44 protein-coding genes and 2 other annotated features are annotated in these 51,040 nt (G+C 53.6%); all 44 genes read left to right on the top strand.

Translation table 11 applies throughout. From position 1 onward, the window contains the following. Nucleotides 1-173: 173 nt before the first annotated feature. The 44 genes from tig (at nucleotide 174) to POTG_RS24830 (ending at nucleotide 50,800) form a co-directional block, all read left to right on the top strand. Nucleotides 174-1,595, top strand: coding sequence for a trigger factor (gene tig / locus POTG_RS12270; protein WP_009225146.1), 1,422 nt, complete (start codon nucleotides 174-176; stop codon nucleotides 1,593-1,595). 254 nt (nucleotides 1,596-1,849) lie between these two features. Continuing rightward, entirely contained in the window at nucleotides 1,850-2,440 is a 591-nt protein-coding gene (gene clpP / locus POTG_RS12275; RefSeq protein WP_009225147.1) for an ATP-dependent Clp endopeptidase proteolytic subunit ClpP, read from the top strand. A gap of 12 nt (nucleotides 2,441-2,452) precedes the next feature. Then, complete coding sequence (gene clpX / locus POTG_RS12280) at nucleotides 2,453-3,709, top strand: ATP-dependent protease ATP-binding subunit ClpX (RefSeq protein WP_009225148.1); 1,257 nt, start codon at nucleotides 2,453-2,455, stop codon at nucleotides 3,707-3,709. Nucleotides 3,710-3,830: 121 nt separating this feature from the next. Then, a complete protein-coding gene (gene ispG, locus POTG_RS12285; RefSeq protein ID WP_009225149.1) occupies nucleotides 3,831-4,952 on the top strand; it encodes a flavodoxin-dependent (E)-4-hydroxy-3-methylbut-2-enyl-diphosphate synthase in 1,122 nt (373 codons plus the stop codon). 172 nt (nucleotides 4,953-5,124) lie between these two features. Then, nucleotides 5,125-6,843: an ATP-dependent protease LonB gene (gene lonB, locus POTG_RS12290; RefSeq protein WP_009225150.1), complete on the top strand. Its 1,719-nt coding sequence runs from the start codon at nucleotides 5,125-5,127 to the stop codon at nucleotides 6,841-6,843. Between the two features lie 149 nt (nucleotides 6,844-6,992). After that, complete coding sequence (gene lon, locus POTG_RS12295) at nucleotides 6,993-9,329, top strand: endopeptidase La (protein WP_009225151.1); 2,337 nt, start codon at nucleotides 6,993-6,995, stop codon at nucleotides 9,327-9,329. Between the two features lie 51 nt (nucleotides 9,330-9,380). Beyond that, a complete protein-coding gene (yihA, locus tag POTG_RS12300) occupies nucleotides 9,381-10,025 on the top strand; it encodes a ribosome biogenesis GTP-binding protein YihA/YsxC (protein WP_009225152.1) in 645 nt (214 codons plus the stop codon). A 196-nt stretch (nucleotides 10,026-10,221) separates the two neighbouring features. Further along, complete coding sequence (locus tag POTG_RS12305; RefSeq protein ID WP_009225153.1) at nucleotides 10,222-10,806, top strand: hypothetical protein; 585 nt, start codon at nucleotides 10,222-10,224, stop codon at nucleotides 10,804-10,806. 320 nt (nucleotides 10,807-11,126) lie between these two features. Continuing rightward, on the top strand, nucleotides 11,127-11,525 hold the full coding sequence (speD, locus tag POTG_RS12310) for an adenosylmethionine decarboxylase (protein ID WP_009225154.1): 399 nt from the start codon (nucleotides 11,127-11,129) through the stop codon (nucleotides 11,523-11,525). Between the two features lie 203 nt (nucleotides 11,526-11,728). Beyond that, nucleotides 11,729-13,174 carry a glutamyl-tRNA reductase gene (gene hemA, locus POTG_RS12315; protein WP_009225155.1) on the top strand — a complete coding sequence of 482 codons (1,446 nt, stop codon included), beginning with the start codon at nucleotides 11,729-11,731 and terminating at the stop codon, nucleotides 13,172-13,174. 205 nt (nucleotides 13,175-13,379) lie between these two features. Then, on the top strand, nucleotides 13,380-14,006 hold the full coding sequence (locus POTG_RS12320) for a precorrin-2 dehydrogenase/sirohydrochlorin ferrochelatase family protein (protein WP_232282285.1): 627 nt from the start codon (nucleotides 13,380-13,382) through the stop codon (nucleotides 14,004-14,006). Nucleotides 14,007-14,008: 2 nt separating this feature from the next. Continuing rightward, a complete protein-coding gene (gene hemC, locus POTG_RS12325; RefSeq protein ID WP_009225157.1) occupies nucleotides 14,009-14,971 on the top strand; it encodes a hydroxymethylbilane synthase in 963 nt (320 codons plus the stop codon). Nucleotides 14,972-14,977: 6 nt separating this feature from the next. Continuing rightward, nucleotides 14,978-16,525 carry a uroporphyrinogen-III C-methyltransferase gene (gene cobA / locus POTG_RS12330; RefSeq protein WP_009225158.1) on the top strand — a complete coding sequence of 516 codons (1,548 nt, stop codon included), beginning with the start codon at nucleotides 14,978-14,980 and terminating at the stop codon, nucleotides 16,523-16,525. Between the two features lie 61 nt (nucleotides 16,526-16,586). Next, a complete protein-coding gene (gene hemB, locus POTG_RS12335) occupies nucleotides 16,587-17,591 on the top strand; it encodes a porphobilinogen synthase (protein ID WP_009225159.1) in 1,005 nt (334 codons plus the stop codon). A 45-nt stretch (nucleotides 17,592-17,636) separates the two neighbouring features. Then, nucleotides 17,637-18,941 (top strand): glutamate-1-semialdehyde 2,1-aminomutase, encoded by a 1,305-nt coding sequence (gene hemL / locus POTG_RS12340; RefSeq protein WP_009225160.1) that lies wholly within the window; start codon nucleotides 17,637-17,639, stop codon nucleotides 18,939-18,941. Further along, complete coding sequence (locus POTG_RS12345; RefSeq protein ID WP_009225161.1) at nucleotides 18,938-19,870, top strand: RluA family pseudouridine synthase; 933 nt, start codon at nucleotides 18,938-18,940, stop codon at nucleotides 19,868-19,870. The genes hemL and POTG_RS12345 overlap by 4 nt, the downstream gene beginning before the upstream one ends. Before the next feature lie 186 nt (nucleotides 19,871-20,056). Beyond that, nucleotides 20,057-21,520 (top strand): LysM peptidoglycan-binding domain-containing protein, encoded by a 1,464-nt coding sequence (locus tag POTG_RS12350; RefSeq protein ID WP_009225162.1) that lies wholly within the window; start codon nucleotides 20,057-20,059, stop codon nucleotides 21,518-21,520. Nucleotides 21,521-21,605: 85 nt separating this feature from the next. Then, nucleotides 21,606-21,868 (top strand) — a binding site (T-box leader). Nucleotides 21,869-22,019: 151 nt separating this feature from the next. Next, nucleotides 22,020-24,695 (top strand): valine--tRNA ligase, encoded by a 2,676-nt coding sequence (locus POTG_RS12355; RefSeq protein ID WP_009225163.1) that lies wholly within the window; start codon nucleotides 22,020-22,022, stop codon nucleotides 24,693-24,695. Between the two features lie 100 nt (nucleotides 24,696-24,795). Beyond that, nucleotides 24,796-26,169: a bifunctional folylpolyglutamate synthase/dihydrofolate synthase gene (locus tag POTG_RS12360; protein WP_036645168.1), complete on the top strand. Its 1,374-nt coding sequence runs from the start codon at nucleotides 24,796-24,798 to the stop codon at nucleotides 26,167-26,169. Between the two features lie 59 nt (nucleotides 26,170-26,228). Further along, nucleotides 26,229-27,551 (top strand): UDP-N-acetylmuramate--L-alanine ligase, encoded by a 1,323-nt coding sequence (gene murC / locus POTG_RS12365; protein ID WP_050769755.1) that lies wholly within the window; start codon nucleotides 26,229-26,231, stop codon nucleotides 27,549-27,551. A gap of 172 nt (nucleotides 27,552-27,723) precedes the next feature. Further along, nucleotides 27,724-28,884, top strand: coding sequence for an SPOR domain-containing protein (locus POTG_RS12370; RefSeq protein ID WP_157273423.1), 1,161 nt, complete (start codon nucleotides 27,724-27,726; stop codon nucleotides 28,882-28,884). A gap of 220 nt (nucleotides 28,885-29,104) precedes the next feature. After that, nucleotides 29,105-29,710, top strand: a complete 606-nt coding sequence (locus POTG_RS12375) for a Maf family protein (RefSeq protein WP_009225167.1) — start codon at nucleotides 29,105-29,107, stop codon at nucleotides 29,708-29,710. A gap of 128 nt (nucleotides 29,711-29,838) precedes the next feature. Further along, nucleotides 29,839-30,534 carry a RadC family protein gene (gene radC / locus POTG_RS12380; RefSeq protein WP_009225168.1) on the top strand — a complete coding sequence of 232 codons (696 nt, stop codon included), beginning with the start codon at nucleotides 29,839-29,841 and terminating at the stop codon, nucleotides 30,532-30,534. 307 nt (nucleotides 30,535-30,841) lie between these two features. Further along, complete coding sequence (locus tag POTG_RS12385; protein ID WP_009225169.1) at nucleotides 30,842-31,876, top strand: rod shape-determining protein; 1,035 nt, start codon at nucleotides 30,842-30,844, stop codon at nucleotides 31,874-31,876. Nucleotides 31,877-31,972: 96 nt separating this feature from the next. Continuing rightward, nucleotides 31,973-32,851 carry a rod shape-determining protein MreC gene (gene mreC / locus POTG_RS12390; protein WP_036645171.1) on the top strand — a complete coding sequence of 293 codons (879 nt, stop codon included), beginning with the start codon at nucleotides 31,973-31,975 and terminating at the stop codon, nucleotides 32,849-32,851. Further along, entirely contained in the window at nucleotides 32,848-33,378 is a 531-nt protein-coding gene (gene mreD, locus POTG_RS12395) for a rod shape-determining protein MreD (protein WP_009225171.1), read from the top strand. The genes mreC and mreD overlap by 4 nt, the downstream gene beginning before the upstream one ends. 79 nt (nucleotides 33,379-33,457) lie before the next feature. Continuing rightward, nucleotides 33,458-34,117, top strand: a complete 660-nt coding sequence (gene minC / locus POTG_RS12400; RefSeq protein WP_009225172.1) for a septum site-determining protein MinC — start codon at nucleotides 33,458-33,460, stop codon at nucleotides 34,115-34,117. A 3-nt stretch (nucleotides 34,118-34,120) separates the two neighbouring features. After that, complete coding sequence (gene minD, locus POTG_RS12405) at nucleotides 34,121-34,918, top strand: septum site-determining protein MinD (RefSeq protein WP_009225173.1); 798 nt, start codon at nucleotides 34,121-34,123, stop codon at nucleotides 34,916-34,918. A 3-nt stretch (nucleotides 34,919-34,921) separates the two neighbouring features. Further along, on the top strand, nucleotides 34,922-36,067 hold the full coding sequence (locus POTG_RS12410; RefSeq protein WP_009225174.1) for an FtsW/RodA/SpoVE family cell cycle protein: 1,146 nt from the start codon (nucleotides 34,922-34,924) through the stop codon (nucleotides 36,065-36,067). 413 nt (nucleotides 36,068-36,480) lie between these two features. Continuing rightward, entirely contained in the window at nucleotides 36,481-37,386 is a 906-nt protein-coding gene (locus tag POTG_RS12415; RefSeq protein ID WP_036645174.1) for a M23 family metallopeptidase, read from the top strand. Next, on the top strand, nucleotides 37,379-38,236 hold the full coding sequence (locus POTG_RS12420) for a M50 family metallopeptidase (RefSeq protein WP_009225176.1): 858 nt from the start codon (nucleotides 37,379-37,381) through the stop codon (nucleotides 38,234-38,236). Before POTG_RS12415 ends, POTG_RS12420 begins: the two co-directional genes overlap by 8 nt. Nucleotides 38,237-38,329: 93 nt before the next feature. Continuing rightward, complete coding sequence (locus POTG_RS12425; protein ID WP_036645225.1) at nucleotides 38,330-39,517, top strand: Rne/Rng family ribonuclease; 1,188 nt, start codon at nucleotides 38,330-38,332, stop codon at nucleotides 39,515-39,517. A 55-nt stretch (nucleotides 39,518-39,572) separates the two neighbouring features. Next, nucleotides 39,573-39,661: a sequence feature (ribosomal protein L21 leader region), on the top strand. Nucleotides 39,662-39,674: 13 nt separating this feature from the next. Continuing rightward, nucleotides 39,675-39,986 (top strand): 50S ribosomal protein L21, encoded by a 312-nt coding sequence (rplU, locus tag POTG_RS12430; RefSeq protein WP_009225178.1) that lies wholly within the window; start codon nucleotides 39,675-39,677, stop codon nucleotides 39,984-39,986. Between the two features lie 14 nt (nucleotides 39,987-40,000). After that, a complete protein-coding gene (locus POTG_RS12435) occupies nucleotides 40,001-40,336 on the top strand; it encodes a ribosomal-processing cysteine protease Prp (protein ID WP_009225179.1) in 336 nt (111 codons plus the stop codon). An 18-nt stretch (nucleotides 40,337-40,354) separates the two neighbouring features. Continuing rightward, nucleotides 40,355-40,666, top strand: coding sequence for a 50S ribosomal protein L27 (gene rpmA / locus POTG_RS12440; RefSeq protein ID WP_009225180.1), 312 nt, complete (start codon nucleotides 40,355-40,357; stop codon nucleotides 40,664-40,666). 155 nt (nucleotides 40,667-40,821) lie between these two features. Then, nucleotides 40,822-41,586 carry a Spo0B domain-containing protein gene (locus POTG_RS12445; RefSeq protein ID WP_009225181.1) on the top strand — a complete coding sequence of 255 codons (765 nt, stop codon included), beginning with the start codon at nucleotides 40,822-40,824 and terminating at the stop codon, nucleotides 41,584-41,586. Further along, nucleotides 41,577-42,887, top strand: a complete 1,311-nt coding sequence (gene obgE, locus POTG_RS12450) for a GTPase ObgE (protein WP_009225182.1) — start codon at nucleotides 41,577-41,579, stop codon at nucleotides 42,885-42,887. Before POTG_RS12445 ends, obgE begins: the two co-directional genes overlap by 10 nt. A gap of 129 nt (nucleotides 42,888-43,016) precedes the next feature. Then, nucleotides 43,017-43,454, top strand: coding sequence for an ACT domain-containing protein (locus POTG_RS12455; RefSeq protein WP_016311133.1), 438 nt, complete (start codon nucleotides 43,017-43,019; stop codon nucleotides 43,452-43,454). Nucleotides 43,455-43,515: 61 nt separating this feature from the next. After that, nucleotides 43,516-44,802, top strand: coding sequence for a homoserine dehydrogenase (locus POTG_RS12460; protein ID WP_009225184.1), 1,287 nt, complete (start codon nucleotides 43,516-43,518; stop codon nucleotides 44,800-44,802). A gap of 34 nt (nucleotides 44,803-44,836) precedes the next feature. After that, nucleotides 44,837-45,907, top strand: a complete 1,071-nt coding sequence (gene thrC, locus POTG_RS12465) for a threonine synthase (RefSeq protein WP_009225185.1) — start codon at nucleotides 44,837-44,839, stop codon at nucleotides 45,905-45,907. Next, nucleotides 45,904-46,869: a homoserine kinase gene (gene thrB / locus POTG_RS12470; protein WP_009225186.1), complete on the top strand. Its 966-nt coding sequence runs from the start codon at nucleotides 45,904-45,906 to the stop codon at nucleotides 46,867-46,869. Before thrC ends, thrB begins: the two co-directional genes overlap by 4 nt. 58 nt (nucleotides 46,870-46,927) lie before the next feature. Further along, complete coding sequence (gene pheA / locus POTG_RS12475) at nucleotides 46,928-47,824, top strand: prephenate dehydratase (protein ID WP_009225187.1); 897 nt, start codon at nucleotides 46,928-46,930, stop codon at nucleotides 47,822-47,824. Continuing rightward, nucleotides 47,824-48,702 (top strand): branched-chain-amino-acid transaminase, encoded by an 879-nt coding sequence (ilvE, locus tag POTG_RS12480; protein WP_009225188.1) that lies wholly within the window; start codon nucleotides 47,824-47,826, stop codon nucleotides 48,700-48,702. Before pheA ends, ilvE begins: the two co-directional genes overlap by 1 nt. 163 nt (nucleotides 48,703-48,865) lie before the next feature. Next, nucleotides 48,866-50,800, top strand: a complete 1,935-nt coding sequence (locus POTG_RS24830) for a LysM peptidoglycan-binding domain-containing protein (RefSeq protein ID WP_009225189.1) — start codon at nucleotides 48,866-48,868, stop codon at nucleotides 50,798-50,800. Nucleotides 50,801-51,040 lie beyond the last annotated feature (240 nt).

A 51,040-nucleotide genomic window follows, 5' to 3' on the forward strand; every position in this document is an offset into this window, starting at 1 on the left:
GGGCTCTTGTAAAAAGATGTATTGTTGTTTATAATATAATGGTTATTCTGATCGTGTTCATAGAGACAGCTATACTGGAACCCAAGAGCAAGACACCTTGAAAATAGCTGTTTTAGTCGCGATTCGGTTTCAGTATTTAAAGTATATGTGAAATTTGGAGGGGAAAGCATAAAATGAAAGCAACTTGGGAAAAAATAGAGAAGAACCTCGGTGTACTCGAGGTTGAGGTGGAGGCGGAACGCGTAGCCGCCGCACTGGATAAAGCTTTCCAAAAGGTTGTTAAGAAAGTAAACGTACCTGGTTTCCGCAAAGGTAAAGTGCCTCGGCCGATTTTCGAAGCACGTTTTGGCGTGGAAAGCTTGTATCAAGATGCAATCGACATCCTGTTGCCTGAAGTGTACACTGAAGCGGTTGATCAAACGGACATTTTCCCGGTAGATCGTCCTGAAGTGGACATCGAGCAATTTGCTAAAGGACAACCTTTCAAGTTCAAAGCAAGAATCACGGTTAAACCAGAAGTGAAGCTTGGCGACTACAAAGGCGTAGAAGTTCCTGCCATTAACGTTGAAGTCAGCGACGAAGAGCTGAACAACGAATTGGAGCGTCTGCAACAACGCCATGCTGAACTTGTTGTCATCGACGATGAGCCGGCTAAGAACGGCGACACCGTTGTTATCGACTTTGACGGTTCCGTAGACGGCGTGCCTTTCGAAGGCGGCAAAGCTGAACGTTATTCCCTGGAGCTTGGAAGCAACACGTTTATCCCTGGCTTCGAGGATCAAGTTGTAGGCTTGGCTACCGGCGACTTCAAGGACGTTACGGTAACTTTCCCGGAAACGTACCATGCAGAAGAGCTGGCTGGCAAAGAAGCTGTGTTCAAAGTCAAAGTTCACGAAATCAAACGCAAACAACTGCCTGAACTGGACGACGAGTTCGCGAAAGACGTTAGCGAATTTGACACGTTGGACGAGTTCAAAGAAGATTTGAAGAAACAGCTTGCGGCTCGCAAAGAGCAAGAAGCAAAAGCAGCCCGCGAAGGGGCAATTGTTGATAAAGTCGGCGAGAACGCTGAAGTCGAAATTCCGGAAGCGATGATCAAAGGCGAAGTTGAGAACATGATTCGCGACTTCGACAACCGTCTTCGCGCACAAGGCATGAACCTGGATATGTTCCTGGGCTTCTCCGGTCAAACAGTGGACGACCTCAGAGGACAAATGCAAGGGGACGCTGAGAAACGCGTTCGCAACAACCTGGTGCTTGAAGCCATCGCTAAAGCCGAGAAGATCGAAGTCACTCAAGACGAAATCAACAAAGAGCTGAACGATATGGCGGAAGCTTACAAACGTACGCCGGAAGAAATCCGCAACATTTTGGCAGCTAACGGTTCTTTGGGCAGCTTGAATGAGGAAATCCTGATCCGCAAGACGATCCAGTTCTTGCTGGAGAACAGCAAGGAAGTTCCGGCTGAGCAAGCGGAGGCAAAGTCCAAAGAAGCTAAACCGGCTGCTAAGAAATCGACGAAGAAGTCGACCAAAGCCGAAGCGAAAGCAGACGCTGACAAAACTGAAGCCGAAGAAGCCCAAGGCGAGGAATAATTCACTCCAGCCAGATCCCGCTTCTTTGTATACATCACGATAAAAGTTAGGGCACGTATGATAAAATGCGTGCCTTAATTTTTCATCTCCAGATGATACATTTATTTCCATCGCGCACGGGACAAGCCTAAGGTTATATAATGTGTAAAAACGAACATAAACTGTACTGGGCGAAAAATGACACGGGGCTTCGAACATGATAGAATGTTTTACGTAAGCGCAAGGGAAATTGAAAAGGAAAAGAGGTTGGTCGCATGAGTCTGGTACCTATGGTCGTAGAACAAACGAATCGAGGAGAACGGTCGTACGACATCTATTCGAGACTCCTTAAAGATCGCATTATTTTTCTCAGCAACGCAATTGATGATGAAGTTGCCAATCTCGTGATTGCCCAACTGTTGTTCTTGGCAGCTGAAGATCCTGAGAAAGATATTCACCTGTACATCAATTCTCCGGGGGGTTCCGTTACCGCGGGGATGGGTATATATGATACGATGCAATATATCAAGCCCGATGTGTCCACCATCTGTGTCGGGATGGCGGCCAGCATGGGATCATTGCTGCTGACAGCAGGGGCCCCTGGCAAACGTTATGCGCTTCCGAACAGCGAAGTGATGATTCACCAACCGCTTGGCGGCGTTCGCGGTCAGGCAACGGATATTAAAATTCATGCCGATTGGATCATCAAGACAAGACAAAAGCTGAATCAGATCTATGTAGAGCGGACGGGTCAACCCCTTGAAAAAATCGAGCGCGATACAGACCGCGACTTCTTCATGAGCGCGGAAGAGGCTAAGGCCTACGGGATTATCGATCAGGTGATCTCCAAGCCCACTAATCTATAAAGGGGTGTTTACATGTTTAAGTTTAACGATGAAAAAGGCCAACTAAAATGTTCGTTCTGCGGCAAATCGCAAGAGCAAGTACGCAAGCTTGTTGCCGGACCCGGCGTTTATATATGCGACGAATGCATTGAGCTGTGCACGGAAATCGTGGAGGAGGAACTTGGCCACGAGGAAGAGCTGGATCTGAAGGAAATTCCGAAGCCAAAGGAAATCCGCGATATTTTGGACCAGTACGTCATTGGTCAGGAGCAAGCGAAGAAATCGCTGTCCGTTGCGGTTTACAACCACTACAAGCGGATTAATACGCAGAACAAGATCGAGGATGTTGAGCTGCAGAAGAGTAACATCCTGCTGCTAGGCCCTACAGGTTCGGGGAAAACACTCCTTGCCCAAACGATGGCCAAAATCCTGAACGTTCCATTCGCGATCGCCGATGCCACTTCCTTGACGGAAGCCGGCTATGTCGGTGAAGACGTGGAAAACATTCTGCTGAAACTGATTCAGGCTGCCGATTATGACGTGGAAAAAGCGGAACGCGGCATCATTTACATCGACGAGATCGATAAAGTGGCGCGTAAATCGGAGAATCCTTCGATTACCCGCGACGTTTCCGGCGAAGGTGTGCAGCAAGCGCTGTTGAAAATTTTGGAAGGTACGGTGGCTTCCGTTCCTCCGCAAGGCGGACGCAAACATCCGCATCAAGAATTTATCCAAATCGATACGACGAACATTTTGTTCATCTGTGGCGGGGCGTTTGACGGCCTGGAGCAAATGATCAAGCGTCGGATCGGTAAGAAGGTTATTGGCTTTAACGCGGCGAATGACGGGCAAAAAGAACTCAAACCGGGCGAATACCTGTCGATGGTATTGCCGGAGGACTTGCTGAAATTCGGATTGATTCCGGAATTCGTTGGCCGTCTGCCGGTCATCTCGACCCTCGAGCCGCTGGATGAGAAGACGCTGGTGCGCATTTTGTCCGAGCCGAAGAACGCTTTGGTGAAGCAATATCAGAAGCTGCTTGAGCTGGACAACGTGAACCTGCAGTTCGAACCGAAGGCGCTAGAAGCGATCGCTCGGGAAGCGATCAAGCGGAATACCGGAGCCCGCGGACTTCGCGCCATCATTGAGGGCATTATGCTTGACGTGATGTACGAAGTGCCTTCCCGCGACGATATTACGGATTGCGTGATCACCGAGAAGGTCGTTCTGGAGAAAACGGTGCCGGAATTGGCTTCCAAGCCAAACAAGAAACAAGAAGAAAGCGCGTAAGCGGGGAACCGCCGGGTGCGCTAAAATAAAGGTCAAGGTTCTCCACCTTTGCGGTTGTCGTGCCCTATATCTGGGCGCGCCCGCGGGGGTGGAGCTTTGATCGTTATGGGAGAGACCAGACATGACATTCTTGAGACAAGATACGCGGCCGGTTAAAGTCGGAAATCTGACGATCGGCGGCAGCAACGAAGTCATCATCCAAAGCATGTGTACGACGAAAACGGCAGATGTCGAGGCAACGGTAGCCGAGATTCTCCGGTTGGAGGAAGCAGGTTGCCAACTGGTACGCGTGACGGTGAATAACGAGGAAGCGGCTGCGGCGATCAAGGAGATCAAGAAACGGATTCATATCCCGCTGGTCGCTGACATTCACTTTAACTACAAGCTGGCGCTGCTGGCGATCGAAAACGGCATCGATAAGGTCCGGATTAATCCGGGGAATATCGGCCGCCGCGAAAAGGTTGAAGCGGTGGTCAAAGCGTGCAAGGAACGCGGCATTCCGATTCGGATCGGCGTGAACGCCGGTTCGCTGGAGAACCACTTATTGGAGAAATACGGCTACCCAACGCCCGAAGCGATGGTCGAAAGCGCCTTGTACCATATCGGGATTTTGGAGGATCTGGACTTCCATGACATTATCGTGTCGCTGAAGGCCTCGGACGTGCCGATGGCCATTGCGGCCTATACCAAAGCGGCAGAGGTCATTCCATACCCGCTGCATTTGGGCATTACGGAAGCTGGAACCTTGTTCTCCGGCACGGTGAAGAGTGCAGCTGGTATCGGCGCCCTCTTGTCGATGGGGATCGGCTCGACGGTCCGGATTTCGCTGAGTGCGGATCCGGTAGAGGAAGTGAAGGTGGCGCGCGAGCTGTTGAAGACGTTTGGGTTGATTACCAATGCAGCGACGCTTGTCTCCTGCCCGACCTGCGGCCGGCTGGATATTGACCTGTTCTCCATCGCCAACGAGGTGGAGGCGTATATCGCCAACCTGAAGGTGCCGATTAAGGTATCCGTGCTCGGTTGTGCCGTCAACGGCCCGGGCGAAGCGCGCGAAGCCGACATCGGGATCGCCGGAGCTCGCGGGGAAGGGTTGCTGTTCCGTTACGGGGAAATGATCCGGAAGGTTCCGGAAGCCGAGCTGCTAAGCGAATTAAAGAAAGAAATTGACCATATCGTGGAGGTGTACGAAGCGACCGGAGAAATTCCGGGACGCAAGGAGCACCGGGCCCGCGTGAAGTCTTGATTGAATATAAATCCGTACCGCAGTCTGCTTGAATGCAGGCTGCGTTTTTTTGTTGCCCGCTTCAACACGAACTATCCCTTAGAATATCCCAACTTGAAAAATCCTTGTTTTACCTTGGAGCGAAAAGGCTATACTACCAAGTATCAGTATAAGAGTGGGAGGCGTAACGCGTATGGATCTAAATGTTATCCTGATGGCGGTCCAAATGTTTTTTGCCGTCGTGATTGGGCTTTATTTCTGGAATCAGCTGCGCAGTCAAAAAGGCAACCGGCTGGCGGTAGACCGGGAATCGCGCAAGGAAATGGAGAAATTGCGCAAGCTAAGGGCCGTCTCGCTCACCAAGCCGCTTGCGGAGCGTACCCGTCCGGCCTCGATGAACGACATCGTTGGGCAAAAGGACGGTTTGCGTGCGCTGAAAGCGGCGCTTTGCAGCGCCAACCCGCAGCATGTGATCATTTACGGTCCGCCGGGCGTAGGAAAAACGGCGGCAGCACGCGTTGTGATGGAGGAAGCGAAGAAAAATCCGGTATCTCCCTTTAAATCCGATGCCAAATTTGTTGAAATTGATGCAACGATCGCCCGCTTCGACGAGCGCGGCATCGCTGACCCGCTGATCGGTTCGGTGCATGATCCGATCTACCAAGGGGCGGGGGCGATGGGGGTTGCCGGCATTCCGCAGCCGAAGCCCGGTGCCGTGACGAAGGCGCATGGCGGGATTTTGTTTATCGATGAGATCGGCGAATTGCATTCGATCCAAATGAATAAACTTTTGAAGGTTTTAGAGGATCGCAAGGTGTTTCTGGAGAGTGCGTATTATAACTCCGAAGACTCCAATACGCCGGCGTATATCCACGATATTTTCCAAAATGGCTTGCCTGCGGATTTCCGCTTGGTTGGCGCGACAACCCGCTCGCCGCAGGAGATCCCGGCCGCTTTACGCTCGCGGTGCATGGAGATTTATTTCCGGCCGCTGCTGCCGGAGGAAATCGCCCAAATTGCAGAGGATGCGGTGAAGCGAATTGGCTTCCAGCCTTGTCCGGAAGCGATTGAAGTGATTAAGAAATATGCGACGAACGGCCGCGAAGCCGTTAATATGGTGCAACTCGCTGCCGGTCTGGCCCTCACCGAGAAGCGCGACCAACTGCTGGCATCGGACTTGGAATGGGTGGCCACGAGCAGTCAACTGGCGCCGCGACCGGATCGCAAAGTACCGGATCAGCCTGCAGTTGGTGTCGTCAATGGCCTGGCCGTGTACGGGGCAAACATGGGCACATTGCTGGAAATTGAAGCTACGGCGGTTCCTGCTGAAAAGGGTAAAGGCACCTACAACATCACCGGTGTCGTAGACGAAGAGGAAATCGGCGGAGGCAGCCGCACGCTGCGCCGCAAGAGCATGGCCAGAGGCTCGGTGGAAAATGTCCTGACTGTCCTGCAGCGGATCGGGCTGAATCCGCCGAACTATCACCTTCATATCAACTTCCCGGGGGGAACCCCGATCGACGGTCCTTCTGCCGGGTTAGCCATCGCGACTGCGATCGCCTCGGCGATCAAGCAGGTGCCAGTGAACAATCAGATCGCCATGACCGGCGAACTGGGGATTCACGGGAAGGTGAAGCCGGTTGGCGGCGTCGTGGCGAAGGTGGAGGCGGCATTCCAGGCTGGCGCCACGACGGTGCTGATTCCGAAGGACAACTGGCAATCGTTGTTTGAAGGCTTGGAAGGCCTGCGGGTAATCCCTGTCGAGACGTTAGGTGAAGTGTTTCGCCACGTCTTTGGTCCCGAGGCCGAGAAGAATCTGGAGTTGCCGATCGGCGGCGACCTGTTTGCTCCGGCAACAGCTCCCGCGCCTTTTCTGCACGCAGAGTCACCTTCGCAAGGCGGAGCGATGTAAGCCGGGCCAGCAGAGGTTACCTATGCGTCATGCTCATACACATTCCGGGGAGCGGCTGCTTGAGGCGGTCGCTCCTCGTTGGTGTTTTTATGTAACATTTGCTAAAATAGCAATGAAATCTACAGAGAACGTTTGGAGGTGCATAAGCGATGGGACCCCATAAATCCAAAGGCCGGCGATTTCCGCTGCTGCCGCTGCGCGGTCTGCTCGTCTATCCAAGCATGGTACTGCACTTGGACGTGGGACGAGAGAAGTCGGTGAAAGCGCTGGAAAAAGCTATGGTCGAAGATAATCTGATTCTCCTCTGTTCTCAATCGGAAGTGAACATAGAAGAACCAACCCAAGAAGATATCTTTCGCATCGGCACCGTCGCAAAGGTGCGCCAGATGTTGAAGCTTCCCAACGGCACCATTCGTGTGCTGGTGGAAGGCATGGAACGCGCTGAAATTATCGAATATTTGGATAATGACGAATATTATGAGGTTATCGCCGAAGAGCGTCCGGAGGAAGAAACGGTGGATCCGGAAGTGGACGCACTAATGCGTACGGTGTTAACCCAATTCGAACATTATATCAACTTATCTAAGAAGGTCACGCCGGAGACGCTGGCAGCCGTATCAGACATTGAAGAAGCCGGTCGTTTGGCGGACGTAATCACCAGCCATTTGTCCTTGAAAATCAAGGATAAACAAGAAATCCTCGAAACAATCGATGTCCGCAAGCGGCTGGAGAAGCTGCTCGACATCTTAAATAACGAGCGCGAAGTGCTGGAGCTGGAGCGCAAAATCAACCAACGCGTCAAGAAGCAGATGGAGAAAACGCAGAAGGAATACTATTTGCGCGAGCAGATGAAGGCGATCCAGAAGGAGCTCGGCGAGAAGGAAGGGCGGGCCGGCGAAGCCGAAGAGCTGCGGGCCCAGCTCGAAGAGAAAGGGCTGCCGGAGAACGTCCGGGAGAAGGTCGAGAAGGAAATCGACCGCCTGGAGAAAATGCCGGCCAGCTCGGCGGAAGGCGGCGTCATCCGCAACTACGTGGATTGGCTGCTTAGCCTGCCGTGGAACAACAAGACCGAAGACGACCTCGACTTGGCCAAAGCGGAGCAAGTGCTGAACGAAGACCATTACGGCCTCGATAAGCCGAAGGAACGGGTTCTGGAATACTTGGCTGTGCAGAAGCTGGTCAAGAAGCTGAAAGGCCCGATCCTGTGCCTGGTCGGCCCGCCAGGGGTCGGGAAAACGTCGCTGGCCCGCTCCATCGCCCGTTCGCTAGGGCGTCAGTTCGTCCGCATTTCGCTGGGCGGCGTGCGGGACGAAGCAGAGATTCGGGGACACCGCCGCACCTATGTCGGCGCAATGCCGGGACGAATTATCCAAGGCATGAAAACGGCAGGAACGCTGAATCCGGTATTCTTGCTGGACGAGATCGACAAGATGGCTTCGGACTTCCGCGGCGATCCTTCCGCGGCGCTGCTTGAGGTGTTGGATCCGGAGCAAAACAACACTTTTTCCGATCATTTTATCGAGGTTCCGTTTGATCTATCCAACGTGATGTTCATTACGACTGCCAATGCGGTACATAACATTCCGCGGCCGTTGCTTGACCGGATGGAGACGTTGTTTATTCCGGGCTACACGGAGCTGGAGAAGCTGCAGATTGCCAACCGTTACTTGCTGCCTAAGCAAAAACGCGAGCATGGACTGGAGCCGGAGCAGCTAGAGGTTGGCGAAGATGTGCTGCTGCAAGTGGTCCGCGAATATACCCGCGAATCCGGCGTGCGGAATCTGGAGCAGCAAGTGGCTGCCTTATGCCGTAAAGCGGCGAAGCAGATCGTTTCCGAGAATAAGGAGAAAATTATCATCACAACGGACAATGTCAAGGATTTCCTTGGCCCAGCGAAATTCCGCTATGGGGTGGCCGAGCTGGAAGATCAGATCGGCACGGTAACGGGACTAGCCTGGACGGAGGTCGGAGGGGAGACGTTGGTCATCGAGGTGACCGTCGTACCGGGATCCGGGAAGCTGACGCTTACCGGTAAGCTGGGCGACGTGATGAAGGAATCGGCGCAAGCTGCCTTCAGCTACACCCGCTCCAAGGCGGCGGAGCTGGGGATTCCGCTCGATTTTCACGAGAAGAACGATATTCATATCCATATTCCCGAAGGGGCGATTCCGAAGGACGGTCCGTCGGCGGGCATTACGATCGCTACTGCGCTGATCTCGGCGTTGACGAACCGACACGTCTCCAAGGACGTCGCCATGACTGGCGAAATTACGCTGCGCGGACGCGTGCTGCCGATCGGCGGCTTGAAGGAGAAATCGCTTGCCGCGCATCGGGCGGGCTACCGTAAAGTCCTGATGCCGAAGGACAATGAGCGCGATCTGCGCGACATTCCGGACAGCGTTAAGGAGGACCTGGAGTTCGTACCGGTGTCACATATGGACCAGGTGCTCGAGCATGCGCTCGTAGAGCGTCCAGGGATGCACTAGCATGTAAGCGTGGCGCAAAGGTGCGTCATCGCTCAAGAGAGGAAATGAACGATGAAGGTAACCAAGGCTGAATTTATCATCAGCGCTGTTGGCCCCAATCAATATCCTGAGGACGCCTTGCCGGAGATCGCTCTGGCAGGGCGTTCCAATGTGGGCAAATCGTCGCTGATCAATCGGATGATTAACCGCAAAAACTTAGCGCGCACCAGCTCAACCCCCGGAAAAACGCAGCATCTGAACTATTACCGGGTGAATGACCGGCTCTACTTTGTGGACGTGCCAGGCTATGGGTATGCCAAAGTATCCAAGTCGCAGCGCGAGGTCTGGGGCAAAATGATCGAGAAGTACCTGCAGGAGCGGGAGACGCTGAAGCTGGTGCTGCAGATCATCGATCTGCGCCATCCGCCGACCAAGGACGACGAGCTGATGTACGACTGGCTGAAGGCGTACGAGCTTCCGGTGTGCGTCGTTGCCACCAAAGCCGACAAGGTGCCGAAATCGCGCTGGCAGAAGCACCTGAAAATTATCAAGGAAGCGCTGGTACTGCGGGCCGGGGATCCGTTGATCCTGTTCTCGGCGGAAGAGGGGATTGGCAAAGATGAGCTGTGGGCGCAAATCAAGCGGTATGCGGGGCTGGCGGAAGAAACCGAGGCTAAAAGCCCGGAAGCCTCCGATACAGAAAATGGGAAGAGCTAAGAATTCGGTAAATACGAAAGGGATTTGGAGCAGTTTCCGCAGGAAAGTGAGCATGCAGCGAAATTGTTCAGGTTAAAAACGGCTTAATGCCGTTTTTTCTGGAAAATGGCAAGAATTCACGTTTTGGCCGCTGAGCGTACGGTTGGAATCGTAGTGTATAATTATAATAAAGCGATTAAGAATTGAGGAGATTTGTATGGCTCAGCGGTTAGCCACAGAGTATGTCAATGCCAGTATGCGTTTAACGGAAGTTCAGATGTCGCAGTTTATTCACAAAGTCTACGATCCCCATGTGCGCCAGCGGGTCAAAGTGTTGGACAACGGCGGGCAAGAGGTCGTACTGGAGGATGACGGCGGTGAGGAAGTGCATCTTCCATTTGAACGTGTTGACGGTTATTATGTCTGCGAAATGTCTTTCCGCTTGGAAAAACCCCATTTAACGAACGTGATGAGACTGTTGTTCGCCGCCTTTAAAGGCTCCGGCATGGTCACCCGAATTTATAACGGATTCATGATGATGTATTATTATCAGGAAGGCCGGGTTCGCAAAATCGTCGAGTATTCTCGGGAATCCTACAAGCTTGTGTTCGAATACAAGGATGCGGCGGCGGAGCTGCAGCAAATTTACCGGAATAACGATATTGAGCTGGAAATCGCCCGGATCCGCAAAAACATTAATTCGCTGCTTGACCAGCGGTTTGTCGCGGATGAAGCGGATGTGGAACGCATCGACAATGAGCTGCGTCAATGCTCGCGAAGACTGTTTGTCCTAGAGGCATAAACTAAAATAGCCCAGTCCCCTAAACGGGTGTCACCAGAGAGAGGGCGACAACATAATGTACTAAATGATAACTACCCTATTACAGGGTAGTTTTTTTATTCATGAACCGCGAACGGATGCAGGGATTTTGCCGAAAAAATAGGTTGCATTTGTCCGCAAGAGATGTTATTTTTAATCTCGTTGAAAAGAATATAGGAACCAGGATTCACTCAGGACATGGAGATGTTGCGAGAGATGTTTCCCTCGAGAAGTGAATGACGTAGGTCCTAGCGGATGAAATTTTTTCAAACATTTTATTCCTAGGAAGGGGGAGCCGGAAGATGGAATATTCAACTTTCGGAAGACACGTTGCGGTTGATGCTTGGGGAATCGACTATGAGGTGCTGAACAACGCCGGGTTGTTGGAAGCCCACTTGGTGGAAGCGGCGGAAGCTTGCGGAGCGACCATTTTGTCGATTCAATCCAGACAGTTTGAACCGCAAGGAGCCACCGTGCTTGTGATGTTGTCGGAAAGCCACCTCTCGATTCACACGTATCCTGAGAGAGGGTTTGCTGCTATTGATTGCTACACCTGCGGGGAATTTGTAGATCCGCAGCTGGCGATCGATTACCTGGTGTCCGTCTTGAATCCGGAGAAAACGTATGCGAAGAAGCTGATTCGGGGCTTAGGCGAGCTGGAAGTAGCCGAAGCGGATTCGAATCGCGCTGAATTTGTTTAAGCGAGGATAGATTTTCTAAAAAATTGGAAAAAAGCTTAACCATGGGTCATCCATGGTTATTTGTTTTGAATGAATGAAATTCATAAATAATTCATAAAAAACTCATAGAAATCCCAGGGGAGCCGAAGGCTACTGTGATATAATTAACATAGTTTGTTTGCGATACATGCTATTGACACTTCTTCAAGGCAGGTGAACTTGCAATGCACATCGTCGTAGTTGGGTTAAACTATCGCACGGCGCCTGTGGAAGTCAGGGAACGCTTTTCTTTAACAGATACGGACATGCCGCAAGCGCTGCAGGAGCTCTTACGTACCAAGAGTGTATTGGAAGGCGTAATTATTGCCACCTGCAATCGTACAGAAATCTATGCCGTAGTTGATCAACTGCACATGTGCGGGTCCTTCGTTCGCAGCTTTATGGAACGCTGGTTTGGGGTTCCTCGCGAAGAATTTACCCGCCATTTATATATATATGAAGACGAACAAGCGATTCGTCATCTGTTCCGCGTTGCGTGCGGTCTGGATTCGATGGTGCTGGGGGAAACCCAAATTCTCGGCCAGGTCAAAAATGCGTTCTTGCTCTCGCAAAGCGAGAAATGCACCGGAACATGGTTTAATATGTTGTTTAAACAAGCGGTCACGCTGGGCAAACGAGCCCATTCCGAAACCGCCATCGGGGAGAGCGCCGTTTCGATCAGCTATGCTGCCGTGGAGCTGGGCAAGCGGATTTTTGGCAGCTTTGAAGGCAAACGCGTGCTGATCCTTGGTGCCGGCAAGATGAGCGAGTTGACGGCCAAGCACTTGAGCGGTGCCGGTGCGGAAGAAGTGCTGGTAGCCAACCGGACATTTGCCCGGGCCCAGGAGCTTGCCGCGAAATTTCACGGTGTGCCATGCACCATGCAGGAAGCGATGGAACGGCTGGAAGAGGTGGATATTCTGATCAGCTCGACCGGTGCGGAAGGGTATGTAATCACTTCGGCACAGGTCGCCCGCAGCATGAAGGGGCGGATGGATCGCCCGTTGTTTATGATCGATATCGCGGTGCCGCGGGACATCGAGCCGGCCATCGGCGAGCTGGATCAGGTATTCCTGTATGACATCGATGATCTCGAAGGCATCGTAGAGAGCAACATGGAGATGCGCCGCGCAGAAGCGGTTAAGATCGAAGCCATGATCGAGGACGAAATCGCCGCCTTCGGAACATGGCTGCAGACGCTGGGCGTAAAGCCGGTCATTCGCGCGCTGCAGGAGAAGGCTTCCGATATTCACGAGAATACGTTGGACAGTCTCTTTAATAAGCTGCCGGAGCTGGATGAACGGCAACGCAAAGTGATTCGTCGCCTCACCAAGAGCATTTTAAATCAAGTGCTGCATGATCCGATTAACCGGATCAAGGAGATGGCTGGCGAAAGTCAAGGCACGAAAGCGCTGGAGATGTTTACGCAGATTTTTGCGCTGGAGGATCGTCTGGAAGCACAAAGCGATGCACCTTCCGCATCCGGCAAGGAGATCTCCGCCTCACGGGAAGCGCAAGAAATGTTAGCGTCCCGGGCGTCCGAAGGGTTGCCGGAGCTCGAAGATGGGCTCCCAAACCAGGTCTCCTTCGAGCCTGAGCCTTCGTTGCCGCTGGCGAAGGTGTCTGTATAATCTGGATAACTGGATATTCTACACCGCGAGAACGCCCTGAGCCCTCTGCCGGATGCACCCGAATCGATGGCTGATTCGACGCTGAAGCGGAGGGGGAAGGGCTTTTTTTGAAGGGATGAACATGGAAAATTGCGGCAGGGTAGGGTATGCTATTAATCAGTTGAAGTAGGAGGGATGCGCCATACCTTATTATGTGCCCGTCCTATTGAATTTGGCAGGCCGTCGCTGCGTCGTTATTGGCGGCGGACCGGTTGCCGAACGGAAGGCGAAGATGCTGGCAGAGGCTGGAGCGGTAACGGTGGTGATTAGTCCCAACGTAACGGAAGGTCTGCAGCGGCTCCATCAGGAGCGGGAGCAAGTCGTATGGATCCAACGGGAGTATCAACAAGGGGATTTGGCCGGGGCGTTCCTCGCTTTTGCCGCGACCGATCGGCCGGAGGTCAACGCCGCTGTGGCCGCCGAAGCGGAGGCGGAGGGCATCCCGATGAATGACGCGGGCGAAGGGACGCGAGGCAGCATGATTACGCCCGGCGTTCTGCGCCGCGGGGGGCTGGTCGTTGCCGTCTCCACCTCGGGGGCGGGACCAACGGCCGCGCGGGAGCTGATCCGCGAGATTGATGAACACTTTGGCGAGGATTACGAGCGTTACATTGACTTTTTAAGCTCGGCACGGGCTTTCATTAAAGAACGAATCGACGATCCCGGAAGACGGAAGCGTCTGTTTCGGAGGTTGGCCGAGACCGATATATTGACCTCGATCCGGGAAGGAAGCTTTGAGCCGTGGAGCGAAGCAGCCATGATCGCCTGGATTGAGGAACAGACGGAGGAATAAGCATGACGAAGCGAACGATAGTGGTGGGTACGAGACAAAGCCAGCTGGCGCTGACACAGACGGGACAGGTCATCGACGATTTAAAAGCGATCTGCCGGGAGCATCACCTGCCGTTTGATTTTGAAATCCGCAAGATCGTAACCAAGGGAGACCGGATTTTGGACGTGACGTTGTCCAAGGTTGGCGGCAAAGGGCTGTTCGTGAAGGAAATCGAGCAGGCGATGCTGAACGGGGAGATCGATTTGGCGGTCCATAGCATGAAGGACATGCCGTCTGTGCTGCCGGACGGACTGATGAACGGTGCGGTGCCGCGGCGGGTTGATCCACGGGATGCGCTTATTTCAAGAAACGGACGGAGCCTTGACGAATTGCCGCAGGGGGCCAAGGTAGGGACCAGCAGCTTACGTCGCGCCAGTCAATTGCGCGCTTATCGACCGGACTTCGTGCTGGAGCCGATTCGCGGCAATATCGATTCCCGATTGCGCAAGCTGGAGGAGGAAGGTTTTGACGCGATCATTTTGGCCGCGGCGGGGTTATTCCGCATGGGTTGGGAACACCGGATTACGGCATTTCTTCCCGCAGAGGTCTGTCTGCCCGCCGTTGGTCAAGGGGCGCTTGGCATCGAATGCCGCGAGGATGACGACGAGGTGCGCCGGCTCTTGTCCTTATACAATGATCCGGACACCGCGGTGACGGTGGCTGCGGAGCGCCGTTTCCTCGGCGTGCTGAATGGCGGCTGCCAGGTGCCGATTGGAGCCTACGCGACGTTGCTGCCGGAAGAAGGCGCAAGCGGCGAAACCGGCCGTCCGCGTTTGCGATTGACGGGGATGGTTGGTTCGGCGGACGGAACGACGATTCTGAAGGAAAGCGCCGAAGGAACAGATCCGACCGAGCTGGGAGAGCAGCTTGCCGGCCGGCTGATCTCGATGGGAGCAGCTGCATTATTACAAGAAACCGGGGGGTGAACGAATATGGCTGGTAAGGTGTATCTGGTTGGCGCAGGCCCTGGAGATGCGCGATTGATTACGCTGAAAGGGCTTGATTGTCTGGAGAAAGGCGACGTGATCGTCTACGATCGTCTGGCCAATCCCAGCCTGCTGCGAAGAACGAAGCCCGGGGCAGAGAAAATATATGTCGGGAAGCGAACCGACCGTCACACGATGAAGCAAGAGCATATCAATCAGCTGTTGGTTGATTTGGCGCTGGCGGGCAAAACCGTCGTTCGCTTAAAAGGCGGCGACCCGACGATCTTCGGCCGCGTTGGAGAGGAGGCGGAGCTGCTGCGGCAGCACGGAATTCCTTACGAAATCGTGCCGGGGATTACGGCTGCCATCTCGGTGCCGGCGTATGCAGGCATTCCTGTCACTCACCGGGATATGGCTTCCTCGGTGTCGATCGTTACGGGGCGTGAAAGCCCGGACAAGCTGGATCAGTCTATCGACTGGGAAAAGATCACCAACGCGACCGGCACCCTTGTGTTTATGATGGGCGTGGCCAATATTGGTCATATCAGCAGACAGCTGATTCATTACGGTCGGCCGCCCGAAACGCCGGTTGCCCTGATCCGCTGGGGGACGAGAGCCGAACAGGAGACGCTGGTCGGGACGCTGGCCGATATTGAGCAAAAGGTACGCGAAGCTGACTTTAAGCCGCCGGCCGTCACGGTTGTCGGCGAAGTTGTGGCTCAACGGGAGCAGCTCATGTGGGCGGAATCGCTGCCGCTATTCGGCAAGCGGATTCTCGTCACCCGTTCGCGCTCGCAAGCGAGCGAGCTGGTGCGCGGCATCGAGGAGCTTGGCGGCGAGCCGTACGAGTTCCCTGTCATCGACATCGCGATGCCGGAGGGCCAAGAGCTGGCCAGCACGGACGAAGCGCTCAATCAGCTAGAGCAGTACGATTGGGTATTCTTCACGAGCGTCAATGGCGTGGAGTATTTCTTCTCGCACCTGGAGAGACTGGGGAAAGATGTGCGCGGGCTGCATAAAGCGAGAATTGCCGCCGTAGGGCCGGCAACGCAGGCGGCGCTGCGCCAACGCGGGATTGCGGCGGAGGGCTTGCCGGGCAAGTTTCAGGCCGAGGGCCTGATGGAAACGTACGGCAGCGAGTTGAAGCCCGGACAGCACGTGCTGTTGCCGCGCGGCGACCTTGCCCGAGCTTGGTTGCCTGCTGCCTTGCGTGAGCAGGGCTTGACCGTCACCGAGGCAGTCATGTACCGGACAGTGCCGGCCGGGGAAACGGACGAAGAGCTGTTGAAGCTGCTCGAGAAAGGCCGTATTCACGCCGTCACCTTTACCAGCTCGTCAACGGTGACGAATCTGTTGGCCGCGCTCACCGGCATGGGGGTCGCCGATCCGGTCGCTGCCCTGCAAGGCGTGGACATCGCCTGCATCGGGCCGGTCACGGCGAAAACGGCAGAGGATGCAGGCCTGCGGGTTTCGATTCTTGCGGAAGAAGCAACGATCGACAGCTTGATTCAGGCGCTATGTGACTGGAAAGCGCGGACGGCGTCGGCGAAGTGATTTTTTTTTTGATTAACACGGAGGCTTAACCCCGTGCTGCATACTTAGGAGGGAATCAAAGATGAATTTTCCGATCGTAAGACATCGCCGGCTGCGTCAGTCGGCTGCGATTCGCGGGATGGTGCGTGAAACCGTCCTGACGGTGGACGACTTGATTCAACCGATCTTTGTAACTTATGGAAAGGGCGTCAAGAATGAGATTTCATCGATGCCCGGCGTGTTTCATTTTTCGCTGGACACGCTGGAAGAGGAAGTCAAAGAAATTATGGATCTAGGCATTCCGGCGGTTCTGCTGTTCGGCATTCCGGAAACGAAGGACAGCGTCGGCACCTCGGCCTTTGCGGAGGACGGGATCGTACAGGAAGCGACGCGGATCATTAAATCGCGGTATCCGGATTTGCTGGTCGTAGCCGACACCTGCTTATGCGAATTTACGGATCATGGCCATTGCGGGATGGTACATACGTTTGAACGCGACGGGCATGTCTGCGGCGACGTCATGAACGACGAGTCGCTGGAGCTGCTGGTGAAAACCGCTGTCTCCCAAGCGCGAGCAGGCGCCGACATCATCGCGCCGTCCAACATGATGGACGGATTTGTGCAAGCGATCCGTGCGGGACTGGATGAAGCGGGCTTCAGCCATGTGCCGATTATGTCATATTCCGTCAAATACGCGTCTTCGTTTTATGGGCCGTTCCGTGAAGCGGCGGACTCGGCGCCGCAGTTCGGCGACCGGAAGACGTATCAGATGGACCCGGCCAACGCCCGCGAAGCGCTAAGGGAAGCGGAATCCGACGTGCTGGAAGGCGCGGATATGCTGATGGTGAAGCCGGCCTTGGCCTTTATGGATATTTTGCGGATGCTGCGGGATCAATTTGATCTTCCGCTGGTCGCTTACAACGTAAGCGGAGAGTATTCGATGGTGAAGGCAGCCGCCCAGCAAGGCTGGATCAACGAGCGGGCCATCGTCACTGAGATGCTGCTAGGCATGAAGCGGGCGGGTGCGGATATCATCATCACGTATTTCGCCAAGGATATGGCACGCTGGCTGCGCGAGAAGCAGTAAGCATAGAGCCAAGAACGGGGTTTGAACAGTTAAGGAGGGGGATCGATGAGCAAGGACACGATTGGCCGGCGGGGCGAAGAGCGATCGCGCCTGGCATTCGAAGAAGCGAAGCAGGTCTTGCCCGGCGGCGTTAACAGCCCGGTGCGGGCGTTTAAATCCGTTGGCTTGACGCCGATGTATATCGAACGCGGGGAGGGCTCCCGGATTTATGATATCGACGGCAACAGTTTTATCGATTATGTAGGCTCCTGGGGGCCGCTGATTATGGGCCATGCTCATCCAGAGGTGGTGCGTGCGCTGCAGGAGACGGCTGCGAAAGGGACGAGCTTTGGAGCGCCAACGCTGCTAGAGACGCAAATGGCCATGCTGGTTGCTGAACGGGTGCCGTCGATCGATGTGGTGCGGATGGTGAACTCGGGAACGGAAGCAACGATGAGTGCGATCCGTCTGGCACGGGGATACACGGGCCGCAGCAAAATTATGAAATTCGAAGGCTCCTATCACGGCCATGCCGACAGCTTGCTGATTAAAGCAGGCTCCGGCGTAGCGACGCTGGGACTGCCGGACAGCCCGGGCGTGCCTGAGGGGGTTGCCTCTAATACAATTGCGGTACCTTATAACGACTTGGCTTCGGTTGAGCTTGCGTTTGAGCGGTTTGGGGAAGAGATCGCCGGCGTTATCGTGGAGCCTGTAGCCGGGAACATGGGCGTTGTGCCGCCGCTGCCGGGATTCCTGGAAGGTCTGCGCCGGATTACCGAGCGATACGGCAGCTTGCTCATTTTTGACGAGGTCATGACAGGCTTCCGCGTAGGGCTGAATTGTGCGCAGGGGCGCTTTGGCGTTACTCCGGATTTGACTTGCCTCGGCAAGGTGATCGGCGGCGGGCTGCCTGTTGGAGCGTACGGCGGAAAACGCGAGATCATGGAGCAAATCGCGCCAAGCGGGCCGATTTATCAGGCTGGGACGCTGAGCGGCAACCCGTTGGCAATGGTTGCGGGTTACACGACGCTGTCGCTGCTTACTCCAGAGGTGTACGACCGGCTGGAGCGCTTGTCGGCGAAGCTGGAGGAAGGCTTTACGCGCAACGCCAAGGAAAAAGGTATTCCGTGTACGATCAACCGCGTGGGCTCGATGATCTGTCCGTTTTTTACCGAAGAGAAGGTTATCAATTACGAGACGGCAAAAACAAGCGACCTCGACTTGTTCCGCCGTTACTTCGCGGCGTTGCTTGAGCAAGGCATCAACGTGGCGCCTTCGCAGTTCGAAGGTATGTTCGTCTCGGGCGTGCATACCGACGAAGACATTGAGCTGACGATCGAAGCGCATCGCTTGGCGCTGCAAAAGCTGTGAGCGGCAAGCTAACCTGGACGCGGCGCGGGGAATGGCTCGAGCTGATGCCCGGCAAGCTGCCTGCGCGCGATGGGCAGGACCGTCTGGATGCGGCGATGGCTTGGCTGGAGGAGGGGCTGCAGGCTCCTCCTAAGCTGCTGCGTCGGCTGCGGGCCGAAGGCGGCATCAAGCTCGCCGGGGACCGTTTAAGGCTGCTGGCCTTTCCGGCCAGGGCATCGCAATATGCTCCGGTTGAGGCAGAGCTTTCGCTTTTATATGAGGATGATTTTTGCCTTGTCGTGCACAAGCCGGCAGGGCTAAAAGTCCATCCGGACGGCAACGAGGGGGGCGCTTCCCGTAGGGACTCGGCTCCGCCGGACACGCTTGCCAACCGCGTCGCGGGATGGTACGCCAGCCTGGGTCAGCCAATCGCTGCGGCGCATATTCACCGGCTGGACGAATATACGTCAGGACCGGTGTTGTTCGCAAAGAACGAATACGCCCATTTAAAGCTGGATGAAGCGATGAGCCGCAAGGAGATCGGACGGACTTACATCGCGTTTGTACAGGGCGTTGTTAGTTCCGCGCTTAAGATCATTGACCAGCCGATCGGCCGGGACCGCCATCACAATCAGCGGCGCCGGGTGTCCCCTACCGGCAAGCCGGCGATCACGCATGTGGAGCTGATGGAGGTATACCCGAAGCACGAGGTGAGCCTCGTTCGGCTGACCTTGGAGACCGGCCGCACGCATCAAATTCGCGTCCATCTGAGCGCAGCGGGCCATCCGCTCGTAGGGGATGCGTTGTATGGCGGCAGCACGAAGTGGCTGCCTTATCAAGCGCTGCATGGTGAGCGGCTGGTGTTCCCGCACCCGCTCACCGGAGAAACGGTGGAGCTGGACGATCCTTGGCCATCGGCCATTATCCAGCTGCGAGATCGCTTTCGTTGACTAGCCGGGCTGTCTGATGGCAGCCTGGCTTATTTTTTTACCTAATGTGAGAAGGTCTGTACCCTCCCATTGGCAAAAAGCTGGCATGCACTCTCTTTTGCAGCATATAGATTAAACGAGGATGATTTGGATCAAGATTCATCGATTTCTAAATCAGGTTTGGATATGCTGAAAGGAGGTAACGAGTTGGCTGATCAATCCTATGGTCTCAGGTTTGATATTTATGAGCGGATACATCTTTCTGAAGATGTGATCGGCATTGAAGAGCTGGAGGAGATCGAGCTCTATCCGAAAATCCAGGTGATTCCCGGGGAGGAGTATGCCGCGCTGCGCGGCCATTTGCTGTTGTCGGGGGTGTATCGGGGAGAAGGAGAAACGCAGAGGCTGGAACATTATATTCCAGTCGAAATTACGATACCGCTAAACCGGGTGAACCGGTTGGAGGATATCACGGTTGAAATTGAAAACTTCGATGTTGACCTGCTTAGCTCGCGCAGCTTGAATATTACAGGCGTCTTGTCGCTTCAGGGGGTGGAGACCATCGCCTTAGTGTCCGAACAAGATGCATGGAAGGATCGCGAGTTTACGACGGCCCATGTCGTACCGAATCTGCCCGGCGACGAATCGGAAGCGGAATCGAATTTCAACACGGAGGATTCAGCGGATTACGCTTCGGCGGTGACCGAGCCTGAATCGATCCCGGCAGCGCCATTGCTGACGGAAGAAGTGCGCCAAGAGTCGGAGCCGACGTTCTCGTGGAATTCGTTAATCCGCGATACGACAGACGAAGAGTCTCAGCCGGAGCCGGAACTCGAGCTGCAGCAAGAGGAGCAGGACGAAGAACCACAGCCCATTCCGCAATTTGCCTCATGGCAGGCGTTCCCGGATGAAGTCCTTACCGCGCAAAAACGAAGTGCGGACGAGCCGCAGGAACCCGCCGCCTGGAGAGAGGATGTCCCTGCATTCCAGGAAGCTAGTCCTTGGGCGGACAAGGAATCTGAATCGGATTTTGACGCTGCTGCAGAGGTTTTTGCAGATCAAACAGAGGAGTTGGATGTAGACGCAGCGTTTCAGGAGGAAATTCGCCCATTCGCAGAATCCGCGCCGATTGAACGTGCGAGTGAAGTCGTGGAAGCGGAAGCTGCCGAGCCGGAACGGGTTTCGTATGGGCTAGGCGAAGAAGTTGCTGTAGTGTCAAACGATACGGTGAACGAAGACGTTTTGGAGGCGGATGCGGCGGCTGAAGCCGATCAGGGTGCACCTGCCCAGCCAGAAGAGAAGAAGGAAATGAAGATCGCATTGGGTGCCAAAAAAGGGGATGACGAGGGGGGCCGAGATAGCTTTGGCTTAACGAAGCTGATTGCCTCTTCTTCCCGGCCCGCTCAAGAACCGCAGGAGGAAGCATCGGATCAGCCGAGTCTGGACGACAGCAGAGACCCAAGTGAGGGTGAGGAGCTGCGGTGGAAGAACCTGTTCATCAGCAACGAGGATCAAAACCCCTTCCGCAAAGTGCGTCTCGTGATCGTGCAGCGCGAAGAGACGTTGGATGATATCGCCCAACGCTACCACCTGAGTCCACGGGAGCTGCAGCTGTACAACCGGCTGTCCGAGCATCAGGTGAATGAAGGGCAAATTTTGTACATTCCGTGAGGATCTCCCCGTGAAATCAGGCGGATTGTTGACTCCCGTTCCTTTCCAAGTTATGATAATATAGATTAAAGTAATAAGATCTATGGCAAAGACTTGGAACGGGAAGAGTAGGCAGCGTACCCTTCAGAGAGCGGAATCCACGGCTGAGAGATTCTGCAGGACATGTAGCTCACCGAAGTCGCCCGGGAGTTGTCCGTTTGAGCAGCATATCATATGGGGTTAGAACGGACCGGCAGCAGCCGTTATCTGCATGAGAGTCGCATTTCTTGCACCGGATGGTGAATGAACCGGATGCCATTGATGCGAAACAAAGGTGGTACCGCGAAAGTAAAGCCTTTCGTCCTTTGAGACGAAGGGCTTTTTGTTTTTTCTTAGGCAGCATGAAGTAGGCGCGAAAGCCCGTCCCGAAGTCTTATGCACACGGTGTGGAGCTGATGACGCCAGTCGACTATCTTGGGATCGCCAAGGCTATGCTTATTTGTAACGGAGGTTGAATAGGATGACAGAAAATCAAGATCAACAAACTTCGTCGGTAGAAATGCCGACGACGTACGATCCGAAAGCAGCGGAGCAGAAATGGCACCGTTATTGGTTGGAGAACGGCTTCTTTAAAGCCGGACAACGGCCGGATGCCAAGCCCTACACGATCGTGATTCCGCCGCCTAACGTAACCGGGATGCTGCATATCGGGCATGCGCTGGATTTGACGCTGCAGGATATTTTGACCCGGACCAAGCGAATGCAGGGATATGACGCGTTGTGGCTGCCCGGGATGGACCATGCGGGGATTGCAACTCAAACGAGAGTGGAGCAGCGGCTTAGAGAGCAAGGCGTATCCCGATACGACCTGGGCCGCGAGAAGTTCCTCGAACAAGTATGGGCCTGGAAGGACCAGTATGCGGGAACGATTCATGAACAGTGGGCCAAAATGGGCGCTTCGCTCGATTATTCGCGCGAGCGGTTTACATTGGACGAGGGCTTGTCCCAAGCGGTTCGCGAAGTGTTCGTGAAGCTTTATGAGAAAGGCTTGATTTACCGCGGCAAATACATTATCAACTGGGATCCGGCGGCGCGTACGGCGCTTTCCGATATCGAGGTAGAATATAAAGAAGTTAACGGGCATCTGTACCATCTTCAGTATCCGCTGAGCGATGGAAGCGGCTATATCACCGTGGCGACGACTCGTCCAGAGACGATGCTCGGCGATACCGCCGTTGCTGTTCATCCAGAGGATGAACGTTATCGCCATCTGGTCGGCAAAACGCTTCGTCTGCCGATCGTTGACCGTGAAATCCCGATTATCGCCGATGAATACGTGGAGAAAGAGTTTGGCAGCGGTGCGGTAAAAATCACCCCGGCGCATGACCCGAATGACTTCGAAGTTGGTTTGCGCCATAACCTGCCGCAAATTAACGTGATGGACGAGACCGGCAAGATGAATGCTGAAGCCGGCAAGTATCAAGGCCTCGACCGCTTCGAATGCCGCAAGCAGATCGTGAAGGATTTGCAGGAGATGGGCGTGCTGATCAAAATCGAGGATCACGTGCATCAGGTTGGTCATAGTGAACGGACCGGCGTTGTGGTTGAGCCGTATCTGTCGACGCAATGGTTCGTGAAGATGAAGCCGCTCGCGGAAAAAGCGATTGAAGCGCAAAAATCGGGGAACGGCGTTAACTTCGTACCGGATCGGTTCGAGAAAATTTATTTGAACTGGATCGAGAACGTACGCGATTGGTGTGTTTCCCGCCAATTGTGGTGGGGTCACCGCATTCCGGCCTGGTATTGCGACGAGACCGGCGAAATGGTTGTAGCCCGCAGTGAGGAAGAAGCACGGGCCAAGCTGGGACGCGACGATATCCGACAAGACGAGGACGTGCTGGATACGTGGTTTAGCTCTGCACTTTGGCCGTTCTCCACACTGGGCTGGCCGGATGAGGATAGTGCGGATCTCAAGCGCTATTTCCCAACGTCCGTTCTTTCCACCGGTTACGATATCATTTACTTCTGGGTTGCCCGGATGATCTTCACTTCGCTGGAATTCACCGGTCAAGTTCCGTTCAAGGATGTCCTAATCCACGGCCTCGTCCGCGACAGTGAAGGGCGCAAAATGTCCAAATCGCTGGGCAACGGCGTCGATCCAATTGAAGTTATTGAGAAGTACGGTGCCGATGCAATGCGTTACATGCTGTCCACCAGCAACACGCCGGGGCAAGACCTGCGTTTCCGTTGGGAACGCGTTGAGCAAGCCCGCAACTTCGCCAACAAGATTTGGAACGCTTCGCGTTTTGCGTTGATGAACCTGGAGGGCGTGAAGTACGAGGATATCGATATCAGCGGCGAGCTGTCGACGGCGGATCGCTGGATTTTACACCGGATGAACGAGACGGCCAAGGAAATTACCCGCCTGATCGACGCTTACGAATTCGGAGAAACCGGTCGATTGTTGTACAACTTCATCTGGGACGATCTGTGCGACTGGTATATCGAATTCGCCAAGCTGTCCCTGTACGGGGAAGATGCTGCGGCTAAGAAGAAAACCCAATCTGTGCTGGCCTATGTGCTCGATCGCACGCTGCGCATGATCCATCCGTTTATGCCGTTTATTTCCGAGGAAATATGGCAGCATTTGCCGCATTCTGGCGAAACGATTACGCTGGCGGCTTGGCCGGAATACGACCCTGCGCTGGAAGCACCGGACGCTGTTCAGGAAATGAATCTGCTGATCGATGTCATTCGCGCTGTGCGGAATATCCGCGCCGAAGTGAATGTGCCGATGAGCAAAAAGATCGAGCTCGTCATCAAGCCGGGCAGCGCGGAAGTGCTGGAAGTGTTGTCCCGCAACGAGCATTACATCCGCCGTTTCTGCAATACGTCGGAGTACGAGGCTTCGCTGAACGCCGGCGTGCCGGATAAGGCGATGACCGCTGTTGTAACGGGAGCCGAGCTGTTCCTGCCGCTGTCGGGTCTGATTGATATCGGACAGGAAATCGAGCGGCTGACGAAGGAACTCGACCATCTGAACAAAGAAGTGGAACGCGTTGAGAAGAAGCTGGCCAACGAGGGCTTTGTGTCCAAAGCGCCGGCTAAAGTCATCGAGGAAGAACGGGCGAAGATGGCCGATTATTCCGAGAAACGCGACAAGGTGCTGGCACGGATTGCGGAGCTGAAAGGTTAATTGAAAATAAAAGTTCAAGAAGTCAGGTTTGGAGCACCGAAGAAAAGGCTTTCGAAGATGACTTCTTGAACTACACTAATATTAAATGAAGGTGACTGACATGGGGGATCGTACAGAGGAAGAAACACGGCCGCTGAACAGCTATGCTGAAGCGGTCGATTGGATCAACGGGCTGCTGCCGTTTGGCATCCGTCCCGGCTTGGAACGGATCGAGCTCATGATGGAAAAGTTAGGCCATCCCGAACGGAGGCTGAAATTTATTCATGTGGCAGGGACGAACGGTAAAGGCTCCTCCTGCGCTTTCCTGACCCGAACACTGCGGGAATGCGGTTATCATGTGGGGACGTATACGTCCCCTTACATCACAAAATTCACGAATCGCTTCCAATATGATGAGGAAGATATCCCCGAGACGGTGCTGCTCGAGCTGGCGAACCGGGTTGCTCCATTGGTGGCTGAAATCGCCGGCACCGAACTGGGATCCCCAACCATGTTCGAGGTGAGCACAGCGATCGCGATTTTGTATTTTGCGGAAGTGTGTTACCCCGATGTGGTAGTATGGGAGACCGGGCTTGGGGGAAGGATGGATGTGACCAATATTGTGACGCCGATCGTCTCTTTGATTACGAACATCGGCTTGGATCACATGGACGTCCTTGGCGACACAATCGAGCAAATCGCCCGCGAGAAAGCTGGCATTATCAAGGCGGGGGTACCTGTGGTCAGCTGCGCCGAGCAGCCGGAGGCTGTTGCCGTACTGAAGGAAACGGCGGCAGCCAAGCATGCTACCCTCTATCTGATGGGGGAGCAGTTCCGGTACGAGCGGGTGGCGGTGGATGCCAAGGAGCAGCAGTTGCATTTTCAAGGTCCATTCCGGGAGATGGATTTTACGATTCGCATGCTTGGGGAGCATCAATGCAAGAACGCCGCCGGCGTCATGATGGTGCTGGAAGTGCTGCGGCAGTATATGGCTTTTATCCTCGAGGATGAACAGGTGCAGGACGGTTTCCGTACTTCCTTCTGGGCCGGACGGCTGGAAGTGGTGCGGGAGGAACCTCGCCTTGTATTGGACGGAGCACATAATCCGGAAGGTGCCGCTTCGCTGGCGAAAAGCCTGCCTGAAGCGTTCCAATACCGCAAGCTGCATTTGATGATGGGGATGCTGGCCAATAAGCATCATCAGGGCTACTTGAAGCATATATTACCAATAGTGGATACGCTAATTCTGACCGAGCCCGATTTTCGCCGGAAAATGGACGCCGATGCGTTGTATGAACTCGTGGCCGAACTACAGGGGATAGAAGCGAAAGCGGATTTGGAAATCATCGTGGAACGTGACTGGAGAAAAGCCCTTTCGCTTTTGGAGTCACGGACGGAACGGGAGGATCTTGGGGTAGTCACCGGCACGTTGTATCTGATCTCGGACGTGCGGGCGGCCCTTTTGCATCAAACCGATTCTGAAAAAGGCTGGTGACCATTTTGTTAAATACGACCGAACAACACGTACATTTTATCGGTATCGGCGGATATGGCATGAGCGCCATTGCCCGCGTGATGCTGGAAATGGGGTATACCGTCACGGGATCGGACGTTGCCTCCCAAGAGTTGACGGAGAAGCTCGCCGCGAAGGGAGCGAAAATCTATATCGGCCATACCGCCGAACACGTGCATGGGGCGGATTTGGTCGTTTACTCTACGGCGCTGCCGCAGGATAATGTGGAGCGTTTGGAAGCGCAAGAGCAAGGCATACCGGTGCTGCATCGCTCTCAGATGCTGGCCCGCCTTTTGAATGAGCGTAACGGTGTTGCTGTTGCCGGAGCTCATGGCAAAACGACAACCTCGTCGATGATCGCGCTGGCGATGGAGCTTTGCGGTACCGATCCTACCTACATTATCGGCGGGGAAATTATGGACATGGGCACAAATGCCAAAGCCGGACAAGGAAAATGCGTGGTTGCGGAAGCTGACGAAAGCGACGGTTCCTTCCTGCAGTATTATCCATCACTTGGCGTCGTGACCAACATCGAGGCCGACCATTTGGAAAACTACGGCGGTGACTTCAATCGCCTGAAGGAAGCCTACGTGCAGTTTCTGAATCAGATCAAACCGGACGGCAAGGCGGTCGTATGCGGAGACGACCCGAACATACGGGAATTGCTTCCTCGGGTACAAAGTCCGACGATTACGTACGGCATCGAAACCAACTGCGACTATACGGCCCGGGAGATTGAGCTTGGAGATCGCTGTGTTACCTTTAAAATGTATCAAGGTGACCGGGAGCTCGGAACAGTGGAATTGTCTGTGCCTGGTCGGCATAATGTTTACAATGCGATGGCGACCGTGATCGTATGCATGGAGGCAGGCATTCCGTTTGATGAAGTTGTCAAAGCGTTGCGCCACTTCCATGGCGCGAAACGCCGTTTCCAGGTGCTTGGAGAGAAGAACGGAATTCTGATTATCGACGATTATGCACACCATCCAACGGAAATCCAAGCGACGATCGCAGCGGCCAAGGCAACCGGCAAGCGAATTATCGCCGTCTTCCAACCGCAGCGGTATACGCGGACCTTTTTCTTGTTGGATGCGTTTAGCCGGGCGTTTGGAGATGCGGATGAGGTGATCATCACCGACATTTATTCACCGGCCGGAGAGAAAGCGATCGAAGGCGTGAGCTCCTCGAAGCTGGTCGAATTGATCAAACAAAACAGCAATCCCGGCGCTCGTTACTTGCCGACGAAGCAGGACGTAATTGCCGATTTGCAGCATCGTTTGAAGCCTGGCGATCTCGTGCTGACGATGGGCGCGGGCGACATTTACAAAGTGGGTTACGAGCTGGCCAAAGGGTTGTCTAACTAAATCCCCAGCTTGACACTTAATATGAACGGTCTTTACCGGGATGAGGTTCCCGGTAAAGACCGTTTTTTCGTTCCTGACCAAATAGAAGCTTCACCCTTGTACAGGCTTGGCATAACCGTTGGATCGCTCTCATATGGATAGGGTAGAAGAATGGACAAGGAGCGTGCGGACCGTGAACAAAGCCAAAATGACATTCCGGTTTGACAAGGATGGCCGGGAAATCCGGCCAGAACGGGAGATTGCGGAGGAGCCAATGCGGAGGTCGATACCCCAATATCGAGCGGTAGAGACGGTAGAGGAATGGGGGGATCCCTTCACGGACCATACAGGGATGGGGCTCACTGTCTTTCCGGGCGGACAAGACCAGAGACAACGCCAAGATCCGATGGGGACAACTCGGGACGATTGGGAAGAAATTTACGACAAAGACCCTTGGCAGACAGAGTGGCAGGAGGAGACCCCTCCCATCTATACCCGTCCTCACCGAACCTCCTGGTGGAAGGTGGCCGGCTCTTTGACCGGAGCGATTGTTACGGGCGCACTGTTTGGGTATGTCGTGCTATCTTTATTTAATCAGGAGATCGAACTCCCTCTTCCAGGGATTAACACGAACACGCCGCAGCAGGTGGAATCGGGAGACACAGCAAGCCAGCCGGCCATGGGGGAGATTGAAGGGGAGGACCCCGCAACCGAGGATAACGTTCCGCTTATTAGCGTCGCATTGCCGGAGCAGACTTACTACTTCCTGCAATATGGCGTGTTTAGCACGGCGCAGGGGGTGCAGCTGGCGCAGGAGGAACTGCAAGCGTCCGGTATTGCAGCTGCCCGGGATACGGTCGACGAGAAACGGGTTTATGCCGGGGTCTCCACGGATAGAGAGCAATCGAAACTGCTTACCGGTCAACTGAAGGCGGCAGGTGTGAACCTGATTTTGCACGAGATCTCGTTCCCGGCAGCGGCTAACGTCCCATTTGCCGGCGAACGCGAAGCGTTGGAAGGGTTTATGGCGCAGAGCGCAGAGCTGGTTGACCTGCTTAGCACCTCGTCCGCAGCGCTGCTGACCGAAGCGGACCCGCAGCCGCAGCAGCACCCGGAACTAGAGCAATTGGGGGCCAAGCACCAGGCCTGGACACAAAGTGCTTCGGCGATCCGCGGGAAATGGTCTACGGCGGGGGCAGCCCTGGCCGGTGAAATGGAGAAAGCGATCAACGGGGCGGTCGAGGCCATGAGCGAATATCAGAAAAACGGGGCAAAAACACTGCTCTGGGAAGTACAAAATGAGATGATGCGCTTCATTATGGCCGAGCAGTCACTCGTTCACGACGGAGTATAAATATGCAACAGGACATTTAATCCAAAGACAGGGGGCTGGAAATAGTTTCCCCTGTCCTTTTTGTGTTTGCGCCTGGGGCCATAATAATCTTATAATAGGTTAGTGTCAAAAAATGGCGGGGATGACAGCAAACCGTTGTCGATTCTTATCTATTTTTTACCAACTTATGCATGTAACCATTCAGGACATCAATTCGTTTTCTACAAAGGAGAGTTCCATAATGGATACCGCAAATTTGCGCCGGATTATTCTTGCTTCCACTTCACCTCGCAGGCGTGAATTAGTCGCATCTCTGGCGATTCCTTTCGAAGTGGTACCAAGCCATACAGAGGAATCTTTCGAAGCATCGTTATCGCCGGAGCAAATCGTGATGGAGCTTGCCGGGCGCAAAGCGGAAGCCGTTTACCGGGGGCTTGATCCTTCGGCAGACCGCAATGCGGTGATCGTCGGGAGCGATACGATCGTGGTCCGAGACGGCGAAGTTTTGGGTAAACCGAAGGACACCCAAGAGGCAGCGGATATGCTGCGAAGCCTGCAGGGACGAGAGCATGTGGTGTATACTGGCGTAGCCTGCATGGACGCCTTAACGGGGCGACGTCACGTTGATTACCGGGCGACGACTGTAAGGATGAAGGCATTGACCGAAGCGGAAATTCAAGCCTACGCCCGCAGCGGGGAAGGATTGGACAAGGCTGGGGCCTATGCGATTCAAGGACTTGGCGCTACGATCGTTACTGGAATTGAAGGATGTTATTTTAATGTGGTCGGCTTGCCGGTCTCGCTGCTCGTGGACATGCTGAAGGATTTCGACATTCAGGTGCTGTAAGCAGGAGGCTGAGCTTGCCGTGATGGCAGGTCATCGGGAAGTGATAAAGCATATCCTTCCGAACTTAGGACGGGCGTAACCGGAATAACCGGGAGCGACCCGAACCCATTCGGAAGCGGGGGATAGCGATGGAACAAGCACAAACTCCCTATATGCTGCGTGATCTTCCTTCTGAGGAGCGGCCAAGGGAACGAATGATCAAATACGGAGCGGGGGCGCTCAGCCATGCGGAATTGCTGGCGATCCTGCTCCGCACAGGAACACGCCAGGAATCGGCAGTTCATATGGCCCAGCGATTGCTCGCCGAATTAGGCGGGCTGCGCGGGCTGGTTGATGTCAGCCTGGAAGAGATGACGAACCTGAAAGGCATCGGACCTGCGAAAGCGGTCCAGCTGAAGGCAGGGATTGAGTTGGGGCAGCGACTGGCCAAGTCACGTCTTCCGGATCAAGCAGTAATCCGCAGTCCGCACGATGCGGCTGAGCTATTGATGGAGCAAATGCGCTATTTGCAGAAAGAGCATTTTGTATGTCTTTTTTTGAATACAAAAAATCATATCATTGCTCAAGAGACGCTTTCGATCGGAAGCCTGAACGCATCGATTGTGCATCCGCGCGAGGTGTTCCGGGCTGCGATCAAATGCAGCAGCGCTTCCGTCGTATGTGCGCACAATCATCCCAGCGGCGATCCCACTCCAAGCCCGGAGGATATCCGGATGACGCGTAGGCTTTGCGAAGCGGGGGAAATTATCGGCATCGATGTGCTCGATCACATCGTCATCGGGGACGGCAAGTTCGTCAGTTTGAAAGAACGGGGCTTGATGTAACTTCAGTGAATTCAAGATTCGCCGTCGAACTTGCATCATTGATGAACTTCGTGATCGGAAGATGACTTTTTGAACAACCGTTTCAATGAAGGTTCAAACAAGTCAGGTTTCGAGCACCAAGAAGATTGGATGAAGCTAGGGGCTGAGTAGCGGAGCGTAGACAGATCTACGTGAGCAACGGAAGGCCCGGCTGAATTCAAGATTCGCCGTCGAACTTGCATCATTGATGAACTTCGTGATCGGAAGATGACTTTTTGAACAACCTCTAATATAATAGGTTAGATACAGAAGGAAAGGAAGAAGCAGCATGTTGGGTGGCTTTACAAAAGACTTGGGAATTGATTTAGGGACGGCAAATACGTTGGTATATACGAGAGGCAAGGGCATTATCGTCCGCGAGCCTTCGGTGGTAGCGATTCATACCGACACGAAAAACATCGTGGCCGTCGGAGAATCGGCCAAGAAGATGATCGGCAGAACCCCCGGCAACATTCGGGCGATCCGTCCGATGAAGGATGGCGTGATCGCTGATTTCGATACAACGGCAACGATGATTAAATATTTTATTGGTCAAGCGCAGAAGAAACGTTCGTTGTTCCAGCGCCACCCGAACGTGATGGTTTGCGTACCGTCGGGGATCACGGCCGTTGAGCAGCGGGCTGTTGAGGACGCGACGAAGCAAGCAGGTGCACGCGAAGCTTACACGATCGAGGAGCCGTTCGCCGCGGCGATTGGCGCAGATTTGCCGGTTTGGGAACCTACCGGCAGCATGGTCGTGGACATCGGCGGCGGGACGACGGAAGTTGCGGTGATCTCGCTGGGCGGGATCGTCACCAGCAAATCCGTCCGCGTGGCAGGCGATGAAATGGATGAAGCGATCATCCAATATATCAAGCGCCAATACAACCTGATGATCGGGGAAAGAACCGCCGAGCAGCTGAAGATGGATATCGGCTCCGCACTTGCGCTGGAGAAGGTTGAAACGATGGAAATCCGCGGACGCGACCTCGTGACAGGACTGCCGAAGACGATCACGATCACTTCTGACGAGATCTCCGAAGCGCTGAGCGATACGGTGGGTGCAATCGTGGACGCGGTGAAAGTCACTTTGGAGAAATGCCCGCCGGAACTCGCAGCAGACATTATGGACCGGGGAATCGTATTGACCGGCGGCGGCGCGTTGCTGCGTAACCTGGATAAACTGCTGGCCGGCGAAACCGGCATGCCGGTGATTGTGGCGGAGAATCCGCTTGACTGTGTGGCGATCGGTACGGGCCGGGCTTTGGATAATATCCACTTATTCAAATCGAAAAGTAGTTCAGCCCTTCGTTCCAAGCGATAATTTCGCGCGGAAGAAGGCACCCCTGATATCAAAGCGGCGCCGTCCTGAATTGGACGGCCAATGCCGTTTTTCCAAGAAATCATGTATGGTTGGAGGGTGCGAAAACTGTTTAAGCTGCTTGGCAACAAAAGATTATTTATTTTGTTGATGGGACTTATTTTGTTTATTGCGGTGATGGGGTTTACGCTGGGGCCAAGAACCAGCTTGTCCTGGCCGGAGAAATTCGTCAAGGACACGGTTGGCTTCGTGCAATACGTGTTTTACAAGCCCGCTAGCTATGTAGCGGGCTTCTTTGAAGATATTTCGAACCTGCGCGCGCTGCAGGAGGAGAACGAGCAGCTCAAGATCGCTTTGGCGCACTATACACGTGACAAAGCGACGTATAACTGGATTGCTCAAGAAAACGAACGGTTGAAGAATAAGCTCGATTTCACTGAAGCGCAAAAGAGACTCTACGATTACACCTGGAAAATTGCCCAGGTCATCAGCGTTAATGACGATCCTGTCAATCGCACGATCGTGGTTAATTTAGGGGCTCGGGAAGGCGTGAAAGAGGGGATGGCTGTCTCCTCCGATAAAGGCTTGGTTGGCGTGATCAGTCATGTCAGCAACTTTACGTCCACCGTCCGCCTTGCGACCTCAATGGATGCCAAGGACCCGAACTCTAACGGCATCGCCGTGACGGCACAAGGGAAGGAAAACGACGTCTTTGGCATGATCGAAACGTTTGATCGCGAGCAGGGAATGTTCCTCATGACGCGCATTGAAGATGCCACTCCGCTGAAGAAAGGGGATACCATCGTCTCCTCCGGGATCGGCGGCGTATTTCCTCGCGGGATGGTGATCGGCACGGTGAAGGACATTCAGGTTGGCGAATACGGGCTGACGTATACCGCTACGGTGGAACCTGCTGCGAACTTCACCGACTGGAAGGAACTATTTATCGTATTCGAACCGGAAGGTGAAGGCGAGTGAACAAGCGCAAACTGATTTTAATTCTGCTGCTGTTCCTCTTGTTCATTCTTGAGGGAACTTTGGTTCCTTGGCTGATCCCTACGGCATGGCAGACGCGGATTGCCCCGCATCTGGTTTACGTCGTTATTCTATATTTCTCCGTTTATGAGAACCGGCATACGGGGCTGATCCTTGGTCTGGTCTTTGGGATGTTGCACGATATCGTTTTTTACGGGGCGTTGATCGGAGCCTACTCCTTCGCTATGGGGTTGTCCGGCTATCTGCTGGGGCTCTTGTCCCGCAACCAGCGGGCACCGCTGCCGCTGATGATGATCGTCGTGCTGCTGGGCGGCCTGCTGCTGGATTCGATTCTGTTCGGTACGTATACGCTGTTTGAACTGATACACCAGCCGTATACATGGGCGTTGAAAAATCACATTATCCCAAACGTTTTGGTGCAGTTCGTATTTGCTTTGGCGATATACGTACCGCTGCGTCGGCAGCTCGAAATCATTACCCGCAGACGCTCTCCCGAGGAGAACGCTTGACTTCCCGCTTATTTTGCTTGCTGTAAGCAGGAACTTTTCCGCTTCGGCGCGAATTGATTAGGGGGGGAGGGACAGGCTCATGACAGTAAAATCCAACCACGTGACGATTAAAGGCGTAAAAGATGGCCTGGTTTTCCTGCTGGACGACAAATGCGATTTTTCGAGTCTTCTGGAGGAATTAAAGTATAAATTGGAATTTAGCCATCAACATATCTTGACTGGGCCGATCATCCATGTCGATGTGAAGCTGGGGATGCGACTCGTCACTGAGGATCAGAAGGACATGATTCTTGATATATTAAAGCAAAAAGGCAATCTGCTTGTCCGCTCCTTTGAGATGCCGGAAATTGTTCGGGCGGATGCGCCGGGAGCGCTGACGACGATTGCGGGGATTGTCCGCTCGGGTCAGGTGCTGCATCATGAGGGCAACCTGCTGTTTATCGGCGATGTGAATCCCGGGGGGACGATTCGCTGTACCGGCGACATTCTGATTCTCGGCGCTCTGCGCGGGATGGCCCATGCAGGCTTTGAGGGCAACGAGAATTCGATCATTGCAGCTTCGTACTTGTCTCCAACGCAGCTTCGAATCGCGGAAACGATCAGCCGGCCCCCGGATGAATGGGAGAACCGGGAGACGAGCATGGAGTTCGCTTTTCTACGGGAAGGGAAGATGCAGATCGACAAAATCATCAATATCACCCGGGTGAGACCGGACCTTAACGTGTTTAAAGGGGTGTGAATCATGGGACAAGCTATCGTAATAACGTCCGGTAAAGGCGGGGTGGGCAAAACCACGACCTCGGCCAATATCGGCACGGCGCTTGCGCTTCTGGGGAAAAAAGTGTGTTTAGTGGATACGGACATCGGTTTGCGAAATTTGGACGTAGTCATGGGGCTCGAAAATCGGATCATTTATGATTTGATCGACGTGGCCGAAGGTCGCTGCCGACTGAATCAAGCGCTGGTGAAGGATAAGCGGTTCGATGAGCTGTATATGCTGCCGGCGGCGCAAACGAAGGATAAAAACGCGATTTCGCCAGATCAGGTCAAAGACATCGTTCTGGAACTGAAGAAGGAATTTGAATTCGTAATTATCGACTGCCCGGCGGGGATTGAGCAAGGGTTTAAGAACGCGATTGCCGGGGCGGATCAGGCGATCGTGGTCACAACGCCGGAACATGCCGCTGTACGCGATGCGGACCGAATTATCGGGCTCTTGGAGAACTCGCATATCGCTTCGCCGAAGCTGGTTGTGAACCGGATTAAAATCAATATGATGAAATCCGGGGATATGCTGGATATTGAAGGAATCCTTCAGGTGTTAAACATCGATCTGATCGGCATCGTGCCAGACGATGAGAAGGTCATTAAAGCCGCCAACAGCGGCGAACCGACGGTAATGAATCCGGACTCTTCGGCTGCGATTGCCTACCGCAACATCGCGCGGCGGATTTTGGGCGACACCGTGCCGCTGATGCTGCTGGATCAGAAGAAGGGCGTATTTACGCGCTTTAAGAAGTTTTTTGGAATGGGTGGATAACCGTTGTTTTTTAAACTTAAACATGTGGACTGGCTGATGGTAGGGATACTTGCTTTGTTTATGGTGTTTAGTACCCTCCTGGTGCGCAGTGCCATTGCTCCATATGAGACGGAATTCCAGTGGTATGATCTGAAGACGATCATATTTTACTTGCTAGGGTTCGTGGTCGTGTTCGGTATGGCTTTGGTGGATTACCGTACGTTGCTTCGGTACAGCTGGTATGTGTACGGAGCAGGCTGCGTGCTGCTGGTGCTCGTCTACCTGTTTGCGCCGGAAATCAACGGGGCGCGCAGCTGGTTCAAGATTGGCGGGTTGCAATTTCAGCCGGCCGAATTGGTTAAGGTTATTCTCATTTTGACGACGGGGTATTTATTAGGCAAAAAAATGGGGCAACCGCTTCACTTCCGGCGCGACATTATTCCGATCACGCTGGTGACGCTGCTGCCGTTTTTTTTGGTATTGATTCAACCGGACTTGGGAAATGCCATCATTTATCTCGTCGTGTTGGTAGGGATGCTGTGGATCGGCAATGCCAGATACAGCCACGTCTTGATCGGTTTAACCGCGGCGGTAGCGGGATTGATTCTGTTCGTCACGTTGTTTAACGCCTATAATACGCAGATTCAAGACTATTTAGCGAAGCATCAGAAGCTTCACTGGTATCAGCGGATCAACACGTTTATCAACCCGGATCAAGCGTCGAGCGACGATCGGCACCAATCCAACTATGCCAAGATCGCCATCGGCTCCGGGGGACTGCTCGGCGACGGTTACATGAAAGGCGACTTAAAGAACAAGAAATTCGTTCCGTATCCGTATTCGGACTCGATTTTTGTTGTCGTTGGCGAGGAGTTTGGGTTCATCGGGGCATCGGTGCTGCTGTTGCTCTACTTCTTGTTCATTTACAGGATGATCTTAATCGCCCTGCATTGCATTGATAAACGAGGCGCCTACATGATTGTTGGTATCGTTGCGATGTTCCTGTTCCAAATCTTCGAGAACGTCGGGATGATGATCGGCCTGATGCCGATTACCGGGATTACGTTGCCGTTCATCAGCTATGGAGGAACCTCGCTGCTCATCAATATGTTATGTATCGGACTGGTGTTCAGCATTAAGCTGCATCAGGAGAAATATAAGGTGGATTAGGATATACCGGTGCCGGCAGCACCGGTTTTTTGGTTTATTGACCACCGCTGCACCTCATAGAGGTAAAAGATGGCCTTATTTTTGCGAAGTCAAAGAGATTGGCTGAAATAAGGTCATTTTTTTCCCTTATTCGTGAGAACTCCAGGATGTTTGTTGGTGAAGTCGCATCAATAAGGCCCAAAATTACCGTTATGATGTGCGCTTGAAGATAAACGTGGTGGAATAAGAACATAAATTACCTCTATTCACTTCCCAGCTCAGGAGCGATTAGGCGGATCTCCAAGCTTGTTCATATTCCATTCCTGTGGCTCATAAGTATGTAGTACAGGCCCTGCCAGAGAAGAAGGCAGCGGCAGGAACGGATGACTTATGGGACAACCACGAATTGTGGAGCGGAGCGGGGGGATAAGAGCATGGACGTGAAATCAAATGTCAAAAAGCGGAGAGCGGAGCGGATTCGGCAATTGACGATGGAAGACGCCGTAGGGCCGCTGCCGCCGGATCAGGGCTGGGGATCTGCCCCCGGACGGGCGGCTGCACCTCCGAGAACGAAGCCATGGCCTGTTAGTGCAGGTCAGGACGACACCGATCCCGATCCCGAGCTGTTATGGAAGCGCGGGCAAGGCCGCTGGCAGGATCCTTATGCTGGCGCTTATGGAAGCGGAAAGGGTGACGATGAGCTGATGGGTCCCGGGCCGGGAAAACGTTCGACGTTCTGGTTCGCGATGTTCGTTCGCCTGGTGATTAGCACGTTACTGTTTGCGGCGATCTGGGGCATGAACCGCTATGAGCCGGCCTGGGCGACGCCCATCCGCGCGTTTATTGCCAAGTCGCTTACCGTGGAGATGGATTTCCAAGCGGCCCAAGCCTGGTACGAACGTAATTTCGGAGGGGCACCATCCTTTATTCCCATCTTTAAAACCAATGAAGATCATGGGCTGAGAGTAGGAGGCGCAGCTGGTTTTTCACTGCCGATTGAGGGCAGTCTTGCCAGTCCATTTGCCTTGAGCTTAAAAGGAGTTGAAATTATCCCTGACACCGGCAGCTTGCAGGTCAAAGCCATCGAGACCGGACGGGTGCTTCGCGTTGCCCGGGAAGCCGAGACCGGACAGACCGTGACGGTACAGCATGCCGGGGGATACGTCTCGGTATATGGACATTTGGAGCAGATCTCCGTTGAAAAAGGGGACTGGCTGGAAGGGGGCGATGTTCTGGGCAGCCTTCCGCCGCGAACGCAGTCGCCATTGCCGACGCTTTATTTTGCGATCAAAAAAGATGACCGGTATATCGATCCGGCGGATGTGATTCCATTTGATTAAATGGCGCGGCATCGCGATTTCGTTCCATCCTTTTTTCGTCATTATTATGCTGATGTCTGTGCTGACCGGCCACTTTCTGGAACTGCTTGCCTTGTTCACAATCGTGTTCGTGCATGAGATGGGCCATGTGTTTGCCGCTCGCATGTACGACATCAAAGTCTTGTCCGTCCAAATGCTTCCCTTTGGAGGCGTGGCGGTCATGGAGGATGCGGGGGACCTCACAGCCGGGCGCGAGATGGTTATCGCTTTGGCAGGCCCGCTGCAAAACCTGTTGCTGATCGGCGCCTCCTTACTGCTTCATGCCGTCGGGATCTGGGACGGGCCGTTTTTGAGCTATTTTATTCAAAGCAATCTGCTCATTGCTTTATTTAATCTGCTGCCCATCCTGCCGCTGGACGGCGGCAAAATCTCGCAGGCTTTATGCAGCCTGGTTATGCCTTATTATGCCACGCTGCTCTGGTCTTACCGTATCAGCTTGCTGTTCAGCGCCTTGCTGGTGGCCTACTCCTTCTTGCCGCTATGGCTCGGGTTAGGTGGGATGCAGCTGAATCTTCTGCTGATTGGCCTCTTCCTGCTTTATTCCAATCTGACCGATTATCGGAACATTCCCTATCGTTTTATCCGTTTTCTGGTGAACCGGGATCGCAGCTTTTCCAGACATCTGCTGAGCGGGACGTTGGCCCAACCAATCGTTGCGGAGAAAACGAAACCTTTGGATCACATTTTGCGTCTATTTAAGAGAGAAAAATATCATTTTATTTACGTGATGAACCAACAGGGGAACATCGTGGCGGTCGTTCCGGAACAACGAGTGATTTCCTCTTTCTTACAGGGAGGCTCTGGGGCTTGAAGCGCGACAGACGTGATATAATGGAACGGGCATGTTACTTGATAATAAGCGAGTTCATGATCAATGGATGACGAAAGTATGAAGGGTGAGATCATGAAGAGGATGATTGTTCACTGCGGACCTGGCTCTACCGAAATTGCGCTTCTAGAAAACGGCAAGCTGGTGGAATATGCGGCGGAGCGTTCTCAACATCGAGGACTGGTTGGCAGCTTTGTGAAAGGCAAAGTGGTTAATGTCATTCCGGGTATGCAGGCCGCTTTTGTGGATATCGGTCAAAAAAAGAATGCGTTTCTCTATATCGACGACGTGCTGCACCCTCATTTGGAGAAGCAGCCGAAGCAGAAGCCGTCGATCGCGGAGCTTCTGAAGCCAGGCCAAGAGCTGGTCGTACAGGTTGTAAAAGAAGCGATCGGCAACAAAGGTGCGCGGGTGACGACTCATTATTCTTTGCCGGGACGCTGGCTGGTCTATATGCCGACGGCTGGTTATGTTGCCGTCTCCAAGAAGATCGCATGCGAAGAGGAGAAGCAACGCCTCAAGCTGCTTGGTGAGGAGCTGCGCAGCGAGGAGGAAGGATTGATTCTGCGCACGGTCGCCGAGGAAGAGGACGGCAAGGCGATCGCGGAAGATCTCGCGCAGCTGCGCAAGCAATGGGCCGCCATCCAGGAGAAGGCGAAGCATGCGGCAGCTCCGGTCGTACTGCACCAGGATTTAAGCATGATCCAACGTTTGATGCGCGACGTATATAGCCCGGAAACGGACGAGCTGATCATGGATTGTCCGGAGCAGGCGGAGGAGGCGCTTGCTTTTCTGCAGGCGATGCTGCCGGGGGAGACGCCGCGCATCATTGTGCATGAAAGCGAAGTGCCGATCTTTGATTATTATGAAGTGAGGCCGCAGATGGAGAAGGATTTTCAGCGGAAAATCTGGCTGCCGGGGGGCGGCTACCTCGTGTGGGACACGACTGAAGCGTTGACCGTGATTGACGTGAATACCGGCAAGTTCACCGGGGGAGACAGCTTGGAGGATACGGTGTTCCGCACCAATCTGGAGGCCGCGCAGGAGATGGCCCGGCTGATTCGGCTGCGGGATACCGGCGGCATTATCATCGTAGATTTTATCGATATGAACAGCGACGAGCATCGATCGGCCGTTTGGGAGCGGCTGGAGCAGGCGCTGGCTGGCGACCGTACACAGCATCATATTTTGGGATGGACCAAGCTCGGCTTGCTGGAAATGACGCGAAAAAGAATGCGGGAAGAGATTACGGTAATCAGTTGATTTTTTGCAAGGTGCATGGTAGTATATTAGGGTATGTGTCATGAGTTAGCTTGTGCACATGCTGCAACCGCTCCGATCGGGTTAACAAGTCCGCTGGACCTTTGCGTCTAACGGCACCTGAATCAGGCGAGTCTGAGACATGAGGAGGTGCAAGCAAATGTACGCAATTATCGAAACCGGCGGTAAACAATACCGTGTTCAAGAAGGCGATGTGCTTTACATCGAGAAATTGAACGCAGAAGACGGTGCAAGCGTAACGTTCGACCGTGTGTTGGCAGTATCGAAAGGTGAAGGTTTGGTAACGGGAACTCCATTGGTATCCGGCGCTAGCGTAACGGCGAAAGTCGAGAAGCATGGCAAAGGCCAAAAAGTGATCGTTTACAAATACAAACCGAAGAAGAACTACCACAAGAAGCAAGGTCATCGTCAACCTTACACGAAAGTAACGATCGAGAAAATCCAAGCGTAAGAAGGTGCGATAACTTGATTATCGTCTCCATATTACGCCGGAAGAATAACGACATCGCAGGCTTTAAGGTGGAAGGCCATGCCGGCTATGCGAAGGCCGGTGAGGACATCGTCTGCGCGGGCGTGTCGGCCGTGACCGTTGGAACGGTCAACTCGATCGAAGCGTTGACGGGCATTGTGATGGACTCCAGGATGAAGAACGGCTTTCTTAGCGCGAATCTTCCTGATACGGTCGAAACGGAAGAAGCCGGAGCACAAGCGCAACTGCTGCTTGCCTCGCTTGTCGTTATGCTGAAGAGTATCGAAGAATCATACGGGAAGTATATTCAGATACAGGACGTCATTATTTGAAGAAGGAGGTAGACTACAATGTTGAAATTGGATCTCCAGTTGTTCGCTTCCAAGAAGGGCGTAGGTTCCACGAAGAACGGACGCGACAGCATCGCGAAACGCCTTGGCGTGAAACGTGCTGATGGCCAATTGGTAACGGGCGGAAGCATTCTCGTTCGCCAACGCGGTACGAAAATCCACCCAGGTACAAACGTAGGCATCGGTTCGGACGATACGCTGTTTGCGAAAATCGACGGCGTTGTGAAATTCGAACGTTGGGGTCGCGATCGCAAAAAAGTGAGCGTCTACCCTGTGGAAACCGCTCCTGTAGCGGCTACAGTCGAAGCTTAAGAGCTATGAATCAAGAGCCCTGGCACGTTGGTGTCAGGGCTTTACTTTTTTACATACATAACGGGAGCGAACTTGGTTGAGGTATGTTATACTGGGTAGGGATGTCAGGGTGGGGAGTTTCATTCCGCCCAATCTGTTAGAGGAACGGGGAAGATATGAAACATCGGTTCATGGTGAGGGCAATGATCGTGTTGATCGCGCTCGTTAGCCTGACACTAGCTTATTTTCTGAAGTCGCCGATCGGACAGGTCCTCCTGTGCGGGGCTCTTTTCGTGTTGTTTGGGCTATATGTACGGCATCTTCGGAAAGGAGCCGAAATCGAGCGGAAGCATTTGCTGGAATCGGTCCAACGAACGGCCTCCGCCACGCTGGGTCATCATCGCCACGATTGGATGAACGATCTGCAGATTCTATATGGGTATATCCAACTTCGGAAAATTGATAAACTCGCCGATTGCGTGGAAAGAATAAAAGAACGAATGGCCGTAGAAAGTAAAATTTCCAGGTTAGGCATTCCGGCCTTGGTCTTCTACTTACAATCGTTCCGCGAGGTCAACGGTTCGATTCATCTCGACGTTGACATTGAGGACGAACTGCAGCTGGATCAATTGCTTACTGCGGAGCAAGCGGAAGAACTGACGGAGGCCATCGTGGAAACGGTGCGGATCTTCCAGTATAACGGGCGTTCTTCTTGGGGAGAGACGCTGCAGTTGAAGATGTCGATGTACCGTGAGGACGGCGAAGTCATCGTTCGGTTTGAACAGGCCGGTTCCAAGGGGAATCCGGAGGTACTTGTCCGCCTTCTTGATGAAGGAATGGCGGGATTGCGGGTTAAGGCTGACCGTGGCGATGCGGAAAACGGTTCGTTGCGGCTACGGGTGGCTTGTGGAAAAATAAACGAGGTGAACGCATGTTTGTAGATAAAGCGAAAATTTATGTCAAGGGGGGCGACGGCGGCGACGGGCTGGTCGCTTTTCGCCGGGAGAAATACGTGCCCGAAGGCGGTCCGGCCGGCGGTGACGGCGGCAAAGGCGGCGACGTGATTTTCCGCGTTGATGAAGGCTTGAGAACGCTGATGGATTTCCGCTATCAACGGCATTTCAAGGCGCAGCGCGGAGAGAAGGGGCGGAATAAGAGCCAGCACGGAGCAAATGCGGAGAACATGATCGTCCGGGTCCCCCCCGGAACGGTTGTCATTGACGACGATACCCAAGAGGTGCTTGCCGATTTGACGCGCCATGGGCAGGAGGTGGTTGTGGCCCGCGGAGGTCGTGGAGGTCGCGGCAATATCCGGTTCGCTACGCCAAACAACCCGGCACCTGAGCTGGCAGAGCATGGCGAAGAGGGCGAAGAACGCTGGGTCGTGCTCGAGCTGAAGGTGATGGCCGATGTCGGACTGGTCGGGTTCCCTAGCGTTGGGAAATCGACGTTGTTATCCGTTGTATCGGCAGCAAAACCAAAGATCGGCGCCTACCATTTCACAACGATCACCCCGAATTTGGGGGTTGTTGATGTGGGCGACGGCCGGAGCTTCGTGATGGCGGATTTGCCTGGATTGATCGAAGGGGCCCATGAAGGCGTTGGTCTGGGCCATGAGTTCTTGCGGCACGTCGAGCGGACGCGGTTGATCGTCCATGTCGTTGACATGGCTGGCTCGGAAGGGCGGGATCCTTTTGACGATTGGCAGAAAATTAACGACGAGCTGCGGCTGTACAATGCCGATTTGGAGAAACGCCCGCAGATCGTAGCCGCCAATAAGATGGATATGCCTGAAGCGGCAGCGAATTTGGAGAAATTCCGTGCCGAAGTCGCCAAGGTGCGCGGGGATTTGGAGATTATGCCGATTTCTTCATTGACTCGTCAGGGTGTCCAAGAGTTGCTCTACCGCGTGGCGGAGCTGCTGGAGCAAATTCCGGAGGCGCCTGCGATCGAAGAAGTGACCGAACTGGCGGAACGCAAAATTTACAAATTGGACAAAAAGGAAGACGAAGGCTTTACGATCCGCCGCGAAAACGAGACTTTCGTGGTGGAAAGCGCGAAGATCGAGCGGATGATGAAGCGGATGCAGCTGAATTCGCATGACGCCATCCTGAAGCTGGCCCGCACGCTGCGGCATATGGGGGTAGACGATGAGCTTCGCAAGCGGGGGGCCAAGGACGGTACGCTGGTCCGCATCGGGGACTTCGAGTTTGAGTTCGTTGAAGGCAGCAGCTACTACTGATGATGGAAAAGAGCACCTTTTGGGTGCTTTTTTTGCTATGGGTCAGGACAAAAAATCATTGCCACCCTGCGTCATATCCGTTATAATGTCCACTATATGAAAACAAAAGTCTCTAAGGAGAGGACGTTCGTGAAGGAGCACTACTATTTGGTTCGTGAGGATATTTTGCCAGAAGCGGTAGTTAAGACCTTACAGGTAAAGCAGCTCTTGGCCTCCGGCGACGCCAAAACAGTTCATGAGGCTGTTGCTCAAGTGGGGTTAAGTCGCAGCGCTTTTTATAAATATAAAGACGGCATTCATCAACTCAATCAATTCGAACGGGAAAGCATCGTGACCATCTCCTTTGATCTGGAGCACCGGTCCGGGATCTTATCGAAGGTGCTTGCGCTGATCGCCGGTTCCGGCGGCAACGTATTGACGATTAATCAGAGCATCCCGCTGCAAGGCAAAGCCAATGTCGTGATCTCCGTGGAAACCTCGCGCTTAACCGAAGAGCTGGATGAGATGCTGGATTCGCTGCAAAGCATTCCGGGCGTAAGGAGAACACAGATCGTTGGTCAAGGTTAACAAGGTAAAGAGGAGAAATTAGACGAAAAAAACCGTAATTGGATAACGGGAGGGGACGGCTGTGAAGCCTGTGAAAGTAGGACTGCTCGGACTTGGCACGGTAGGGACCGGCGTGGTCCGGATCTTGGAAGGACATCAGGAGGATCTCAGCAGTCAGGTGGGTTCGCCGATCGTCATTGAGAAAATTGCCGTTAAGACCTTAGACAAAACGCGCAGCGTCCATGTGGATCCACGAAAGCTGACGGAGGACCCCTGGTCGGTCATCCGAGATCCGGAGATCGACGTGATTGTGGAAGTTATGGGCGGCGTGGATCAGACAAAAGCTTATATTTTGGAGGCGCTCGAACGCGGCAAGCATATCGTGACCGCAAACAAGGATTTGATGGCGCTGTATGGCTCAGAGATTCTGGCCAAGGCGATGGAGCATCAATGCGACGTATTTTATGAAGCCAGCGTGGCCGGCGGCATACCGATCATTCGCACGTTGATTGAAGGCTTTTCCTCGGATCGGATTATGAAAATTATGGGGATTGTCAATGGAACGACCAATTATATTTTGAGCAAAATGAGCCAGGAAGGCGCTTCTTACGAGGATGTGCTGAAGGAAGCGCAGCAGCTCGGATACGCAGAGTCCGATCCGACCTCCGACGTGGAGGGATTGGATGCCGCTCGCAAAATGGCGATTCTCGCAACCCTCGGTTTCCGCACCAACGTGGAGCTGGACGATGTGCATGTTCGAGGCATAACTTCGGTATCCAAGGAAGATATTTTATATGCCAAGCGTCTTGGGTATGAGATGAAGCTGCTCGGCATCGCAGAACGGCAGGATGACGAATTCAGCATTACGGTTCAGCCGACCATGGTGAAGAATACGCATCCGATCGCGGCCGTAAATGGCGTTTACAATGCGGTGTACGTGTATGGGGAAGCCGTTGGGGAAACGATGTTCTACGGTGCGGGAGCCGGCGAAATGCCGACGGCCACGTCCGTGGTTGCGGACCTGGTCGCTGTCGTTAAGAACCTCAAGCTTGGCGTGAACGGTTTGAAAGCCATCGTCCCGTATAAGCCCAAGAAGCTGAAAACCGACGAACAAATCGCCTACAAAAACTTCCTGTTGCTCCACGTCGACGATAAAGCCGGCGTTCTGGCGCAGATCACCCAAGTCTTCGCCGAATACGAGGTGAGCTTGGAGTCGGTCGTACAGTCGCCAAATACGAATGTTGAAGGTGCTGAAATTATGATCGTGACGCACAATGCCAGCAAGGCAAGCATGGATAAGGTATTGGCCCATTTCGAATCGCTGGACGTCATTCATCGGATCAAAAGCGTGTATCGCGTAGAGGGATAATAACATTAATTCAGAATAAAGGAGTTCTTTTTGCATGAGATATCTCGGATTGCTGGAAACGTACAAGGAATATTTGCCGGTGAGCGACAAGACGCCGAAGCTGACGCTGCAGGAAGGCAATACCCCGCTGGTTCGCGCGGAGAACCTGTCGAAGGAGCTGGGCCTGGATCTGTATTTCAAATATGAAGGGCTGAATCCAACCGGTTCCTTTAAGGACCGCGGAATGGTGATGGCCGTCGCGAAAGCGGTGGAGGAAGGCAGCCGGACGATTATGTGCGCCTCCACGGGGAATACCTCGGCAGCGGCAGCGGCTTATGCGGCTCGGGCGGGAATCGACTGCATCGTGCTGATTCCGAACAACAACATTGCCCTCGGAAAGCTGGCGCAAGCGATGATTTACGGGGCGAAAGTGATTGCCATCGAAGGTAACTTCGACCGGGCGCTCGAAATCGTGCGCGACATCACCGCCAAGCATCCGATCACGCTGGTCAACTCGGTGAACCCGTACCGCATTGAAGGCCAGAAAACAGCGGCATTCGAGGTGTGCGACCAACTGGGGAAAGCGCCGGATGTATTGGCGATTCCCGTCGGCAACGCGGGCAATATCTCGGCCTATTGGAAAGGCTTCAAGGAATATTATGAGCGCGGTAAATCGACTTCTCTGCCGCGGATGGTTGGATTCGAGGCCGAAGGCGCGATGGCGATCGTCAAAGGCGAGCCGATTCTGGAGCCGGAAACGATTGCGACCGCCATTCGGATTGGCAATCCGGCCAGCTGGAAGACAGCTGTCGCCGCCGCGGAGGAATCCGGCGGGCAAATCAACTACGTTACGGACGACGAAATCCTTGATGCATACCGCACTATCGCTGCCAAGGAAGGTATCTTTGCCGAGCCGGCATCGGCTGCTTCAATCGCCGGCGTATATAAACTGCATCGGGAAGGCTATTTCAAAGGCGGCGAGACCGTCGTTTGTGTGCTGACCGGACATGGTCTGAAGGATCCGAACATCGCGATCAAGAGCATTGGCGGCGAACCGCTTGTCGTACAGGATACGGAGGAAGCGGTGCTGAATGCGATCGCCAAGCTGCAAGGAGCACGGGCATGATTCGCCGGGAAGGCGTCCGGGTCAAGGTGCCGGCAAGCACGGCGAATCTGGGGCCCGGCTTTGATACGCTTGGTATGGCGCTTAACCTCTATGCCTGGATTGAAATGAAACCGGCAACCTCCACGGTGATCACCCTGCATGGGGGGAACCTGGAAGGACTGCCGACCGATAAAAGCAATCTGGTATACCAAGTCGCGCAATCGGTGTTTGCGGAAGCCGGCGTGACCTTACCGGAACTGGAAATCTCGATGAAATCAGATATTCCGTTAACCCGCGGGCTTGGCAGCAGCGCTTCGGCGATCGTCGGGGCGCTGTTTGCGGCCAACCTGCTGGTTGGCGAGCCTTTAAGCAAGGCCAAGCTCTTCGATATGGCTACGGCCTTGGAGAAGCATCCGGACAACGTTGGTGCCTCCCTGTTCGGCGGGATTATTACCGCGGTTTGGGACGGGGCGCACGCGGATGTGCTGCGCATCGAGCCGCCAGCCGATCTGGAGGTGCTCGTTGCTATTCCTGACTTTCAGCTGTCCACCTCCAAGGCGCGTGAGGCGCTGCCGAAGCAGATCAGCCTGCAGGATGCGGTGTACAACGTCAGCCGCACGTCCCTGCTTACAGCGGCGTTAGCCGCCGGCCGGCTGGATTTGATCCCGGCTGCCATGCGCGATCGGCTGCATCAGCCGTACCGGGCTGCACTCGTGCCCGGAATGGCCCGGATCCTTAAGGAAGCAACTGCCCATGGGGCTTTGGGCGCTGCCTTAAGCGGAGCCGGACCGACGCTGCTCTGTCTGACGGACCGCCGTCAGGGAGCGGACAAACAGCTGGAGTCGTTTTTGCTGGAGGTGCTGAGTGGGGAAGGCATCTCCGCGCAGACCATGAGGCTGAAACCTTGCACATCGGGGGCTGTGGAGCTTACTATGGAGAGTGAAGGTTCTTTTCTGGATCACATTCAAGCCTACGGTTTGTGAGAGCTTCGTGATCGATTAAGATTAATGGTTGAAGCACCTTATGAGGGGAAGTCAGGAGATGAAACGAATAGCATTGCTGCCGGAAGGCTCGGTATCTCATGAAGCGGCGCTGCATCTATTTGGCGATGAGCCTGTGGAACTGCTGCATTTCAAGCAGATATCCGACGTCTTCTTAGCCACGGCCAGCGGACACAGTGATTACAGCGTCATCCCGATGGAGAATACAATTGAAGGCTCCGTCAGCCTTCATATGGATTGGCTGATTCACGAAGTGGATATTCCGATGCAGATTGAATGGATATACCCTTCCGTGCAGAATTTGATTGGCAAGAAGGAAGAGTTCCAAGCGGCCGATCCATCGGACGAGATCGATTACAGCAAAGTGACGAAGGTGCTGTCTCATCCGGTTGCGATGGCGCAGTGCTTGCAATTTATTCGTTCGCAGATGCCTAAGGCGGAGCTGGAGCATACCGGCAGCACTTCAGAAGCGGTAGAGCTGGTGAAGAAAAATCCGGGACAAGGCTGGACGGCAATCGGCACGGCACTAGGAGCTAAGCGCCATGGACTGGATGTCCTGGCTCGCCATGTGACGGATCACGATAATAACTATACCCGATTTGTTCTGATCGGCCCGCGGCCGCTTGAACTGAATCACTCGGCAGCCCAAAGCAAAACAAGTCTGCTGGTAACGTTGCCTGAGGATTTTCCGGGCGCCTTGCATCAGGTATTGTCTGCATTTGCATGGCGTAAACTGAATTTGTCGCGCATCGAGTCACGCCCTACGAAGAAGAGGCTGGGCAGTTACTATTTTATTATGGATGTGCTTGAAGCGGTTGATTCCGTGCTGCTGAGTTCAGCGATTGGTGAAATCGAAGCGCTCAACTGTCAAGTACGTGTGCTGGGGAGTTATCCCAGCTTGTCATTTGGAGAACAAAAAGCGGAGGTGCCAAAATAATGGCAGAACAATGGATTTATTTAGATGGACAATTCGTAACAAAAGATCAAGCAAAGGTTTCCGTATATGACCACGGCTTTTTGTATGGGGACGGGATTTTTGAAGGCATCCGCATTTATAACGGGAACATCTTTAAATGCAAGGAGCATTTGGACCGCCTATACGATTCGGCTAAATCCATTATGTTGGACATTCCGCTGACGTATCAGGAAATGGAAGATGCGCTGGTCGAGACGCTTCGCCGCAACGATCTGCGTAATGGCTATATCCGTCTGGTTGTCTCCCGCGGTCCCGGCAACCTCGGATTGGATCCAAACCGTTGCCCGAAAGCCTCGGTGATCATTATTGTAGAGCAGCTGGCGATCTATTCGGAAGAAGCCTACAAAACGGGGTTGAAGACCGTATCTGTGTCGACGCGCCGCAACATCCCAGACGCTTTGAATCCGAAGATCAAATCGCTGAACTATTTGAACAACATCTTGGTGAAAATTCAGTCGAACCTGTCCGGTGCGGGCGAAGCAATCATGCTGAACGCGCAAGGGTACGTTACGGAAGGGTCGGGCGATAATATTTTTATCGTGAAGAACGGGGTTATTACGACTCCTCCATGCTACTTAGGCGCTTTGGACGGCATTACCCGCCAAGCAATCATCGAAATTTGCCGCAAAAAAGGCTACAACATCCAAGAGCAGCCATTTACGCTGCATGATGTCTATGTCGCCGACGAAGTGTTCCTGACGGGGACAGCTGCCGAAGTTATCGCAGTACGCGAAGTTGACGGCCGCATCATCGGTGAAGGGCATGCGGGCCCAATTACGCTGAAGCTGCTGGAAGAATTCCGCGCGATCGTTGATAAGGACGGATTGAAAGTTTGGTAACGTTCGGTAAGGCCGACAAGAATCCTATTTTCCTCGACCTAAGAGGGAGATAGGATTTTTTCTTTTCTAGGATGTCAAAAATCGGGCTCCTGCATAGGATGTAATAAATGGGCCCCGGGCGATCATCACGTACCGGAGAAGAAACCTAGGAGGTCTTTATCGCGTGAAAATCCATATTGTGAAAAAAGGCGATACTTTGTTTGAGCTCTCAAAAAAGTATAACGTGCCTCTGGAAAAACTGATCGAAGCTAACCCGCAGATCGCCAATCCAAATCAATTGAACATCGGTGACAAAGTAAAGATTCCAGCCGTGGCCGTACCGATTGGCGGTGAAACGGGCAATGTCTACAAGCACATTGTCAAGCAGGGGGACACGTTATGGAAGCTGTCCAAAGCTTGGGGATTACCTTTGCAGAGTCTGATCGATGCAAACCCACAGCTTAGCGACCCGAATCAATTGAAGGTTGGGGACATCGTCAACATACCTACGGGCATGGGAAATCCGTCAGGTGGTGCCGACAACCCTTCTGCGCCGAACGTAGGGATGTCTCCTGCGCAAACTGGTAAGAAGAACACGGCTCCCATCGCCGGTTCTGGAAAGAAAGCTCCAACCGGCGTGAAGCCAGAAGTGACAGCGCCGAAGCCGGAGAAGGTGGAGCCGGTGAAAACCGAAAAGCCGAAGGAAGCCCCGGCGAAAACAGAGCCACCGAAACAACAGCCAATCAACGTAGAACCGCCGGAGCAGCAGCCGATCAACGTGGCACCACCGAAACAACAACCGATCAATGTGGAACCGCCAAAGCAACAACCGGCGCAAGTTCAACCGCCTAAAGTCGTACCGATGGAGATCAAAGTGGAAGTAGAGCAAATCCAATATGAATCCACGAAACTCCAACCGATTCATCACGAGCCGAAAAAGCATGAACCTGTTCAGATTCAGCCCTATCCTTACCAACCGAATATTTCTCCTGCAAATTATGGGCCGCAGAACGTCAGCCCTTATAGCCATGTGCCCATGAAGGGAGAACCCACAGGGGTTAGTCCTTATGCCTATGAGCCGATGAAGGGTGAGTCGACAGGAGTCAATCCTTATGGCTATGAGCCGATGAAGGGTGAGTCGACAGGAGTTAGTCCTTATGGCTATGAGCCGATGAAGGGTGAGTCGACAGGAGTTAGTCCTTATGGCTATGAGCCGATGAAGGGCGAGCCGGCAGGGGTCAGCCCATATGGTTATGAACCGATGAAGGGCGAACCGACAGGAGTCAGTCCTTACACCTATGGCCCGAACCCATCCCCGAACTTATCCTATCCAGGTCATGTTATGCCACAGTACACACTTCCGGCCATGGGTTACGCTCCATCCCCTTGTGGCTGCTCGGGAACAATGTCTCCTTACCCGTATACGACCCAGGAAGCCTATCCGCCTTTTTATCAGTATCCCATTGCCGCTGAACCCGTATCTGGGTATTATGGCAATCCGGCACCAACAGCATTGTCACCAGCGGAAGGGGAGTATCCGGGGATATCTAATGCTAATGCGCCAGTCTCACAAATGCCGAACATGGGAGCGGTAAGCCCGTACGCAAATCCGAATCCGAATATGCAGCCTCAGGCAGTATCACCGCAATCCGTATCTCCTGAAGCAAATAACAATCCATTCTATCCACAAACGATGGATTGGGGACATCATCCCGGAATGATGCCTTGTTATGGTCCACCTGTGCCAGGCTATCCAACATCGGTTATGCCGTCATCCTATTATCCGATGGCCTATCCAGGAGCGAATAACATGGCTCCGCTAGCTAACGAACCTTTGAAGGGTGAAGTAGGCGGGATCGAAAACATGAAGGGGCACTTTAATCGGGAGGTGGAGTCTTCTACTTCCGGCGACGAGACGGAGGAGAGAGAGTCCCAGAAAACAGAGGCAAAATCAAAAACGCCTAACTCATCTAAAAAAAACGTGAAAATTTCGGGCAACCCTGACGCGCAGCCAAGTCCGAAGAAACAAAGTAAATCGAGTAACGGAGCGGCAGGCAAAAAAAATCGTCAACGTACCGACAGCTCGAATGGACGCCGGAATCCGTGGATTAACGCCTAACAAGTAAACAAAGCAGGGGAGGTAACTCTCCTGCTTTGTTTTTTCTCGTGTAATGACTTGAGCATGAATGCGGAATATGATATATTAAATGTCCCATGAAAACTACGAAATAAATCGAGTTGAGAGTGGGATGTTGAGAGAAAACGAGTTGCAAATCAATTGAATAAAAAAACTTTCAAAAAAGACTTGCAATTCTGATCCCGATGTGTTACATTATTTAAGTCGCCGCTGAAACACAGT

The organism is Paenibacillus sp. oral taxon 786 str. D14, assembly GCF_000159955.1.
GTDB lineage: Bacteria > Bacillota > Bacilli > Paenibacillales > Paenibacillaceae > Fontibacillus > Fontibacillus phoenicis.

Bases quoted from the DNA above. Each gene is read 5' to 3' on its own strand.
- tig (WP_009225146.1), top strand. From the start codon at position 174: ATGAAAGCAACTTGGGAAAAAATAGAGAAGAACCTCGGTGTACTCGAG.
- clpP (WP_009225147.1), top strand. From the start codon at position 1,850: ATGAGTCTGGTACCTATGGTCGTAGAACAAACGAATCGAGGAGAACGG.
- clpX (WP_009225148.1), top strand. From the start codon at position 2,453: ATGTTTAAGTTTAACGATGAAAAAGGCCAACTAAAATGTTCGTTCTGC.
- ispG (WP_009225149.1), top strand. From the start codon at position 3,831: ATGACATTCTTGAGACAAGATACGCGGCCGGTTAAAGTCGGAAATCTG.
- lonB (WP_009225150.1), top strand. From the start codon at position 5,125: ATGGATCTAAATGTTATCCTGATGGCGGTCCAAATGTTTTTTGCCGTC.
- lon (WP_009225151.1), top strand. From the start codon at position 6,993: ATGGGACCCCATAAATCCAAAGGCCGGCGATTTCCGCTGCTGCCGCTG.
- yihA (WP_009225152.1), top strand. From the start codon at position 9,381: ATGAAGGTAACCAAGGCTGAATTTATCATCAGCGCTGTTGGCCCCAAT.
- POTG_RS12305 (WP_009225153.1), top strand. From the start codon at position 10,222: ATGGCTCAGCGGTTAGCCACAGAGTATGTCAATGCCAGTATGCGTTTA.
- speD (WP_009225154.1), top strand. From the start codon at position 11,127: ATGGAATATTCAACTTTCGGAAGACACGTTGCGGTTGATGCTTGGGGA.
- hemA (WP_009225155.1), top strand. From the start codon at position 11,729: ATGCACATCGTCGTAGTTGGGTTAAACTATCGCACGGCGCCTGTGGAA.
- hemC (WP_009225157.1), top strand. From the start codon at position 14,009: ATGACGAAGCGAACGATAGTGGTGGGTACGAGACAAAGCCAGCTGGCG.
- cobA (WP_009225158.1), top strand. From the start codon at position 14,978: ATGGCTGGTAAGGTGTATCTGGTTGGCGCAGGCCCTGGAGATGCGCGA.
- hemB (WP_009225159.1), top strand. From the start codon at position 16,587: ATGAATTTTCCGATCGTAAGACATCGCCGGCTGCGTCAGTCGGCTGCG.
- hemL (WP_009225160.1), top strand. From the start codon at position 17,637: ATGAGCAAGGACACGATTGGCCGGCGGGGCGAAGAGCGATCGCGCCTG.
- POTG_RS12355 (WP_009225163.1), top strand. From the start codon at position 22,020: ATGACAGAAAATCAAGATCAACAAACTTCGTCGGTAGAAATGCCGACG.
- POTG_RS12360 (WP_036645168.1), top strand. From the start codon at position 24,796: ATGGGGGATCGTACAGAGGAAGAAACACGGCCGCTGAACAGCTATGCT.
- murC (WP_050769755.1), top strand. From the start codon at position 26,229: ATGAGCGCCATTGCCCGCGTGATGCTGGAAATGGGGTATACCGTCACG.
- POTG_RS12375 (WP_009225167.1), top strand. From the start codon at position 29,105: ATGGATACCGCAAATTTGCGCCGGATTATTCTTGCTTCCACTTCACCT.
- radC (WP_009225168.1), top strand. From the start codon at position 29,839: ATGGAACAAGCACAAACTCCCTATATGCTGCGTGATCTTCCTTCTGAG.
- POTG_RS12385 (WP_009225169.1), top strand. From the start codon at position 30,842: ATGTTGGGTGGCTTTACAAAAGACTTGGGAATTGATTTAGGGACGGCA.
- minC (WP_009225172.1), top strand. From the start codon at position 33,458: ATGACAGTAAAATCCAACCACGTGACGATTAAAGGCGTAAAAGATGGC.
- minD (WP_009225173.1), top strand. From the start codon at position 34,121: ATGGGACAAGCTATCGTAATAACGTCCGGTAAAGGCGGGGTGGGCAAA.
- POTG_RS12415 (WP_036645174.1), top strand. From the start codon at position 36,481: ATGGACGTGAAATCAAATGTCAAAAAGCGGAGAGCGGAGCGGATTCGG.
- POTG_RS12425 (WP_036645225.1), top strand. From the start codon at position 38,330: ATGAAGAGGATGATTGTTCACTGCGGACCTGGCTCTACCGAAATTGCG.
- rplU (WP_009225178.1), top strand. From the start codon at position 39,675: ATGTACGCAATTATCGAAACCGGCGGTAAACAATACCGTGTTCAAGAA.
- rpmA (WP_009225180.1), top strand. From the start codon at position 40,355: ATGTTGAAATTGGATCTCCAGTTGTTCGCTTCCAAGAAGGGCGTAGGT.
- POTG_RS12445 (WP_009225181.1), top strand. From the start codon at position 40,822: ATGAAACATCGGTTCATGGTGAGGGCAATGATCGTGTTGATCGCGCTC.
- obgE (WP_009225182.1), top strand. From the start codon at position 41,577: ATGTTTGTAGATAAAGCGAAAATTTATGTCAAGGGGGGCGACGGCGGC.
- thrC (WP_009225185.1), top strand. From the start codon at position 44,837: ATGAGATATCTCGGATTGCTGGAAACGTACAAGGAATATTTGCCGGTG.
- thrB (WP_009225186.1), top strand. From the start codon at position 45,904: ATGATTCGCCGGGAAGGCGTCCGGGTCAAGGTGCCGGCAAGCACGGCG.
- pheA (WP_009225187.1), top strand. From the start codon at position 46,928: ATGAAACGAATAGCATTGCTGCCGGAAGGCTCGGTATCTCATGAAGCG.
- ilvE (WP_009225188.1), top strand. From the start codon at position 47,824: ATGGCAGAACAATGGATTTATTTAGATGGACAATTCGTAACAAAAGAT.